This is a genomic window from Candidatus Dactylopiibacterium carminicum, from assembly GCF_014736495.1.
GTDB classification, from domain to species: Bacteria; Pseudomonadota; Gammaproteobacteria; order Burkholderiales; family Rhodocyclaceae; genus Uliginosibacterium; species Uliginosibacterium carminicum.
In genome coordinates this window covers 55,576-111,512 of record NZ_MDUX01000003.1, presented here as the reverse complement: position 1 = coordinate 111,512, position 55,937 = coordinate 55,576, and the positions used below count along the sequence as shown (strand labels likewise).

Below are 55,937 nucleotides of genomic sequence, written 5' to 3'. Positions count from 1 at the left end.
GCTCATCCGGCCCGGCGTAGAACGGCACCACGATCAGTTCCTGCGTCTTCAGCCAGTCCAGCGTCTTCTGACGCATCTTGTCGAAAGATTCGCCGAAACGCTCCTGATAGGTCGGCTTGTCGGTAGGCTGCTTGTCACCGATGACCATGGCGTCCGGATCGCGGCGGCGCATCTTCGGATCCACGAAATTCACCGCAATGCCATTGCGCGCCTTGGTGACGATGGCTTCGGCCACATAGCCCTTGCCCGGCACATCGAAACCGACCTCCACCTCGCCCTTGTCCTCGCGATTGGCGTGGCGCCAGTCCGTCTCGCCCGATTTGCGGTTCAACGCCCAGTTGAGCAGATCCTCGCGATGCTCGGCGACGTAGATCGCGGGCGAAGCGCTGAGCACTTCGATGACATGCGGCGGCAGACCCAGCTTGGGCCAGTCCTTCTGGAAGTCGATGGTCTTGATGGTTTGCGTCATGGTCAGCTGGGGCCCCGGGCCCGGCGATACAGGTTGACGAACACTGAACCAGGCCAGAACGGCGGCCGGCCCATTCGGGAAAACACGTAAGGATACAGTGGCTTGAGGAGTCTTGCCCATCCTGGAATCGCGGTTTTTGCCATAAAACAGCCGTGAAGCCGATGGTTTCATTGCCGGAATTTTCTCTTTCAGCAACGGGATACAAGGGGATTTTTCTGCGCCACACTTGCTCGCAAACTGCCTCTCTGCAATCCTTGCGCGCCATGAAATTCCTGTTGTCATGGGCACGTCGCGCGGCCCTCCTCCTGCTGTTGGTGATCCTGGGCTGGCAGCTGTGGCTGCTGGGCTGGGTGCTTTACTGGAAACAGTGGGATCCTCAGCAGACGAGCTTCATGCGCCTGCGCCTGACGGAGCTGCGAGAAAAGCAACCGCAGGCCACGCTCAAGCACCAGTGGGTGCCCTATGCACGCATCTCGCTACACCTGAAACGTGCCGTGGTGGCTGCGGAAGATGACCGCTTCGTCGACCACGACGGTTTCGACTGGGATGGCATCCAGCGGGCGCTGGAAAAGAATCAGAAGCGCGGACGCGCCGTAGCCGGCGGCTCCACGATCAGCCAGCAGCTTGCCAAGAATCTGTTCCTGACCCCGTCACGTTCCTATCTGCGCAAAGCCGAAGAAGCCATGATCACGCTGATGATCGAAAGCCTGTGGGACAAGCAGCGTATCCTTGAGGTCTATCTCAATGTGGTTGAATGGGGCGACGGCGTTTTCGGCGCGGAAGCTGCGGCGCGCCACTATTACCGCATCCCGGCGGCTAGCCTGGGGCCTGCCCAGGCCGCCCGCCTGGCGGTAATGCTGCCCAACCCGCGCCGTTACGAGAAGAATTTCACGCCTCGGCTGGCGGCCCACGCCGCGCGCATCCAGGCGCGCATGCATTACTCCAGCCTACCTTGAGCTCGGTGTTTGCACCGACATCAGGAACCCCGAGCAATCCGCGTAGAATCGCGCCCGTTTTCCAAGAGGTCCGCAATGTCCGAAAACGAGAAAGACGACGCCAAGCGCGACGAAATCCTGCAGGTTCATCTGCAGGAAGTGCAGGCTTTGCTCTCGCGCCATCGCGTGGTGGAGAACCTCGTCCGCCGCCAGGACATGCCACGCCATGATCTCGTGGAAGGCTTGGTTCACAAGCAGAACCTCGTGGAATTGCAGAAGAAGCTCGACGCTCTGCCTGCCGATGGCATCGCGCGCATCCTCGAAGCCCTGCCCCATAACGAAAGCCTGGTGGTATGGGATCTGGTCAAGGAAGATCGCGGCGCGGCGATCCTCGACGAACTATCTGAAACAGTGGGTGACGCACTGATCGCCGGCCCGGCCAAACCAACCCGACGCCCGGTAGTGGTGAACGCATTCGAACTGCACAACGGCCGCCTGCGCCAGACCAAGATCGACAGCCAGGCCGCGCTCGCAGCAGTCAGCCCGATCTGGGTCGACCTCATCGACCCCAGTGCAGAGGAGCTCGGCTGGATCAAGGAAGTCTTCGACCTGGCGCTGTCCGATCCCGAAGACCTCACCGACCTGGAAGAGTCCGCACGTTTCTACATCGAGGACGAAAGCGAGCAGGTACACCTGCGCTCGGACTTTCTGCTCGATCGGGAAGGCGGCGCACGCAACGTGCCCGTGGCCTTCGTGCTGCATCAGGGCGTGTTGTTCTCGGTGCGCAACGAAGAATTGCCGGTCTTCCGCCTGCAACGGCTGCGCGCGCGCATCCAGCCTGGCTACGTCAGTGACGGCAAAGACGTACTGCTCGATCTCTACGCGGCTGACGTCGAATATTCCGCGGATACGCTGGAAGATGTGTACGCGGCGCTGGAGTCCGTAGGCAAACAGGTTCTGGCCACGGCACTCACCGATACCGAGGCAGCCCGGGTGCTCTCGGCCATTGCCGTCGAGGAAGACTTGAACGGCCGCGTGCGCCGCAACGTGCTAGACACCCGCCGTGCAGTCTCCTTCCTGATCCGGGGGCGCTTCCTCTCCAGCACCCAGTTCGAAGATGCACGCCAGATCCTGCGTGACATCGAGTCTCTCGATGGCCACACAGCCTTCCTCTTCGACAAGATCAACTTCCTGATGGACGCCACGGTCGGCTTCATCAACATCAACCAAAACAAGATCATCAAGATCTTCTCCGTGGCCAGCGTTGCCCTGCTCCCCCCCACGCTAATCGCCAGCATTTACGGCATGAACTTCCAGTTCATGCCCGAATTCGAGTGGAAACTGGGCTACCCCTTCGCCATCGGCCTGATGATCCTCTCGGTCGCCATCCCGATCTGGGTATTCCGTCGCAAGGGCTGGTTGCGCTGAGCATCACGCAGGCGCCCGGCACGCGAACATGGCTGCGCTGGCAGCCATAACAGGCGACATGCGCGGTGTGCAGCCCTCTGGCCGCCACGCCCCCACGGCAGGGGCGGCACAGGTGAAAAAGGGCGCATGCCGGGCTTCAGGCCCATCCCCCTCCCAAACAAGATCAGCAGGAGAACTTCATGCAACGCAGGATTATTGCCTTGGCAGCGTTGACTGCCGCCGTATTCAGCGGAGGCGTCTTCGCCGCAGAGACCGGCGGCTTCTCGACCACCGACGGCAACGTGACCACAGCGCGCAAATTCACCGCCGCCACTTATTCGGAAATCAACAGAATCATCGCCAACGCCCGTTTCGATGATGCGGAAGACCGTGTCACCGCGGGCGCCTATCCTCTGCACATCACCTACACGGGAAACGAGGATGCGCTGATTGGACAGATCGTCAAGGACCACACGAAGGACGCCTCAGGCCACTGCCCCAAACCGCACTGGGACGACGACTACCGCTACGTCGAGGTCAAAGGCTACACCGCCGGCATCACTATCGAGGGCGCCGAGGGATCTTCGGCCAACTTCGGCATCGTCATCAACGGTGGCAGCGAAAACGTCGTCGTACGCAACATGAAAATCGGCGCACTGGGTGGCGCAGCAAAAGATGCGGACATGATCCGTATCGATGGAGCATCCAACGTATGGATCGATCACAACGAGCTGTTCGCCGTGAACAACGAGTGCAAGGATTCTCCCGACGGAGACCTCACTTTTGAAGCAGCCCTGGACATCAAGAAGAACTCGCACAACATCACCGTCTCGTACAACTACATCCACGACAGCAAAAAGGTCGGCCTGGACGGCTCCTCTTCCAGCGACATTGCTGGTGGCCGCTCGATCACCTATCACCACAACTACTACAGGAACGTGAATGCGCGCCTGCCGCTGCAGCGTGGTGGCTGGATTCACGTCTACAACAACCTGTACGACGGCATCACCAGTTCGGGCATCAATGTGCGCCAGAAAGGCTACGCACTGATCGAACGCAATTTCTTCGAAAATGCCGTCGATCCGGTGGTCTGCTTCTATGACAAGGGCAGCAACTGTGGCTGGTGGGATCTGCGTGGCAACAACATCGCCAGCCCGGCCGACTTCGCCACCTACAATGTCACCTGGACGACGCCCACCAACGGTGACAAATCCGCTGCTGACTGGATCACGACGGCGGCATTCCCGAAAGAGCTGGGATATGCCTACGAAACGGTGAGCCCTCAGTGCCTGAAGGAAAAGCTGCCGCTCTATGCCGGCGTGGGCAAGAAAGGCGCCCGATTGAGCGCCGAGCATTGCGCCGCACCGGCGAGTGCCCGCTGACAAGGCGCGGCATCACGCGTAACGCATCGCCTCAGGCGAGTCCGATGTGAGCGGCAGACATGACAAAGCCCTCCTTGGAGGGCTTTGTCGCATGAAGAAACAAGGGCGCGCATTACAGACCCGGCGGCATTCCCGGCATATCCAGCGGTGTCGCACTGGGATGCACATGAAAGGGGATGTCAGGCAACGCCTTGTAGAACCACTCGGCGATTACCATCTCGCCCGGACCACGCTCGAAGGGACCGATCTTCACGATATCGCCACTCAGCAGCTTGCATTCGAAGTAGCGCAGATGGTCTTCACCCACAAGCTCGATGGAATGCAGCTTTTGCAGCTCGATACGATCGACACGTGCCGGCTTGGCCGACGGATTGCGGAAATAGAGGTGTTCATCCTTCACCTCGATGAAGGCCAGCCCCATGGGTGGCCCCTTGATGAAACGATGTGCGAGATGCCAGGCGGCCAGCGCCAGGATCAGGCCGGTGATACGCTCGTTCGCAGTACCGACGTAGACGAAAACGGCACAGGCCACAGCGATGCCGAAACTGACGTAGAAATAACGTTCGGCCTGCTGGCGGGTACGGACATGCAGCTTACTGTTCATCAAAAGCTCAACTCACAAGAGGCACGAAGGCGGTGCCGTGACCATCGTCACGCACGATGAGGCGAAAACCCAGGTTGTCGATGTACCACTAGCGCAAGCGCTCAGGATCGTTCGCCACGATGCCGACATGTTCGATCCCCTGGATCAGCCCACTCCTGGGTGCGGTATCCAGACGGGGCGGCGCGGCCAACGAAAGACGGCGCGGCCTTGAGATCAGGTGCAGCAGGTTGCCGTCCGGGTCGCGGAAATGGAAGGTAGCCAACCCCTCCGGAAACTGACGCGGGCTCTCACCCACCACGCTCACGCCGGCGCTGACCAGACGATGCACGGCAGGGCCGAAATCATGTGCTGCCACCGTGAGCGCCACATGGCGCAGGCCGCTGTCCCGGATGGCGGGGCCGGAACCACACAAAGAAGGCTCACTCGCCGGCACCTGCTCGATCAGGGAGCCATCCTGCATGAGCAGGAAATACCCCCCTGCGCCATTGTCCACCACACAGTGCATATCGAGGTGGCGCACATACCAGTCACGCAAACGCGTGGTGTCGGTGGAAAAGATCGCGACGTGTTCGATACCCGGATAGATCGCCATAGGATTGTCCCAAGAAGTGCCGAAAGCCGGTTCAAGATCTGCCACAGCGGATGCACCGCAGCGCCAGTCAGTGCATGAGCACCGACCAATGCCCATATGGCGACGTGGAGGGGTTCCGGTCCGCCCGGCCATCCGGGCGGACCCAATCCTAACTTCTTTTGGCGATCTCGTAACGCGGCAAGCGCAAGCTGATGACGAGGCTCACGGCCGCCATCACCGCGCTGAGGATGAAACCGTTGTGTACGCCCTGTACCAGGGCGTGACGCGCCTGCGCCAGCAAAGTCACTGAATCGATGCCCAGGCCAGAAGCCAGACTGGCAAGCTGCGCCTGGTCCGCCACCCGGATCAATATCTGCGGCGAGGACATCAGGGCATCCACGACCTCGCTACGCACCGGCAGATCGGCCAGCAGGCGTTCCACATCCCAGGCATAACGCGCATTCACCAGCACACCAGCAATCCCCACGCCCAGCATGCTGCCCAGCATGCGCGTGGTCTGGACCAGCGCGGAGCCAACACCAAAATTGCGCTTGCCGGCCACCGCCATCATCTGCAACGTCAGGTTGGGCAACTGGAAACCCAGGCTCAAACCACACAGGCCGAACTGCAGCAGCACCTGCCAACGCGGGCTGTCCGCGTCCAGCAAGGTCAGCAGCAGGCAGCTCACCAGCGTGCCCACCTGCCCCCAGGCGATCACACGTTCTGCGCGCGGCACACGAGGTAACAGGCGGCCATTGATGATGGACCCGACCGTGACGCATACCAGCAACGGCGTCATCAGAAACCCCGCTTCCTTGGGCGACGCGCCGAAGCCCCCCTGCAGCAACAAGGGCGAATAGAACACCAGCACGAACATCGACAGACCGGTCAGCACGCCGAGCGCCATCAACTTCAACGCGTCGCGATTGGCAAACAACTCCGGTGGGATGATCGGCGCCGCCGAATGGTGCTGGTGCCACACGAAGAAAGCCCCGCAGGCAATGGCTGCGAGCATCAGCAACGGCCCCTGCATATGCGTCACGCCATGTTGCTGGATGGCTTCCGAGCCCAACAGCAGCATCACCACGGCAGCCGCGAGCAACAAAGCCCCCAGCCAGTCGATGCTGCGCTCTCCCTCTTCGTGATGCACGATCCAGGGCAGGAAGCGCCAGACCGCCGGCAAGGCCAGTGCGGCTACCGGCAGATTGATGGTGAACACCGAACGCCAGCCGAAATGCTCGGTCAGCCAGCCGCCCAGCGACGGACCGAAAGCTGAGGCAATGCCAAAACTGGCAGAAAGCATCACCTGCCAACGCACACGTTGTGCACGATCCGGAAACAGATCCGGCACGCAGGCAAAGGCCACCCTGATCAACATGCCGCCGCCCACGCCCTGCAAGCCCCGGGCGATCACCAGCTGCATCATGCTGCTGGCGAAACCGCAGGCCGCGGAAGTCGCCGTGAAAAGGATGATGGCTGCAAGCACGAAAGGCTTGCGCCCGTAAAGGTCCCCCAGGCGACCGGCAATGGGAATGGTCACCGCGCTGCCCATCAGATAGGCCGAAGCGATCCAGGGATACAGATCGTAGCCGCGCAGCTCACCCACGATGCGTGGCATGGCGGTACCCACCACGGTGGAATCCAGCGCGATCAGGATGATCACTAGGCAGATGCCGATCATCGCGGCCAGCGAGGCGCGGAAGGAACGTGCTGTCTGCTCCATCTCAGCGCTCCTTCCTGACGGCCAGCGGGCGCAACGCATCCATCAGCGTCATCAGCGAAGCATCCAGCCCTGGATACTCTCCCGCCGGAATGCTTTCGAACAACTTCAATGCCTGCTCGTTGAGCATCACGTCGAAACGGCTGGCCTCGGCTTCACCAGCGGCCGTCAGGTGCAACACCAGGCAGCGGCGATCGGTCTCCAGCGGTAGACGCTCGACCAGACCATCAGCTACGAAGCGCTCGACGATGCGGCTGATCCAGCTCTTGTCCAGCCCGGCCATGCGGCCGAACTCGCGCTGCACGGTCGGACCGTGACGCTTTAGCAGCATCAGCAGACGGGCATTCTGCGAAAAACCGTGTTCATGGGCACGATGGCGCTGCGCCATCAGATAGAGCCCGACAAGCTCACGCAACTTGCGCGCGAGGCCGGGTTTGAGATCGGGGGATGTCATGTGAAGAAAATATTGTTGCTATGCGCAACAGTCTAGCCATGTGGTTGCGCAAGGCAACCGTATTCACACTCTTAAACAATCCTCGAGGTCAGCCGGAAGCCCCTGGTTTGGAGTCAGTACGGTGGGGGGGTACGCAGCCCGGAGTCACCCTTGGCATGCTATGTGCACTCAGCGAGCGCATATCCATGCATTTGAGGCGGACCTTGTGATAATTCAACAAAGCACAGCCTATTCAACGCCAGCCGTACGCGCATCAACGGCAAATCTTCAGCCGACACGGCAAACCGTTTCCGATGCGGCGGCAACAATTACCGATACGGTTACCATTTCAAGGGCGGCACGCGAAGCGCTGTCCTCCGAAATTGCCAACTCTGCCCCAGAAGAATATCCGCTCGAATACTATTCAATGCCCCGCTGGCAAGCGGACCTCATGCCCATCGAGTTATCCGGAAAAGTCGGTGCAAAAGCGGACGAGCTGTATGTGAAGGGCGGGCATTTGATTGAAAAATATGGATCCGAAGTCGGAGAATACTCCGGGCTCCTGGACAAGCATTTTCAGGCATTAATGCAGAAAGAAGGCATCGACACCGTTGCCCAATATCATCAGGCAATGGTTGTAGATAAAGAAAGCAGCGAAAGGCTTCGATTGTTGATGAAAGACAGCATTGCGGGAGATGCGCGCATGACCGAACTCATGAATACACTGGGAATTCAGTTCCCCGACTGATCAGCGAGTGGAAACAGATTTTCCATCCATCAGACAGAAACAAAACGGGCCACGAAAGGGCCCGTTTTCATGCCTGAAACCGCTATGTGGCGCGACGCAGCTCAGCGATACCGATTGATCTCGTCACGCGTCGCAAGGGCGACCTTACGGGCCGCATCGGCAAAGTCTTCGCCCTTGCCTGCATAGAGGATGGCGCGGGAAGAATTGATCATCAGGCCCAGCCCGCTGGCAGTCTTGCCAGCCGTCACGGTGGCTTGCACATCGCCGCCCTGTGCGCCGATGCCGGGAACCAGCAGCGGCAGGTCGCCGACGATGCTGCGTACGTCCGCCAGTTCAGCCGGGAAGGTAGCACCGACAACCAACGCGGCCTGCCCGTGCTTGTTCCATTTCTCCGCCACCAGTTGCGCCACATGCTGATAGAGCCTGCGGCCGCCTTCCACAGTGAGATTCTGTAGATCGGAGCCCCCAGGATTGGAGGTGCGGCACAATACGATCAGACCACAATCCGCGTATTCGAGATAAGGCTCGACCGAGTCGAATCCCATGTAGGGATTCACGGTGAGCGCGTCGGCCTGATAGCGCACGAAAGCCTCGCGCGCATATTGCGCAGCCGTGGCGCCGATGTCACCACGCTTGGCATCGAGAATCACCGGGATATCCGGATGCTCGGCATGGATGTAATCGATCAGCGCCTCGAGCTGGGCCTCGGCGGACTCCCCTGCGAAATAGGCAATCTGCGGCTTGAAGGCGCAGGCCAGATCGGCCGTGGCATCCACGATGGCCTTGCAGAACTCGTAGATCGCGTCCTCACGCTCCTGCAGATGGACCGAAAATTTTGCGGGATCAGGATCCAGCCCAACGCAGAGCAGGGAGTCGTTCTTTTGCCAGGCGGCGACAAGATCGGAAATGAAGGGCATGAAGGAGTCCAGCAGAAAAGGGATGCCGGATTTTAACGCAGGGCAGAAGCTGCCGCCCTGCACGTATCACGCGCTCGCGTCAGCCCGCACTCACGCGATTGACCACCTCCTCACCGCGCTCGAAGGCGCGGGCATTGCCCAGCGTGGTTTCGGCAATGGCACGCAAGGCTTCGCGCGTGAGGAAGCCCTGGTGCGAGGTGATCAGCACGTTGGGGAACGTCATCAGACGGGCCAGGAGGTCATCCTGCAATGGCTGATCGGAAAGATCATGTAAGAACACGCCCTCTTCCATCTCATACACATCCAGCCCCACGCCACCGACCTGCCCGCTCTTCAAGGCCTCGATCAGGGCCGGCGTGTGAATCAGGCCACCGCGCGAGGTGTTGATGAGGATCACACCACGCCGCGTACCGGCCAGCGATGCCGCATTGATGATGTGATGGCTCTGCTCGGTGAGCGGCAGATGCAGCGAAATGACATCCGATTCAGCCAGCAGACGTTCGAGACTGACGTAATCGAAGCCAACATCGGCGGCGATCTTCGGATTTTCGTACGGATCGTAGGCCAGCAGCTTGCAGCCGAAGCCCTTGGCGATACGCATCGCGCACTGCCCGATGCGGCCGGCACCGAGCGAACCGTAAGTCTTTCCGTGCAGCGTGAAGCCTTCCAGGCTGTCGAGCGAAAAGTTCTGCTCGCGCACCCGGTTGTAGGCACGGTGGGTCTTGCGCACCAGCGTAAGCAGCAGCGCAAAGGCATGCTCGGCCACGGCCTCGGGCGAATAGGCTGGCACACGCGCCACCACGATGCCAATACGCTCGGCTGCCGCGATGTCGATGCCATTGAAGCCTGCCGCGCGCAACGCAACCAGGCGCACACCGAGCTCGGCCAGACGCTGCAGCACATGCTCGGTGAGCCGGCAGTTCACGAAAGGACAGACCGCATCGAAGCCGGCCGCCAGCTCCACGGTCTTGTCATGCAGGCGCTCCTCGAAAAACTCCAGTTGATGCTCGCCATGCGCGTTGGCTTCGCGCAGGGCTCGCTCGTCATAGGGGTGGGTGTCAAAAACTGCGATACGCATCGGGATTCTCCTGTGCTTGTGTTTTCCCCAGTATGCCCCGGCAAGACACTCGGCCGGATCGTTTGTTTGGATGCTGCCAACAAGGGCTTTGATTCCCTTTCATGCACGCACATCTGAGCTCCCGCGCGGATAATCCGCGCTTCATGCCCGCCTGATTGCGGCATAACCCTGGAATCCGACCATGCCCACTCTGCCCGCCTGGCCCTACCCACGCACCATCGCCCATCGTGGCGCCGGCAGACTGGCACCGGAGAATACGCTGGCCGCCTTTCGCCTTGGCGCCGCGCATGGCTATCGCGCGTTCGAGTTCGATGTGAAGCTTAGTCGCGACGGCCACAGTTTCCTGCTCCATGACGACACGCTGGAACGCACCAGCAACGGCCACGGCCCCGCCGATGCGCTGACGCTGGCCGAACTGCAGCGTCTGGATGCCGGCGCATGGCACAGCCCTGCATATGCCGGAGAAACGATGCCCGCACTGGCAACCATCGCGGCCTACACCCGAGCCAACGACTTCTGCGTCAACGTCGAGATCAAACCCATGCCCGGACGCGAAGCGGAAACCGGCCATGCGGTAGCGCGGGATGTACGGCGGCTGTGGCAAGGCACGCGTATCCCGCCGTTGCTGTCGTCATTCTCGGAAGAGGCGTTGGCCACGGCCGCGCAGACCGCCCCTGCCCTACCGCGCGCATTGCTGCTCGATCATTTGCCCGAAGACTGGCCGGCGAGGCTCCGCCGGCTGGGCTGCATCGCACTGGATGCCAATCACGATTGCCTGGATGCGGACATCATCGCTTGCGCGCATGCCAACAGCTTCCGTGTGCTGTGCTACACGCCCAACGACCCGGTACGCGTCAAGACCTTGTTTTCATGGGGCATTGATAGTGTTATCACGGACGAGGTAGGACTTATTTCTCCCGTGTAACAAAGTTTTACTACTGGTATACCCTCAATTTCTCCGTTCTCAGGCCGTCGAACTGAAAGCGGGCTGATTTCAGCCGCGTCATCACTGCCGCCCACGGGTGTGCATCCACGCCTTCCTGCAGGAGAAATCATGCTGTCTCGTCTGAACATCGCCCAGCGCGTTGCGCTGGGCTTTGCCATTCTCAATTTGCTGATGCTGGCCGTTGGCGCCGTGGGCATGCAAGGCCTGCAGCGCCAGTACCGCGAAGTGAACGAACTTCTGGCCAAGGATCTCAATCAGCTACAGACCGTGCAAAGCGCGCAGCTGCGCATGAGCAAGATGCGCCGTGACGAGAAGGACATTTTCCTCTCCCTGGGCAGTCAGAATGATATCGACGAATACCACAAGAAATGGACCGAATCCGTCAATCGGGTCGGTGAGTCACTGCAGAAACTGGGCGAAAAGGCAGGCGAAGAAGAGCAGGCCCAGATCGAGAAGGCCACCATCGCCATGGCTTCCTATTCCGAAGGCATGACAAAGGCAATGTCCGGCATGAGCGTGGGTTTCTTCATGAGTTCGCTGATGCTCAATGACTCCTTCGAGCCCGCCAAACAGGATGCACAAGTCGCCAACGGCGCACTCAACGAAATTTCCAAAGCCGCCAACAACCGCATCCAGCAGATCGATGACCGGCTGGCGGACATCCGCCGCGAAGTAGTGACTACCGGCGCGGTACTCGTTGCCCTGGCAGTCCTGCTGGGAATCGTCAGCGGCTGGCTGATCATCCGCAGCGTCCGCGCCCCCCTGGCCGAACTGCAACGCCAGATCGGCCACATTGCGCGCTCCGGCGAACTGAGCCGCCGCATGCCGGAAAAATCTACCGACGAGATCGGCCAGACTTCGCGTGCGATCAACCAGTTACTGTCCGGCATGGGCGATGTCATCGGCGTCGCCTCGCGCGATGCCAAGGCACTGCTTACGGCGGCCGATTCGCTGTACCAGACGGCCGAGCACGTCACACAGGCGTCCGGCCAGCAGGCCAGCTCCGCCCACGCCACGGCCGCTGCGGTGGAAGAGCTCAGCACCAGCATCGCCCAGGTGGCCGAACGTGCCGCCAGCGTGGAGGAAGTGGCCGAGAGCACCGCCAACACCGCCAGCAGCAGCGTGGGCATGGCGCGCACCACGGCGGACCACATCCGCACCGTGGCGCAGACCATCCAGCACTCGGCTGAACTCATCGATTCGCTGAACCAGCGCTCCGATGAGATCGGCAACATCGTGCAGGTGATCAAGGAGATCGCCGACCAGACCAGCCTGCTGGCCCTGAATGCAGCCATCGAGGCAGCCCGCGCGGGCGAGCAGGGGCGCGGTTTCGCCGTGGTAGCCGACGAGGTACGCAAGCTCGCCGAGCGCACCACCGCCGCCACGGTCGACATCCAGGCCCGCATCGAAGGCGTGCAACGCGACACCGGCGTGGCTGCCGAGGATATGCATCAGGCCAGCGACCAGATCGCCCAGGGGGTGGGCAGCACCGAACAGGTGGCCGAGCACCTGCGCGAGATCGAGCGCCTGTCACGCGAGAGCGCACAACACACGGCAGACATCGCCATGGCGATCCGCGAACAAAGCTCCGCCAGTGAAAGCATTTCCAGCCACATTGAGGAGATCGCCGCAGCCAGCACCAGCAACAACGAGGCCGCCAGCGAATCGCACCGCCTGTCACGCCAGCTGGGCGAGATCGCCACACAGATCAACACGGCGATCCAGCGCTTCAGCGTCTGATCCCTCTGCACGACAAACCACCAGCCGCGCGGCACCATTCAGCGCGGCTGGCTGAACATCGACCGGACGCACGTCATTTCACGAACACAGCAAGTTACCCCAAAGGCATAGCCCCTCCCTTTGCAAGTTTTTAACCCCTCTCACATTGACGCACCCAGCGGGCTCCTCCGATGCTGCCCGGGCACACGGCCATTGTCTGCCGGTCTTTCAAGACAGCCGAACAGAGGAGAAAAACATGCGAATGAAAACCCGATGGCTTCTGCTTTTCCTGTTGGCTGCGCTGACAGGATGTGGAGGTGGTGGCGGTAGCGCCAGCACCTCGAGCACGGAAAACACCGCGAGCAGCAACAGCAGCGCCAGCAGCGCCAGCAGCAGTACCACGAGTGCATCCAGTAGCAGTTCCAGTACAACAGCCAGCGCCTCCAGCAGCAGCGCTGGCAGCACGAGCAGCAGCGCCAGCGGCTGGAACCTTTCCACCGGAGCGAACAGCGAGGACGCGCTGAGCACCCGCAGTTTTGCCACACTGACACTGGATCTTTCGACCCTCACGCTCACCAGCGCCAGCAGCGACCTCATCGTCGGCTCCGCGAGCAATGGCGTCACACCGGTCACGCAATCGGGCAGTACGGTGCTGACCATGACCGAGGACAGCTACGGCATCACCCTGGAAGCCACCGGCAGCACGCCGCTGGCGTTCGCGCTCAGCGGCAGCTATGCCAAAACGGTGACGATTTTCAGCAGCACCGACTTCAAACTCGCACTCAATGACGCGACGATCCAGAGTGCGGACGGCCCAGCCATCAACATCCAGACCAAGACTCGCGCCTTCGTGGTGCTGACAGGCAGCAACACGCTCACATCCCACAGCACCTGGAGCACCCGTACGCTCTCCGACGGCAGCAGCATGGATCTCAAGGCCACGCTATTCAGCGAAGGGCCGCTCATCGTCAGCGGCACGGGCACACTGACAGCCAGCGCAGCCAAGAAACACGTGATCACCAGCGACAAGCACGTACGGCTCGTCAGCGGCACGCTGAGCCTGAACGCGACAACCAAGGACGGCATCCGCGCCAATGACGCTTTCGTGATGGACGGTGGCTCGCTCACCATCACCACCAGTGCCGGCAAGGGCATCAAGGTCGAAGGCAAGGAAGACGACAGCACGCCACTGGGGTTCATCGCCATCAATGACGGCACGATCGGCATCACCAGCTACGACAAGGCCATCACGGCCTCCTGGGAAGCGGAGGACGGCGACACCACCACCACGGCAGACGATCCCGATCCGCTGGTGACCATCAATGGCGGCACGATCACCACCACCACCACGGGCACACCTTATGAAACCAGTACCGATTCGCTGAGCCCGGAAGGCATCGAATCGAAGTCCACGCTGACGATCAACGGAGGCTCCCTGGTAATCAACACCACGGACGACGGGCTCAACGCCGGCACGCATCTCGCCGTCAATGGCGGACGCATTTACGTGAAGAGCAGCCTCAACGATGCGGTGGACTCCAATGGCACATTGAGCATCACCGGCGGCCTGCTGGTGGCCATCGGCGCAAGTTCGCCGGAAGGCGCGCTGGATTGCGACCAGAACACTTTCTCGGTCACAGGCGGCACCTTCATCGGTATCGGAGGCGCAAACAGCTCGGTGACGGCGTCGACCAGCACGCAGAACACCGTTTCACTGAGCAGCGTCTCCTCCGGCACGCTGGCAATCCGCGACAGCAGTGGCAACACCGCTTTCGCCTACACCATGCCCAGCAGTGCCACCGCGGTGTTGTTGAGCAGCTCGACGCTTGCGACGGGCACGCGATACACCGTCTACACCGGTGGTACGGTCAGCAGCTACTCCGACGCGTTCAACGGCCTATACGTCGGCGCCACGCACTCCGGCGGTACTTCGGGCAGCAGCTTCACCATCAGTTCCACGACCACCACAGTAGGCTCCAGCGGAGGCGATCGCTGAAAACCCGCCTGCGGTGCCCTGCGATCAAAACAAAACGCCCGGCGGATGCCGGGCGTTTTCATGACGGGAACACAGGTTCTCAGGCGGCCTTGGTCACTTCCGCGTAGGCCCACTCCAGCCAGGGCAGCACGGCCTCGAGATCGGAAGCCTCGACCGTGGCGCCGCACCAGAAGCGCAGTCCTGGAGGCGCATCCTTGTAGGAACCAATGTCGTAGGCGACACCTTCCTTGTCCAGCAGCTTTGTCAGCGCCTTCACCTGCTCCGGCGTGGCATCCAGCGAGAAACACACCGAGGTGTTGGAGCGGCTGGCCGCTTCCTTGGCGAGGAAGCTGATCCACAGCGTCTTGGCGACGAAACGCTCGAATACGGCGAGGTTGTCATTGCTGCGCTTGATCAGGCCTTGCAGACCGCCGATGGAGTCCGCCCAGGCCAGCGCATCCAGATAGTCCTCGTTGGCGATCATCGAGGGGGTGTTGATGGTGGAGCCTTCGAAGATCTCGGTCATCAATTCGCCACCCTTGGCGATGCGGAAGATCTTGGGCAGCGGCCAGGCCGGCTTGTACTCCTTCAGGCGCTGCACGGCGCGCGGGGACAGAACCAGCATGCCGTGGGCAGCTTCACCGCCCAGAACCTTCTGCCAAGAGTAGGTGACAACGTCGAGCTTTTCCCACGGCAGTTCCATGGCGAACACCGCGCTGGTGGCATCACACAGCGTCAGGCCTTCGCGGTCGGCCGGGATCCAGCCGCCATCGGGCACCTTCACGCCGGAAGTCGTGCCGTTCCAGGTGAACACCACGTCGTTCTTCGGATTCCACTGGGAGAGATCAGGCAGTTCGCCATAGCCACCCTTGATGTGGCGCACGTCGGCCAGCTTCAGTTGCTTGACGATGTCGGTCGCCCAGCCTTCACCGAAGGATTCCCAGGTGAAGATGTCCACCGGGCGGGCGCCCAGCAGATTCCACATCGCCAGTTCGAACGCACCGGTATCGGACGCCGGCAGGATGCCGACATGGTAGTCGGCCGGAATGCCAAGAATGCGCTTGGTCTCGGTGATGGACTTCGCCAGACGGGCCTTGCCCAGGCTGCTGCGGTGCGAACGGCCGAGGATATCGGACGGCAGGCTGGCCAGCGAATAGCCGGGGCGCTTGGCGCAGGGACCGGAAGAGAAATTCGGGCACTTGGGCTTGAGAGTGGGCTTCACATTGGGCTCCAAAGGGGAGAAGGAGAAAAACCGGAGGCGTGATTGTAGTCCGCCGGAGGCGGCAAGGGGAGCATCGCCGGCATTCCGCCACCGGCCCCCCCTGCTCCCGGACGCCTGCCGCATGAAGGGCGCGCGGCCGACAGGCGCCTAGCCAACGCCAGGCGCGGCCTCGTCCGCCACGATGTCCTCGCCGCTGGCGAGCAGGTGCGCGTAGGCCCCGTTGGCGGCAAGCAATTGTTCGTGGTTGCCGGTCTCGACGATACGGCCGCGCTCCATCACCACGATGCGGTGCGCGTCACGGATGGTGGTCAGGCGATGCGCCACCACCAGCACCGTGCGGTTGCGGCGCAGCTCCACCAGGGCTTCACGCACCACGCGCTCGGATTCGTTGTCCAGTGCGGAGGTGGCTTCGTCCAGCAGCAAGATGGGTGCGTCCTTGAGGAAGGCACGCGCGATCGCCAGGCGCTGGCGCTGCCCGCCGGAGAGCAGGTTGCCGTTGGCTCCGATGCGGGTGTCGAAGCCCTGCGGCAGCTTGTCGATGAATTCCAACGCATGCGCCTGGGCAGCGGCAGTGCGGATGTCGTCCATGCTGGCGCCCTGGCGGCCGTAGGCGATGTTGTTCGCCACGGAGTCGTCGAACAACGCGGCGTGCTGCCCTACCAGCGCGATCTGCTGGCGTAGCGTGACGAGCGGCATCTGCTGCAGTGGTGCGCCATCGATCAGAATCTGCCCCGCCTGCGGCTCGAAGAAACGCGCCACCAGCGCAATCAGCGTGGTCTTGCCGCTGCCCGAGGCGCCGACGAAAGCCACCGTCTCACCAGGCGAAACGGTGAGCGAGAAGCCGTCTACGGCAAGACTGGCCTGGTTGGGGTAGGCGAACTGCAGTCCCTCGAAGCGGATCTCGCCGCGCACGCGTTCGATCTTCCGCTGGCCGGCATCCTGCTCGGGGGCAAGGTCGAGCAGCTCGAAGATGCTTTGCGCACCGGCCAGCCCGCGCTGGATGGTGACATTGATGTTGGTGAGCCGGCGGATAGGCTCGAAGATCATCGCCATGGTGGCAATGAAGGCCACGAACTGCCCCGGTGTGAGCTGACCACTTTCCACCAGGCTGGAGGCGGCAAAGATCACTACGGCCACAGCAGCGAAAGCCAGCACTTGCACCATCGGCACATTGGCAGACGAGATGCGCACCACGCGCATGGTCTCGTGACGCAAGGCGGTGGCGATGCGTGCGAAACGCGAAGCTTCGTGCGTCTGTGTGCCGAAGATCTTGATTTCGCGCAGGCCGGCCAGTTGCTCTTCGACGGCGTTGGTCATCTCGCCCATGCGCAGCTGCTGCGCACGGTTGGAGGTGCGCATGCCGCTGCTGGCCTTGCGGATGATCCAGGCCACCAGCGGGCCGATCACGAAGATGATCAGGGTCAGGTGCCAGGCCTTGTAGAGCAGGAAGGCGAGCAGCGCGATCACGGTGAGGGAGTCCTGGATCACCACGATCCAGGCGGTAGACAGTGCGGCGCCCACCTGCGGGATGTCGTAGGTGATGCGCGACAGCATGCGCCCCGAGGTCTGTGCCTGATGTGTGGCGACCGGCAGCAACATCTGGTGCTCGAACACCCGGCGGCGCAGATCCTCGATGGCCTTGTTCGCCACCCATTGGCTGGAAACGCTGGAGATGTATTCCGCCAGGCTCTTGCCGCAGGCGATCAGCAGGATGGTCAGCGGCACGCGCCACATCGCCTCGGCGTTGCGTGCGATCAGGCTTTCATCAAGCAGCGGCTCGAACTGTGCGGAGAGCAGCGGCGTGGCCGCCGCCACGGCCGCCATGGCGAGGATCGACAGGGCCGAAACCCGCCAGTAAGGCTTGATATAGGCCAGCAGGCGGCGGTAGAGCAGGAAGGATTCTTTCATGCCGTGCATTGTCGCACGCGGCCCGGCCGACGGCGCGCGGGTAGAATTCCTGGCTTCGCCGCAGCCCTGCCAGCCGCCATCCCTGCCATGCTCGACCAGCTCAACGCGCCCCAGCGCGACGCCGTGAAGTACCTCGACGGCCCCTGCCTCGTGCTTGCCGGCGCGGGCAGCGGCAAGACACGCGTGATCACCCAGAAGATCGCCTACATGGTGCAGCAATGCGGTCTGGAAGCACGCAACATCGCGGCCATCACCTTCACCAACAAGGCCGCGCGCGAGATGCACGAACGCGTCGCCAAACTGCTGGACAAACGCTCCGCACGCCAGCTCACGGTGTGCACCTTCCACGCACTGGGCGTACGCATCGTGCGCCAGGAAGCGCAACACGTCGGCCTCAAACCGCAGTTCTCAATCCTCGACACCAGCGACCTGCAACAGATCCTCGCCGAGCTTTCCGGCAATGCCGACAAGGCCACCATCAAGGGCATCCAGTGGACCATCTCCGGCTGGAAGAACGCCCTGATCCCGCCGGAAGAGGCCGTGAAACTGGTCACTGACGAAACCAGCCACGCCGCAGCCAAGCTCTATCCAGCCTACGAAAAGACCCTGCGCGCTTACCAGGGCGTGGACTTCGACGATCTCATCGCGCTACCCGTGCGGCTTTTCGACAGCCATGAGGACGCACTGGAACGCTGGCGCGGCAAGCTGCGCTACCTGCTGGTCGACGAATATCAGGACACCAACCGCGCCCAGTACAAGCTGCTACGCCAGCTCGCCGGGGACCGTGGCGCATTTACCGCCGTGGGCGACGACGATCAGGCCATCTATGCCTGGCGCGGCGCTGACGTCGAAAACCTGCACCTGCTTCAGCGCGACTATCCAAAGCTGCGCGTGATCAAGCTGGAGCAGAACTACCGCTCCAGCAACCGCATCCTCAATGCCGCCAACACCCTGATCGCCAACAACGAGAAGCTCTTCGAAAAGAAACTGTGGAGCGATCACGGCCTGGGCGAGCCGATCCAGGTCACGCTGGCGCGCGACCCCGAACACGAGGCCGAGCTCGTCGCGATGAAACTCACCGCGCACAAGTTCGAGTTCAAAACCCACTTCCGCGACTACGCCATCCTCTACCGCGGTAACCACCAGGCCCGCATCATCGAGCAACAGCTGCGTAATCATCACATCCCCTATGTGATGTCCGGCGGCCAGAGCTTCTTCGATCGCGCCGAAATCCGCGATCTACTCTCCTATCTGCGCCTGATGGCCAACCCGGACGACGACCTCGCCTTCATCCGCGCAATCACCACGCCGCGGCGTGGCGTAGGCGCGGCCACCCTGGAAGCGCTGGGCAACTACGCCGGCAGGCGCCATGGCAGCCTCTTCAACGCCACCTTCGAGGAGGGTGCGGCCGAGCACGTCCCGGCACGCCAGTTGGAGGTCGTACGCAAGTTCGGCAGCTTCATCAAGCAGCTGGACCACCGGGCCTACAAGGAACCTGCAGGCGCCTTGCTCGAAGAACTGTTGCGCGCCATCGGCTACCAGGCCTGGCTGATGGAAAGCTGCGAAGTGAAGGAAGCCGAGACCAAGTGGCGCAACGTGCGCGATTTCGTCGAATGGCTCGCCCGACGTGGCGAGGAGGATCAGAAAACCTTGCACGAATTGGTGCAGACCGTGGCGCTGATCAACATGCTCGACAAGGGTGACGACGGAGAGGTCGATGCCGTGCAGCTTGCCACCCTGCATGCCAGCAAGGGGCTGGAATGGCCGCACGTGTTCCTGATCGGCGTGGAAGAAGGCATGCTGCCGCACCAATCCAGCATCGATGAGGACAAGATCGAGGAAGAGCGCCGCCTGATGTACGTCGGCGTCACCCGCGCCCAGCGCAGCCTCACCATCACCGCCTGCGAACGCCGCCGCTTCGGTGGCGAGATCCGCATGATCGAGGCCTCACGCTTCATAGACGAAATGGGCGACGGCCTGCGCCGCGCCAGCAAGGACGACGTCCCCGTCAGCCAGGACGAAGGCCGCGCGCGACTCGCCAACCTGCGCGCGATGCTGGCAGGCAAGCCCCAGGCCTGAGCATCAGAACATGCCGCCAACGCAGGCTTGCTTCGCATGGCGGCCGGCTTGAGTCATCATTACCTGTCAAAACATTTAAAGACTTCATCATGTCCATACCTCGTCTGGCCACACTTTGCCTCGTGCTGCTCTTCAACATCGGCGTCCAGGCCAGTCCGGCGACCGATGCGCTGAGCAACTGCCTTACCGACCACACCACCGGTAAGGATAGGAAGGATCTGGCGAGATGGATCTTTGTCGCCATGTCTGCCCACCCCGAGATCGCGGCCATCACCAAATCCAACGCGGCCGACATCGAGGCGACTCAACGCACCATGGGGGAGCTTTTCACCCGCCTGATCGCGGAGCAATGTCCCGCACAAATGAACGCCGTCGCACAGGCGGAGGGTGTCCAGGGGATCAAACTAGCCTTCGAACATCTGGGCAAGGTGGCCATGCAGGAATTGACGACCAACCCGGAGGTGAATGCCGCGATTGGCGGCTTTCAGCGCTATCTGGACCAGGAAAAGATCAATCGGGCGCTCCGCTCGGGCCTGAAATGAGCATTCTGGCCGGATGAGCCGCAGCGCCACCAGGCGCTTGCCATGCGAAGCACGCCGCCACACCGCAGTAATTGCGTGGCACGGGCGGAAAGGAGTAAAGTCAGTCGACTCATCCCGGCTCAAAACCTTCCGCGCGCGACAATGCCTGTCCGCAATGCTGCGCCTCGGGTTGCCAGCCTTTCTTGGCGGCATGTCCAGCAAATCAGCACCCGGCAATCACGGCACAGATTCCCGACGGCTGGAGTTCCGCCCATCGCCCTGAGCAAGCGCTTTCCAGCCAGATAGACAGACCATGAGCACCCTCGATCCGACGCCTACGCCGTCCCACACATTGGGCCGCGAGGAATACAAGACGCTTTCCCTTTCCGCCCTGGGTGGCACGCTGGAGTTCTACGACTTCGTCATCTTCGTGTTTTTCTCGGCCACGCTGGGCCACCTGTTCTTTCCCAACACGCTGCCGGACTGGGTCATCCAGTTGCAGACCTTGGGCATCTTCGCCGCAGGTTACCTGGCTCGCCCGCTGGGTGGCATCATCATTGCGCATTACGGCGACAAGCTCGGCCGCAAGCGCATGTTCACGCTTTCCATCTTCCTGATGGCGGCCCCCACGCTGCTCATCGGCCTGCTGCCGACCTACGAGGTGATCGGCGTTGCCGCCCCGCTGCTGCTGCTGGCAATGCGCGTGCTGCAAGGCGCGGCCATCGGCGGAGAGATGCCGGGAGCCTGGGTGTTCGTGGCTGAGCATGTGCCACATCGTCACTCCGGTTTCAGCGTCGGTGTGCTGACGGCCGGTATCTGCGGCGGCATCCTGCTGGGTTCGCTGATCGCGATATTCATCAACCGCAACTATTCCGCCGAAGAGATTGCCGCTTACGCGTGGCGCATCCCCTTCATCCTGGGTGGGCTGTTCGGCTTCATCTCGGTATATCTGCGCCGTTTCCTCTCCGAGACTCCCGTCTTCAAGGAACTCGCGGCCAAGCGCGCGATTGCCCAGGAAATGCCGGTGAAGACCGTCGTGCGTGAGCACCGCGCAGGCTGTCTGCTGACCGGTGCCTACACCTGGTCGCTATCCACCGCCGTGGTGGTGTTGATCCTGATGACGCCGACCATGCTGCAGAAGATGTACCAGATCGCCACTGCGGCCGCGCTGGAAGCCAACTGCGTGGGCACGCTGATGCTGGTGATCGGCTGTGGCTTCTTCGGCTGGCTGTCCGACCGTATCGGCATGCGCCTGACCCTGCTGTTCTGCTGGGGCGGCCTGGCACTGAGCTCCTACCATTTCTACACCGCACTGCCCGGTGGCATCACGGCCGGCCAGTTGATGTTCAACTACGGTCTGATGGGGTTCTTCGTCGGCTCCATCGCGACCATGGCCATCGTCGGCGTGCGCGCCTTCCCGCCGGCCATCCGCTATTCCGGTCTCTCTTTTTCCTACAACATCGCTTATGCGATCTTCGGCGGACTGACTCCCGTGGTCACCCAACTTTGGCTGCAGAGGGATCCGCTGGCAGGTGCCCACTACGTAGCGCTGGTGTCCGTACTGGCCATGGTGCTGGCCGCGCTGCCGCTGACGGCTTTCGGCTGGACGGCCGAAGGGCAAGCACGGCGTACCCGGGGCCTTGCGCTGGACTCCAGATCGGGCTCATGAGCCTGATACGGATCCCGGCCTGAAAAAACGCCGCGCATGGCTCAGGCCATCCGCGGCGTTCTGCTTCAGGGGCTCCACTCAGCGACGCCGGCGTCGATAGATCATGACCACGGCAACGGTCACCAGCAGCACCAGCCCCGCAAATAGCCCGACACCTACCCTTGCCACGGCCAGCAACGAGGAAGGCGTACCACCCTCCCGCAACTGTGCAACACGGTTTGCCGTGGTACTCACGCCGGCATCTCCCAGGGTGGCAAAAAGATAGTTTGTCAGGGCAGCCACTTGTGCATCATTGAGCACATCGTCAAAAGCCGGCATCACCTGCCCCTGGTGAGGCGCAAGTCCGCCAAGAAGCGCCATTACAAGATTGTCGGCATTCGGCCTGCGCGATAGCGCGGCATTGCCATAAAGCGCCGGCAATTGTCGGGTCCCCTCTCCCGAGGGCTGATGACAGGTGGCACAGTGGGCGTCATAGAGTTTGGCGCCTTCCTCTGAGGTACCAGCCGCCAGTGCAAAATCCGTCAGCACCGGAGGCTGCCGCGGGACTTGGCCAGGCGCAGCATTCGCAGACTGCGGCGGCACACTGCGGATATACGTCCCCATCGCTTCGATATCTTCGACGTGCATCTTGCTGAAACTCAGGTTGATGGCCTCCAGCATCGGCCCTCCGGCTTGCGAACCATTGCCGGCATGCCCCGTGGTGAGATAGCTGACAAGATCCTGCTGGCTCCAGCGCCCGATCCCCGCCTGCGGGTCGGAACTGATGTTGGGTGCAAACCAGGTTCCCAGCGAGGCTCCTGCCAGTGCCGCGCCAGACTTTTCTGCCATCAAAAAATTACGGGGGGTGTGGCAGGTGGAGCAATGCGCCAGCCCCTCCGCTAGGTAGGCTCCGCGATTCCATTGTGCAGATCTGGCGGGGTCCGGAATGAAGGTCTTCTGGCGCGCGAACAGCAGATTCCAGCCCATCATGGACATCCGGACCGAGAACGGGAAGGGCAACGCGGTCTGCGGACCGCGCTGATCGACCGGGGTGACTCCTTTCATGAAATAGGCGTACAGCGCCGCCACATCCTCATCCGTGATGGTCGCATACGAGACGTAGGGCATGGCCGGATAAAGCCTGGCGCCATCCTTGCGCACGCCTTGCCGTAACGCACGCTGAAAGTCCTCGAGCGTATAGCCGCCAATACCCGAGCCCTGCGCGGGCGTGATGTTGGTCGAATAGATATTGCCTAGCGGTGTGCCGATGGCCAGCCCACCGACAAAGGGTTGGCCGCCTTGTGCGGTATGGCAGGCCATGCAATCCCCGGCGACCGCAAGGTAGCGGCCACGGGCGACGAGGTCGGCGGTGGCTTCTCCTTCTGCTGCGGAGCCAAACGCCGACACATGCAGCGCAGTCACTGTCACCATGAATTTGAAAAGGGCTTTTTTCATCATGCACCCACACCCTTGAGTCGCCCCAGGATGGCGTCCGCCGTACGCAGCCCGAGCGCACTCGCGGTCAGCGTCGAGTTCGCGGTGGCGACGGTAGGCATGACGCCTGTCGAGACCATGTAAAGATTCTCGAAATCCCAGGCTCGGCCAAACGGATCCGTGACACTGGTCTGCGGATCCGCCCCCATCGCCAACGTGCCAGTAATGTGCTGGTTGTTTCCATACACACCGGGCTTGCTGTACCGGATATCGGTCGCCCCCAGCAGCCTGGCGATCTGCTCGTACTGAGTCAGTGAGGCCTGCATGCCACGCTCGACATAGTCATCGAAAGAATAGGAAAAGGCTGGCGTCGGCAGGCCCAGCGCATCTTTCTTGCGAGTACTGAGCGTGACCCGGTTGTTCGGGTCGGGTAACTGCTCGAGCACGTTCTTGATGCTGATCTCGCGCGCGGCACGATCCCGGATTGCGGCATCCAGTGCCTTGCCTGTCAGACCTTCAGCGATGGCGGCTGCCGTAATCGAGGCCACGCGCGAAGAGTTCGAAAAGTCGATACGGAAGGCAGCATGCCGATCCCGCCATGGGCCATCACGCAAGGTCTGGATGGACGCCGGACTCATCGGTCCCCTGCCCGCCCACAACGGCTCGTCAACGTAGAAGGTCGCCGAGTTCGAAGGATGATCCATCAGGTGGCGCCCGAGCTGATCGTTGTTGTTGCACAGGCCGTTGGGAAACTTGTCGTCAGCCGACAGGAACAGGATCCTCGGGATCTCGATGGCGTTCGCCGCCAGGATGAAGACCTGGGCTTCGAGCCGGTGTGACACCTTGTCCCAATCGAAATAGTGCAATGCCGTAATCCGACCCCTGGCATCATGTTCAAGCTTGTAGACCACCGCCTTGGCAAGCAGCTTCACCCCGGCCTTTTCAGCATCCGCCACTGCAATCCCTCCGTGGTACTGCGCATCGATGGGACAGATCGGCATGCAATTATTATTGCCGCAACATTGCGGCCGGCCGCCGTAAGGCAGGCTGTTGCGCCCGGTAGTGTTGGTCAACACCTCGAATTGCGGCGCCAGGCGCTCGGCAATCCGCTGCTCAAGATAGGATGGCGCCACGCCAGGCATCGGAAAAGGCTGTGCACGTGGAGAGTACTTCTCCATTGCCTGCGGACCGGATACGCCCCAGAGCACTTCAGCCTCGTAGTAATACGGTTCCAGATCGTCGTAACTGATCGGCCAGTCGCGCCCGACGCCATACTGTGTCCGAAGCCGGAAATCACTGGGTAACAGGCGCCAGGCCTGTGCTGCCCAATGCCAGCTCGTGCCTCCGACAACGCGAAGGTATTCGGGCTTGTAGGGATAGGGACCAAGCTGATCCAGGTAGCCGTTGTCTTCCGGCTGATAGATCGGGAAGGGCGCCAGCTCCGCATACGGATACGGAGCCACGAAGTCGCCCTTGCGGGGCGAGCGCCGGAAATTCACGACGATCTCGCCGCGCGCGATCCGTGGCCCAGCCTCAAGCATCAGCACGTCACGACCGGCCAGCGCCAGCTTGCGCGCGACCAGCGCACCGACCACACCGGAACCAATGACGGCCACATCGGTGGAAACGGGGTTTGCCATATAGGGAAGGCCTTCCTTGTCGGGCACTGCAAGGCTGATATGTCAGAGCGTACGGATCTGCTTGTCGTCGCGGGCAGAAAACACCCTGCCGGCGCACGGCAGCTCAGAACGGTTTGGCCGCCCAGGTGCCATAGGCGCCATAGGCGTAGCTTGGCGGACGCAATACATCAGCCACACATTTGTGCGCCAGGGCTTCGGTATAGGTCACGCAGATCGCACGGGCGCCGCTCCCCACCACGCCCAGATACCAGCCACTCAGAATCTGTTTTGGCAGCCCCGCCAGATCGGCCATCCCGGCATCTGCCTGCAACTGGTCAGCCAGTGCGGCCGCATCCACCTGCTTTTGCGTCACGTAGCTACGCAGACGTGCAAGCTTGGCAGGGAAGTCAGCATCCAGACGGGAAAACACCTGCAGCAATGCAGCGGCAAACTCGGCCGACAAAGCCTCCCGGCCAGTCAGCATCCTGGAAATGACGACAAAATCATCCGCGGCCTCCGCTGCAGCAAAAGCCGGCAGCATCACGGCAGGGAATGCCGAGGCACCAGCGAGCAAACCGAGGCCTTTCAAGATCGTACGCCGGGGCTCTCCGGCAAATGACGTCCGTTTCATCGAACCTCCCGCGAGAATGGCTGAAGCGGCTATGCGGCAAACATCAGGTCTGATCTAAGTACTAACAAGGCATTCCCCTCTCGGAAACATAACTGCCCACAAAGCCTCAAAAAACAGTCTGTCCCCCACAAAAACCCACCCAGAACACACCGTTAGCCAAGGTTTGCGCCCCATCCAGCCGCTTGCTCGCAGCGATGCACAACGCATCCCGCAAGCCACAGAGATCCGTTTGTTTCAGAACGATGACACCTGCACGCCACGTGTTGGCTGGCTCCCCTCCGGGCAGGCCGACGGCAAAAGGCCGAAGCCATATCCACACTGCCGATGATGTGTAACCCGCAGCCTGCAACCGTCTCACGCGTGGGGCTGCCTTGCCCGGACATCATCCAACATGCCTTACGTCCGCCGATCCGCCACCGGCACCATCACGGCGATGTTCGCCAATGAAGAGCCGGAAGCCACTGAATTCCTGCCTGCATCCACACCGGAAGTGCGTGCTTTCCTGGGGCTGCCGCCCGACGAGTTTTCCAGTCTGGACGCAGATTTCATCCGCGTGATGGAAGACCTGATCGATGCGCTGATCAGCAAAGGACTGCTGCGCCTGACCGACCTGCCGCCTCAGGCACAGGCGAAGCTGCTGGCGCGCAAGGATCGCAGGCGTGGTCTGAGCAATGCCCTCCATCTGCTCGGAGACAAGGATGTCATCTAACGCCCAGGCGGATAACTGGCAGGTCCATCCACACAACACACACGTAGACCCCTTGTTGCATTGCCTGGCCCAGATCACCCGCCTGCACGGCAAGATCTGGACCGCAGAAGCTCTGGGGGCCGGGCTTGCGCGGGTAGAACACCTTCTGCCGCCCTCCCAGCTGACGCGCGCGGCAGCCCGTGCCGGATTCTCCGCCCGCCTGCTGCGCAAACCCTTGGCTGAGATCCCGAAGCAGGCTTTGCCCGCGATTCTCCTGTTGCAAAACAAGCGTGCCTGCCTGCTGCTAGAGCACTTGCCCGACGGGCAATTGCGCATTGGCTTGCCGGAGTCGCCGGAATCCTCGGAACTGATCGCCGCTGAAGCGCTGGCGGCCGACTACACCGGGGTGTTTGCCATGGTGCAGCCGCGATTCATCTTCGATGCGCGCACCCGCAACATGCGCCGCATCCGCAGCCAGCACTGGTTCTGGAGCGCGATCTTCGCCAACTGGCGCCTGTACCGCGACGTGCTGTTCGCCGCACTACTGGTGAACATCTTCGCGCTGGCCATCCCGATGTTCTCGATGAACGTGTACGACCGCGTGGTACCCAACCAAGCCATCGAAACCCTCTGGGTGCTTTCCATCGGCGTGCTGCTGGTGCTGGGCTTCGATTTCCTGCTACGTACCATCCGAGCCTACATCATCGACACGGCCAGCAAACGCGTGGATGTGATCCTCTCGGCACGAATCATGGAACGTGTGCTGGGCGTACGCCTTGCAGCCCGCCCCATCTCGGTCGGCGCGTTCGCCGCCAACCTGCGAGCCTTCGAAGCCGTACGCGAATTCATTGCCTCGGCCACGGTGACCGCACTGGTCGACCTGCCCTTCGTACTGATTTTCCTGCTCGTGCTTGTCTGGATCTCCCCCTGGCTGATCCTGCCTTCGCTGGTGGGCATCCTGCTGATCCTGATGGCCGCCTGGGTCACCCAAGGCAAGATGCACGAACTGACGGAAACCACCTACCGAGCCTCGGCACAACGCAATGCCACACTGATCGAAAGCCTCGTCGGCCTGGAAACGATCAAGACACTGGGTGCGGAAGGTGAAATCCAGCGGCGCTGGGAAAAGGCGACAAACTTCATCTCCCAGGTGGCCTCACGCACGCGCCTGCTCTCGGCCTCGACCCTCAACTTCGCCCAAGGCGTGCAACAGGCCGTCAACGTCTTCACGATCATCCTCGGCGTGTATCTGCTGGCGGACAAGCAGATCTCCATGGGCGCCATCATCGCGGCCAGCATCATTTCCGGCCGCGCAATCGCGCCGCTCGGGCAGGTGGCCGGCCTGATGATGCAGTTCCAGAACGCCCGCACCGGGCTGGCCTCGGTCGACAACCAGATGGAGCTTCCCGTGGAGCGTCCTGAAGAAGCAGATTTCCTGCATCGCAAGCAATTCCACGGCGATATCGAGTTCCGCGAGGTGGGCTTCCACTATCCAAACTCCGACCAGCGCGCCTTACGCAAGATATCCATGCGCATCAAGGCAGGCGAGAAGATCGGAATCATCGGGCGCGTAGGCTCCGGCAAGACCACGCTGGAAAAGCTCATCCTCGGGCTGTATCAGGCGACGGAAGGCGCCGTGTTGATCGACGGCATCGATTCGCGACAGATCGACCCTGTCGAGCTGCGGCGTGCAATCAGCTTCGTGCCGCAGGATCCCACACTCTTCTTCGGCACGCTGCGCCAGAACATCGCCATGGGCTCGCCACTGGCCGACGATGCGGCCATCCTGACCGCGGCCGACCTTGCGGGCGTGACCGAATTCGCCAACATGCACCCGCAAGGCTTCGACATGCAGATCGGCGAGCGTGGTGAATCGTTGTCCGGCGGCCAACGCCAGGCCGTAGCCATCGCCCGCGCAGTACTTAACGATGGCCCCATCCTGCTGCTGGACGAACCCTCGAGCAACATGGACCACCAGAGCGAGGAGCAGCTCAAGCAGCGCCTGCGGGTCTACGCGGCCAGCAAGACCCTTCTGCTGGTGACACACCGAACCTCGTTGCTGGATCTCGTCGACCGCCTGATCGTCATAGACAACGGCAGCATCGTGGCCGACGGGCCAAAAGCCCAGGTGGTCGACGCCCTGCAACAGGGCCGCATCGGGAGGGCCGGCTGAGATGAAACTCCTGGCACGCCTCACCGCCCTGTTCGATCGGGGAATGGACCGTCTGGACCCGCCCAGTGGTGGCAGCAGCGAGGATTTCATCGTGGATGCCGATTGGGCCATCCGCGAGCAGAAGGCGCGCGGTGCGCGTGCGGTCGTCTGGCTGACAGCGCAAGGGCTGCTGATCATGCTTGTCTGGGCCGCCTTCGCACAGCTCGACGAAGTCACCAAGGGCGAAGGCCGGGTGATCCCCTCCCGTCAGGTCCAGATCCTTCAGAGCCTGGATGGCGGCATCGTCTCGGAAATCCTTGTCAAAGAGGGGCAACAGGTGCGGGAAGGGCAACTGATGCTGCGCCTCGATCCAACACGCTTCGTCTCCAACCTGAAGGAAAACCGCGCCGAATACCTCTCGCTGCTCGCCAAGGCGGAGCGGCTGCAGGCGCTTGCCGACGGCAAACCCTTCCTGGCGCCGCAACCGGTGCTCACCGAAGCCCCCGAGATCGCCGAACAGGAACGGGTGCTCTACGAATCCGCACGCGCGGAAGCTGCAGCCAGCATCGGCATCGCACAACAACAACTGACACAGCGGAATCAGGAGCTGAAGGAAACCATGGCACGGCAGACTACCGCTCAGCACGGGCTGGATCTGACACAGCAGGAACTGGAGAAAACCCGCCCGCTCACCCGCACCGGTGCGGTGTCGGACGTGGAACTGCTCCGCCTTGAACGGGATGTCTCCCGCTACCGGGGCGAACGTGACATGACTTCCGCCCAGATCCCCCGCATCCAGGCAGCCATCGGCGAAGCGCAGCGCAAGATCCAGGAGGTGGAGTTATCGATCCGCAATAAGGCACGCAACGAACTCTCCGACGTCAATTCACGCCTGGGGCGGCTGAGCGAAGGCAGCGTGGCGCTGGAAGACCGCGTCAAGCAGGCCGAGATCCGCTCGCCAGTGAATGGCACGGTCAAACGTCTGCAGGTCAACACGCTGGGCGGTGTCGTACAGCCCGCGAAGGACATCGTCGAAATCGTGCCCAGTGACGACGCCTTGCTGCTTGAGGCCCGCGTCCTCCCGCGCGACATCGCCTTCCTGCGACCGGGACAGAAAGCGCTGGTCAAATTCACCGCTTACGATTTCTCGATCTATGGCGGGCTGGAAGGCACGCTGGAAAACATCAGCGCAGACTCCATCATCGACGAGAAGGGCAACGCCTTCTATCTGGTGAAAGTCCGCACCCTGAATCCGACCATTGGCGACCAGCAGTTACCCATCATCCCCGGCATGGTGGCTGAGGTGGACATCCTGACCGGCAAGAAAAGCATCCTCGCCTATCTGATGAAACCCGTCCTCCGCGCCCACGCCAACGCGCTACGGGAGCGCTGAAACATGAGCCATGCAAGCAGCCTGATCCTGACCACCAGCGATGCGACCTTCGAGCGCTTCCGCCATCAGTCGCCTTTGAACCGCGCCATGCGCAGCGCAGACAGCCGGGATATCGACACCCTGCCAGCACGTAGCCTCGTCGTCATCGATCTAGACTTGGCACGTACTCCGCCCGCCTCGCAGCAAGCAAGCTGGCGCGCTCGTGGCATTGCCCACCGCCTCATCGTTGCCAGCAAAAACCCCTCGGATGACGAAGGGCTGATCTGGCTGGATCTGGGCGCAGCCGGCTACTGCCATGCCCTTGCCAGCGATGCCACGCTGCGCCAGGTGCTGGATGTAGTCATCAGCGGTGAGCTCTGGGTGGGACGTAGCCTCATGAACCGCCTGCTCAAAGGCGTTGGTAGCCGCACACATCAGGTCAACACGGCACGCTGGGCAGAGCAACTCACCCCGCGCGAGCAGGAGGTCGCCCGCAGGGTTGCCGAAGGAGAAAGCAATCTGACCATCAGCCAGGCTCTGGGCATCACTGAACGAACGGTCAAGGCACATCTGACCACCATCTTCGAGAAGATCCAGATGGACGATCGCCTGCATCTCGCACTGAAGATCCACGGCATCCGCTGAGCCCCCGGGGAAACCCCGATCCATACCCGAATGGGTGTGTTTGCAGCATGACAACGCGCTGTCGCTTGTGAAATTGATCACACGCCCTGCAACGCGTAACAGTTGCTAACTCTTCCTAGTACCCAGGTACAGTATCCATATGGAATTCACCTCCTAGAGTCAAAGCTCCCAACGGAGACTGCAGACAAGAGGTTGAAAACCATGGCCACGGAAAACAACGCCCCGATCCATTCCGCCGTCGTCATCCGCATCGACGGCAATGCCTACATCCGCAACGAACAAGGCCAGCTGCAGGCCATCAAGGCCGGAGATCGCATAGAAGAAGGCCAACGCATCGTGATCGATGCCCAAGGACAACTCGTCGTGATGCTGGACAACGGTCGGGCTGTCGATATCTCCGGTGGTCAGGAATTCACCGCTGATGCGGAAATGCTGGCCCCCACCGGCGTGGATCGCAACGAAGCCGCCGTCGCACAAGGCTCCGACGCAGCAGTACAGAATGTCATCGCCGCCCTGGAAGCAGGGCAAGACCCCTTCAATGTCCTGGAACCCACGGCGGCGGGTGTCGCCGCGGAAGCCGGCACTGCCGAGGGTGCTCATGGCTTCGTGCGCCTGATGCGCATCGTTGAGGACACCACACCACAAGGGTTCGAGTTTTCTGCACAGCAAGCCTCGGGCGACACTGCACTGGTCACACCCGCCACGGAGGACGACAGGCCTGCGGCCCAGGCGGACGCGGCCTCACAGCAAGCGACGCTTGCCGCACCAACCGTACAGATCCTCACCGACAGCAATGCCGACGGGTTCATCAACCGAGCAGAGCAGGGCAGCACCGGAAGCGCCACGGTCAAGATCGACCTCCCCACAGGAACCAGCGTCGGCGACACCCTGACAATCACGGACGGTCAGGGCAACACACAGACGCACACGATCACTGCGGAAGATCTCAGCAACGGCTGGACCACGACAGTTACCTACCCGGCAGAAGGCGAAACACTGCAGGTCATCGCCGTGGTCACCACGCCGGACGGAACCTCCTCGCCCCCAGGATCCGCCGCCGCCCAACTAGATTGAAGCCGCGCGCGATAAATTCGCACGCTGAAACGAGATAAATCGTCGCGCCGTACTTTTGCGCCACACGAAATGAAATTGCGTAGGGCAAACAACGAAGACCGGCGAGTGCCGGTCTTCTGCTTTGTGTCGCTACCGACACTCAGCGGTTACGCAATCGCTCCACTGACACATCGAAGTAACGGGCACTCAACTCGATGCCGGTGAACTTCTTCCCGGCCTGCAGTGCTGCCATGCCGGTGGTTGCGGAGCCCATGAAGGGGTCGAGGATGCTGGGGCCGCAAGCGGCCACCAGAGAATCCATCAGCGCCAGCGGCTTGCCGACCTGGTGCAGCTTCTCGCTGGGTTTCTGCTGCACCCGGAACAGGCCGGGCGAGTATGTAACACCCGCTAACGGCCCCTTGCTTCCCCACAGGAAGAACTCCGTCTGTGCCCGGAATCCTCCCCTGTAAGGCCTGGCGCTGCCAGCTTTGTCCCAGACACCTGTGCCGCGCCAGGTGAAGCCGGCGGCCTGCAGTGCGTCCGAGGTGACGGGCAACTGTCGCCAGTCACTGAAGACGATCATCAGCCCGCCTGGGTTCAGCTTGTCGTAACACAGCGCCATCCACAATGCGGACCAGTGCAGATAGCTGCGCTGGTCTTTGCTGTCGCCAGCGAAGTCCGGGAGATCGGAGCTGCAGTTGTTCAGGTACTTGGCGCCTGTGGATGCGGCGCGGCTTCCCTTCGACTGGCCACCGCTGGAGTACGGCGGATCGGTCACTACAGCATCGAATCCGCCGGCCAATTGCGGGATCGCCGCAAGGCAGTCTCCTTGATACAGATCTGCGCCAGGCACACCGACGTACCTCACGTTGTTAAAGAGCTTCGGGTGTTGCTGTTGCACTTCCATGTAACGCTTCCTTTCGGACAGACGCTCCATGGCGTTCGGGTTCGGGGCTCGCGGCCCTCAGAAGATTGATGGCCCCGCAACGGGGGCACTTGATGTTGAGTGCCGAATAGACCGCCTGGGCGAGTTTCCGGCCGCAGCCGGCACAGCGAACTACTTGCATCACGCGCAAATCCCTTGCATCTGGTGATAGCCTTGGCCCTGCCTGTACAGGCGGGAGGGCCTTGGCCACGATCTGCAGCGCGCTTGCGGACACGGGTGGCGCTACCTGGTGTTCCCGCACCGGGTGGCGTCGCCCTCTTTCTCACGTTTCTCCTGAGCCCGGATCGCCCGGGCGGTTCCTGAGTTCCTTTTGGTGTTGGCCGCCAGTTGCTGTGGCTCAGTGAATTTCGGGGCTTATTCCTGACGGACTTTGCATCGTGGCGCGCCACGCTGCCCAGGAGAGACTCGGTGAATAAAGATGGCGCCGGCCCAGCCAAGAGCCGCGCCGATCAAGTGAGCCGACCAGGCAACTGAGCTGTTCGGGGCGGCGAACCAGAGAACTGCCTGCACGACGATCAGCAGTGTGATGCCGGCGCGTGCGGCATGATCATGTGGGAACAGCAGCAGCTGGGCGCCAGCCAACGCGAACACTGTGGCACTTGCGCCAATCACCGGACGCTCGATCAGCCACGCTGCGCAGTGGTTAGCCAACTCGCCTGCGATGCTGGCCAGCACCACCGCAGGCAGCAAGCCAATGGCACGTGCCACACGCGGGGCGAACATCGCCAGGCTCAGCAGGTTGGCCACCAGATGCCAGATCGATGCGTGCAGAAACATGGATGTCACCATGGCGCGAACCCGTCGGGCGGGTACTTCAATGTCTCGGCGAAGGTGAGTGCACAGACGTTCAATGAAGTGTTCGAGTATGAGCAGATATGCGGCTCCCAGCTGCCCGTCGCCCCCGCGACCGAGAATGCTTCTCCAAGGTCTATCCCGTTCTTATAAAAATGTACCCTTGTGGTCCCGGAAACGACCTGCATAGAAACTCCGATGATGTCTCCGGTGGAGAACCCCAGTGCGTATGCGCTATAAGTGCCGTTGCTGCGTTTTTGACCACTGTCGAAATACTGGTACCGACCGCCGTCGCCAGCGTTGCTTGTGCTTCCAGAACTTGACGTCGTGGAGGTGCCAGCAACTGCGATGCCTATTGCTGTAGCACCAGCATTTACCGTATCCACGGTAACTTCGAAATACCAGCTTCCCGAACTGGCAACGTGCTGTACGTTGGCTTTCCCCTTGTGCCAATTCGCTGGTGCATTCGGACCGCTTGTAAACGTTTTGCCGCCATTGCTGATCACTGCGCCCGGAGATGTCCCCTGGGTGATCCAAGTTAATACCTGAGCGATCGGAGGGGGCGTGGCGTCAAGATAGAAGTCACACGTCAGCTTTTGATAGCTGGGCAGACCAGCACGCGTAGACCACACCTGCAACCGCACGTCACCGCCAAATTCTGGCGAAAACGCGTGCGATAAGTCAGACACGTTGTCTGCAGCATATATTTCGGTCAACGCTGGTCGTGCGAGCAGGCGGATCGAGTACAGCGTACCTTCCTCCGGTTCGACGGCGCTGTCAGTAAAGGCGACCAGCATGTCCGCCTGCAGCACCCTGTTGCGTGATGTGTAGGTGATCAAAATATCGTCAGTGGTAGGTCTCAAACCGACTTCATCCGGGAAGTACTCCCCATTCACCTGCATGTTCGCAGGCGGATACGGTCGCACCTGGCGCTGATCGAAGGTAAGGGACTGGGTCGTGGCGGCTGACTCGGCCAGCAACTGGCTCCCCGAATTCGTCAGCAGCTTCACGTCGATGGTTTTTCCATCCGAGTACTCGGTGGCATCGCTCGCGGCGGCTACCTGCCAGAACCACAAGCGGCTGCCGGCGGCGTGCTCCTGCGGCACAGTGTCCGCACACGCGCGTGCGATCTCTATCGTGCCGGCCGCCACGTCGATTGCGTCCACGCGGCCAATCTCGCCATCCCAGAGCACAGCGGCGCCGACGGTGACCTTGTCGAGCAGCTTGCCGGCCGCCAGGGTGAATACGGTATTCATGTAGCCCGCAGCCTCCACAACCGTGGCTGTCGGGCACCATTCCTCGCGATCGACTTCCGCAAACGAGGGGCCACCACTGGAGACAGCCATCACGTAACCGAAGTTGCGGGTGGGGTCCGACGCCACGGCCAGCGCGTACCCCACATCGGCGGGCAGCACCGACAATTCAGCGCGCGGGAGTGTTGCGCAGACGTTGATGTACGGCGCTTCAAACACGCGTTGATCGACGATTGCCGTCGGCGCCTGCGGCGAGGTATCCACCCCGGTCTCGACCTCGAGCACCGTGGTCTGCGGCAGGCTGTAGACGTCCTGCGTGAGCTGCAACGCGATAGCGCCGCTCTTCAAGTTGCCCTCCTGCTTGCCGGAGACGATGCAGACCATGTCCGCGATCCGGCGCTTCGGGCTCTGCAGACGCACGTAGGCATTCGGCTCCAGCGCATAAGCCGCGCCCGGCATCACCTTGAGATCGAAGGCCTGCAGGGGCGACATCTTGGCGCGCAGATCCCGCTCGGCCACACGCAGGGCCAGCTCCGCCGTCGGGATCTCGGGATATTCCACCACCTGGTGGATCAGGCCGAAGGCGTCGATCAACTCCGGCGCCTGCATCGGGGATGTGGTGATGTTCCGCTTCTGGTCCGGATCGTAGTACTTCACCGCCAGGCTGTTTACGGCACTGACCAGCGTGGTCGGCTGCTTGCTGAATTCGAGAATGTCATCGTCGGTGATGACCGGCAGGCTCTCAAGGTCATACTCGCCGTTAGCGATGTTCAGCCGCAGCTTGCCGTCGATCGCGCTGCGCTGCACGCTGCAGTTACCCACCTTCTGGATGCGCTCGCGGAAGGTAGCCAGGCTCTCCTGCGCCGGCGAGCGCGAGGTGCAGATGCCGAAGCCGTTGGCGTAAAACCAGTCCGCCGCCGTGCGCCAGGATGCATCGTCCATGCTCTCGGCGGGCTCGCGGCCCATGCCCGGATCGGTGCAGGCCTGGTAGAGCACGTGGGCGAGATTCATGGCGGCCAGGCCACTGTACAGCACGCCACGAATGACGCCGACCATTGCCGACGGATCACCGCCAGAGACCACAGCCACATCCACGTCATCCACGTTGTGCACCATGGCGGTGTAGGTGGTGTTGGTCAGATCGATGTTGATGCCGTAGCACAGCAGGCCTGAGACCTGATCGACGTAGGCGCGAGCGGCCAGCGCAGTGGCCTCCTGCGGTGCATCCGGCTCACCGTCCGTGATGAAAAAAGCCAGCTTCTGGGCGCTGGTGCTGCTCACGCCGGCATAGAAGGCAGGCATCCCCTGGGTGCCCACTGCAAAGTTTGTACCCCCGGATGCCGTGCGGGCGGAAATCCAGGCTTGCAGGTCTGCAATATCATCCGCTGTGCAGTCGCGGCGCATGATGGTCTGCGCCGTGCCGAAACCGGAAAACATGATGTCCAGCGAGGTGCCGTCAATCGAATCTCCCAACTGATCCAGCACGGCGATCAGCGCGGTCTTCATGTTCGTCAGCCGGGTACCGGCCATCGAGCCCGACAGATCAATGGCGAAATAGAGGGCGACCTTCGCCCCCAGGCGCATGGCGATTGCGGCACGGCTCTCATACCAGCACGTATCATCCGCCCAGCCTTTTACCGCGCGCCGCAACTTGTAACTGGCAGCCGCCGGATACGATGACATCGCGCCGTAGCGCCCGCCACGCCATACCACGGTGGCCAGGCCGCGCCAGGCTGGCACCTGCTCCCCCAGGGCCGAGAGCAAGTAATCGTTCGGCTGCTGATCGACCTCGCCGAACATCACATCGAGCTCGCCCACGATGCCGCCCTGATCGCTCTCGCCGCCGAAGAGATCCGGAGCATTCACGCTGATGCGGCCGGATTGCGTAAGGGCGCCAGACCAGGCGGTTTTGTCGCCACAGCGGAATTCCAGGAACGCATCGATCGGCGCTTCGCACAAACCATGATGAAACATCGGGCGGTACCAGTAGCCGACGGTTTGTTTCTTGCTGCTGCCCATCAGCGAGCCTCCTCGTTGTTACAGCGGCGGGCCCACTCGACCAGGGCGAGCGCCAGCGGGTCGCCGGTGGCCGTGAGCTGTTCAGCCGGAAGGCCGTTGCGCACGAACTCGCGCCAGGGCAAGCCCAGCATTGCGAAGTACGGGCGCGCACCAGTGCGGCAAAAGCCCGGGCGCTGGCTGTAGCCGGGGATGGTGAGCAGGTGGCGAGTGGTGACAATCAGATCCTGGCTCATGGCTCACTTCCTGATCGCGTCCGTGCCCATCATCTTCCAGGCCAGCACGAACTGATCCGAGATCCACACGGTGCCGAAGATCTGCAGCACGTCTTGCCCGTCTTCAGTGGTTGGTGCCGTGCCGCTCTGCGCGCTGCTGTCTTCAACTTTCGGCTGGTTTGCGTACGCCATGTAGGCTGCCACCAGGGCAATCACCAGTTGCACTACCACCCAGATCCAGGACTTTGCCGGCTGGTCCGGCGGCAGGGGCATCAGCGATGCAATGCTCACGCGGATGATCTGCACCAGCACCACCAGGCAACCGAGCACCACCAGCCAGCGGCGTGCCAACTCGCCGGCCGGGGTATCCAGCCACCAGAAACGGATGCGCCAGGCCCAGATGTTGAGCCGGCGGCGAATGCGTGCGATCAGCCCCATGACATGCTCGACCCTTCCGGTGCTTTCACCGGCTTGTAGATGGCGCCGCCGTAATTAAGCGTGTTGCCGCGTGCGGCGCAGGCTGCCCAGGTGCGCGGGCAAGTCGGCAACGCGCGCACGGCAGTGTCGATGCCGGGGTTCGGCCCGCCGGCGGTCAGCGTCAGCGTGTCGCTGCCGAGCACATGCGAGGCGATACCTCGGCGGATCAACAGGCCGTTGGTGGCCGTGTACGTGAGGTAGCCACCGGCCAGCGTGAACAACGCGCCGGCGAACTCGGCGGCAGTGAGCGTGAGGCCATCCACAGCAGTGAGTACTGCATCGACCCACAGCGGGATCGTGTACGCCGTGACCACGCTGGCCACCGCGAGGCCGGTCACGTCATCGAGCGTCAGCGTGGTGCCGGCGTGTGCCGTGATGTTCGCGCTGAAGGCCTGTTCTTCCACGTCCTCCCACTCGACCGTGGCATCCACGGTCAGGCCGGTCACGTCGCTCAGCGTGAGCACGCTGCCGGCGATCGCACTCACCGTGGCCACGCGCGGTGTGACGCCATCGAGCCAGGTCAGTTCGGTGCCGACCTCGATGTCGGTCACGTCATCGAGCGTCGCTGTCGAGCCTGCCACCGCCGTTACGACGGCGCTGCGCGCCACCGGCATATCCGCCAACCACGCGGCCGTGCCGCCCACGAAGGTGCGCGCCTGCGCGACGAATTCAGCGGCGGTGATGTTGTTGCCGGCCACCGCCGTCAAAGTGCCCACGACTGCGATGGGGCCGGGGATCAGGTTGCAGCCGCGCAAGCCTGTGGAATACACCGTTTTCCAGCAGCTGATCTGCCACTTCGCGCCCTGGTTGATGGCCTTCGAGGTATTGGGCGCCGGCTCGCATGTCAGCTCCATCTCAACGTCGCCGAACTTCACGCCGGTGACCACGCCCGTCCATTGCGCCACCGGCAAATCCGTTGCGCCGTAGTGCCCCTCGGCGCAGATCACGCGCACGTCGTCACCCGGCACCCAGGGTTGCCAGTTGTCGCCCAGCGCCTGCGTTGCCGGGTAGCTCTCGGCGGCGGGGTCCAGCAGGTACGCAAGCTTGATGGTGATCTTGTCCTTCGCGGGCTCGGGCGTCTGCTTGATGTCACTGCGGCTGATCTGGGCAGACAGCCAGGTGTGCTCGCCGAGGGTGATATCGCGGTCAGCCGTGCAGTAACGCCAGGTGAGGCTCTGCCGGATGAAGAGGAAGAAGCGCACCGGCTTGCCGCCGAAGCGCGCACGTTGGAGCGCGTCAAACATCGGGCAGCACCGCAGAGAAGCCCAGGCTCACGCTGGCGATGCCGTCCTGGTCGGTAGTGTGCTCGATCTCGGCCGCGTCGCTGGCCAGCGTGGCCAAGCTCATGATCGAGACCTGCCGGATGTGCTCGGGCTGGATCGTGCCGCCCAGGGCGGCCGAAAGCGTAAGGGTTTCCTTGTCGCCCACGGCCTCGGCGGCTGCCGTGATGCGGCGATAGTGGCGGGTGCCGTCGAAAAGCTCGATGCACACATCGCGCCGGTTCGGCTTGCCCGCCGCCAGCCGGGTATAGCCGCACCACTCGATGCTCATGGCCGCGCCTGTGATCGCGGCCACCGGGCGCAGATCGTCGGCCCAGCTCGGCAGCCAGATCGGCGTGCCGCGCCCGCGCAGGGTGTAGAGCAGGCTGCGCAGCCAGGTATGCTCATCGCGGCCCTGCACGATGAAGCGGTTCTGCTGCGCCGGCAGCGCAACGCCGGAGAGATCGTGCACCACGGGTGCGGCGATGCCGTAATCGACTGTCGAGAGCATGCGCTCCCAGCTTTGCGAGATCTCGCTCGATTCGTCCGGCCGCACCTCGAGCACGGGATGCCCGAGGTATTCGGTAGCACTTGCCAGCGCCGGCCAGTCGCAGGGCTCCACGAAGTCGAACGTCAGCGAGCAGCGAGCCAGCTGCGCGTTGCTCAGGCGCTGCTCCGCGCCAGCCTCCACACGCGCCAGGCGCAGCGGATAAAGGCGAGAGCCCGCGCCATAGGCGTTCACCGTGGGCGCGGCCAGCACCAGGCGGTCAGCATCCACGGCCTCGATCTCGACGAATTCATGCTCGCGCATTGAGGTGTAGAGCAGCGCACGGCCGCCGGCAATGAAATCAAAGCCGGCCGTAGCGCACGGGATCTCGCTGCTCGCTGCAGCCAGGGGCGCACTGAACCACTGCACATCGAACCACACAGGCAACTGCCACAGGCCACTATGACCGGCCAGCAGCATGCGAGCCGCGCGGAAGGCCTGCGCCTGGTCGAAGACCTCAAACGTAAGGCTGCGGCGCGGGCCGATGCGCAAGCTGCGATGCTGGCTCCGCGCCGTTGCACTGGCGCGCAATACGTCTGTGCTCCACTCCAGGCGTTCCTGCACGCCGTTGGTCCAGTCGGGAGGGATCGGCCACACGCGCGCTGCCATGCTCACCACTCCGCCCGGATGGCATTGCCGTTCTGACTGGCGATGCCGACCACGGCCTTTTCCATCGTGGGATGCTGCGCCAGGCGCTGCGCGAGTTCGTCCTCATTATTGAGCAGGTACACGCACATGCGGTTGTTCACGTTCGGCGCCATCATCTTCGCGGGCTCGGCCAGCTCGCCGCCGCCGGCAGAGATCAGGCCGCCCTCGGCGTAACCGCGCCAAGCATCCAGAGCAGCCATGCCGCGCGCGTTGAAGTCCCGCAAGAAGGGCAGCGCGCCGGGCTCGCTCACCGAGCGCTGCTGCACCATGAACTCCCCGTTCGAGGCCCAGATCGGAATGCTGTCGCTGGTGCCCGAGCCAGGGCCGGTGATGTGCCCGCCCGTGGCGAATTTGGCCGCTGCCAACAGCGTGGCGATCTGCGCCCCTTGCGCGAATGCGGCAGCGATAAAGCCAATGTTGGTTGGATAGCCAACCTTGCTCGCCTCGGCCACGTTCTGCGCCAGCGCAACTGCCGCTTGTGCAGCCGCGAACGCCTTGCTGGCCGCGAACATGGCCCGATAGACGCCCGACTGCTCGCCGGCGAACGTCTTCGTGACATCGACCATCGAATCGAGCGAGCTGCCGATCTGCGTCGCCGTGAGCTGCTGCTGTGCCTCCTGCAACGCAGCCAACTGGTCCGCGTGCTGTTGCTGCAGCGTCAGCTCCTGCGCATCCCACTGCTCGTTCAGATCCGCCCGCTGCTCGCGAAACAACGCCAGGCGCGCGAGCTGGTCGGCGTACCACTCATCCAGCTTCGTCTTCGATTGATCCAGACGGTACTGCTCGCTATCCACGCCACCGATCTCGGGCGAGAGGCCGGCGAACTCCGGCGGCTTTGTGAAAGCGGCTGCGCCGATCTTGTCCAGCTCGGCACTGTACTGCTGGCTGTTGATGATGCCGGCAGCCAGCGCTTCGTTCAGCGTCTTGATGCGCTCGATAATGGTTTCAACAGCAGCCTCCGCCGGCGTGGCCAGCGAGCCGCGCAGCGAGTCATACGCGCGCTGGGTTTTCTCGATCTCCTTGCGGCGTTCCTCTTCTTCCTTCTTGGCCTTCTTCTCGGCTTCGGTCTTCGCTTCGTCCGCCGCGAGGGTATCCAGCGCGGCCTGGGCGCGTGTGCGCAATACGGTGGAGAGATTCTTCTCGGCCAGTTCATAGGCCCGCACCTGGGCGGCCGTCATGCCGACCGTCGCGGCCTGCTTCTCGAGCGATGCGACGTAGCTCTCTGCGGCCTTACGGCGGGCTTCTGCCTGCGCATCTTGCTTCGGCGTGTCGGGCGCTTCGGCGGGAACGATCTTCGGGGGCGTAGTGACTGCGGGTGCTGGCGCAGGAGCGCCGGATCCGTTTTTCGGTGCCTGATCACGCATTTCCTTGTAGCGCGCGATCTGCTGCTCAGTTAAATCAATCTGCTGCTTGATCTCGTCAACACCAAACCAGCTGACCAGTTCTGCTTGCCCATTGCGAGAGGCCCCGACGCGGAAGCGCTCCCAAGGTCTGTCGAGCATGTTCTGCCAGCGCTCAAGCTGATCCTCCAGGCGAACGATATCGTCGCCCGCCGCGCCATACATTCGCGCGGCAATCTCTTCTGTACCCCACTTCACCACGTCGACAGTTGTCTTGATGGTATCCACGATGCCGTTCAGGGCAGTCACGATGCCGTTGGCCATCGTCACCGCAGCATCGATCGTCGCCGGATCCTGCAGCAGCCGCGCCAGATCGGCGACGTTCTCGGTGAAGACGTTGCTGGCACCCGTGGCTCCATTCACCTTGCCGGCAAACACCGTGAGCGCATTCGTGAATTGCACCGTCGCGTCGCGCGTTGAAACGCTCATGGCCTCGGCTGCGAATTGATTCTCAGCGAGCGATTGGCGCAGCCCTTCGTTCAGTGCCTGCAGCGAGAGCTTGCCCTGCGCACCCAGGTTCTGGATCTCCAGCGCGGTGCGGCCCGTGGCCTTGGCCACGTTGTCGATGATGCTCGGCGATGCCGCGATGATGCTCGCCCAGGCATCCGCATCGACCCGGCCCTTCGCCAGACTCTTCGAGTAGGCATCCATCGCGCTGCCGGCCTTCTCTGCCGTGGAAGCATCGCGCACGAATGCATACGAAAGCGAATCGGAAATGTCGAGCACGTCGTCGAGCGAGTAGCCCAGCGATTGCAGCGTGCGGCTGGTGCCGAGGAACACCTCCTGCGCTTCGCCCAAACTGCGATACGTGCCGTTGGCAGTCTTCAGCAGCCGGGTCTGGACCTTGTCATAGTCCTCTGCGCTGGCCGTGGCGTTGCGGATGCGGTCGGCGTTCTGCCCGTAGGCATCCGCAAGCTGTGCCATGTAGCTCAGCGTGCGCAGGCCAGCGTACGCCGTGGCCAGCTTGATCGCGGCCGACATCGCGTCGTTGGCTTTTCCCAGGGCGCCCTCGAACTTGCCCACCTGATTCGTGGTGCTGTTCAACGCGGACGGAGTTCGTGGTTTTGGCAGCACCGCCGATGCCCTCGATTGTCACCGTGAAGTTCACTACTTCACGGTGGGCCTGTGCGAGGTCTGCGCGGATGCGCAGGGCGAGTTCCATATCACGTGCCACGGGCTATTCCTTGAAAACGAAAGATGGGATCAATCCGGATCGAGCTTGCGCAGCGCCTCCTTCGCTGCATCACCACCAACCATGCCGAGGTTCGTGGCCATCAATGCGCGGGCCTGTGCCCGCGCTTCTGACGCAAGCGCCTCGCGGTAGAAGAGCGTCAACTGGCGTGCGGTGTAGCCGCCGAGGTCCGCGCGGCTGTGGCCGTGCTCGATGAGGGTTGAGAAGATCCGGCCCCAACCTGCAACACGCGACGCATCAGCGCGGGGCGCAGCAGCCGGCGCATGAAAAAACCCTGATTCACAGCCCACCAGGTGAGCGCGAGGTTTTCGCCGTCCTCACCGCCCAGCGCGCGGATCCAGTCCAGCGGCTGGCCAGTCGAGATCGCCACCAGCCCACGCACGCCTTCCCAGTGTGCCGCCAGCACATCGAGCACCACGTTCACGCCGGATTCGGTCTGCAGCGCATCCGGCGGGATTGCACCCAGCGCATCCGCCAAGTCTGCCAGCACCGCATGGTGCGCAACCTGCTCTTCGAAGGTCAGCTCGCGCACCGTCAGCTGAACGCCGGCGACGGTGATCTCGCGGTCCGGGAACAGCACCGCGAGATCGTCGGCGGGCGCAGCGGCTTTTCGGCTCCGGCGCGCAGCCGGTTTTGGCGCCATCTTCCTTGCCATGATCAGCTCGACTTCTTGGCGAGCAGGCGGGCATAGCCGCCATCGGCCGCATTACGCGGGTCGTACATCAATGCCGCATTGAAGGGCAGCGAGCCGTACTCCGGGTTGAGCAGCGCGAGGTTGGCTACCGGATCGAATTGCACACGGAAGCAATCGATGATCACCGGCTGATCGCTCTCGGTATCGATACCGTCGAAAATCAGATAGATCTCTTCCGGCACGTTTTTGAAGAAGCCGATGTTGTCGTAGCTAGCTGCCGTGTAAGCCGCGCTGAATGGCTGTACATGGCCGCTCACATCGAGCAGCCGGATGGCGCGCTGATTGTGGCCTGCGAACTCGTAGCGATCGGTATCGACCGTGGCGGCCGTGGGTGTTGCGGAATCTGTGAGCACCAGGCCGGAGGCGTACGGCTGATCCAGCATGATGATGTCGCCATCCACCAGATCATCCGGAAACTCCTCTCCGGTCACGCTGCCGCCAGCTTCGTCGATCGATTCACTATGCAGCAGCAGGGCCAGATTACGGATGCTCCATTCATCCAGCACGCCGCTGAGCGTTGCTGTCTTATCCGAATACATGCGGCCGTAGAGGCCACGCGAGCCGCTGAAGGTCTCCTTCTTGTCGACCGCCGTCACGCCCAGGTTGAGCGTGGCTTCGGCCACGTTGCCGGCCCATACCGAGATGCCCGGCTTGCCGTTGGCCTGACGCTTGGCGAAGTGGAACTCGCCCTGCAGGCTGTAAAGACCTTGCTTCATTTGGCACCTTCCTTGGCCTGCGCGGCTGGCTTGTTGATGATGCCGGCGCCAGCGAGCCAATCGCGCTCGGGCTCGGTCACCTGGATCTTGTCGCCGGTGGCATAGCGCGTACCGGCGTGGGTGTGCGGCTTCAGCAGCGTCACATCGAGCTTCGTTGCGACCTGCTTCGGCGCGGCGTCTTTTGTCATGGCTTGCTCCCGATTGAATGTTGCGTGGTGAAAACGTCGCCCCAGAGCAGCACGCCCGCGTCGTACCCGATCACACGACCGCTGCGCCACATCACCGGCCGGGCGAGCGACAGGCCCGGAGGCTGCCAGCCGATCAACGCGTCGCGTACTTTCCCGATCAATGGCATGGCATCGCGCACAGCTGGTGCGCCGCGCTGGTAGCGGGCGTTCTGCACAGCCAGCACCACGCCGAACTCGACGATGGCGGGCTGGCGTGCCTTGGCCGTTGATGCCGAGCCCGTCGAGCCGGCGGCCTGCCCAGACGCGGCGCGTTCATTGACCAGGAGCGCGAATGCCTCGGGCGGGCGGAAGCTCTGGAAGTCCGTGATCGAGGCGTAGTCCGCAGCGCCGCGCACTTGTTGCAGTGCCTTGCCGAGCTCGCCGGCCAGGCGCTGGATGGCAAGGTCGATATCAAAGGGCGCGGAACTCATGCCACCCGCCCCTTGAAGTCGTGGCGGCCGGAGACGAATTGCACGCCGCCCGCGCTGGATGCCTGCACCGGGTCATCGATGCCCAGGCTGAACCGGCCGCTCTCAACCTGCTCGAGGAAGCGGATCGCATCCTTGTAGTCACGCACCACCGGATCGGTGTACTCGCGGCTGACGCGCTCGCCATTGAGCTTGTAACGGGTGATCGCGCGCGCCCAGGTCACCAGCAGCGGATGCGGTTTGGTCAGCGGCAACGTGTAGCGCGCGCCCAGGTAGCCGTCCATCAGACCGCCCGTTTCGATGACCGCATTCGTGATGCGCTCGATCGCGCGGTCCGCGTGAGCGATTTCCTCGGCGGTGTAGGCGCTGCGATCGCCGCCGGTCAGCGAGAGATCCAGCAGCTCCGGATCCACCAGCGCGCCATGGCGATCGCTCGCCACCTGTGAAAGCTCGAGCGCACCAGGCAGATCGGAGAGCTGTTGCAGCGTGACGTACATGCTCATTGCTCCTCGAGCGCGACATGCAGGCGCGGGTCTGTTGCGATGGCCTGCAGGTCATCCTCGCCGAACTCCGCCGTATCCACCGGCACCGACTCCGGCCCCCAGCGCCGGCCGCCACGACGATGGCCGGTGGGCAGCAGCGAGCGCACGTGCATAACCATCTTGCGGCCCCCGTTGGGGGTGTTTCCAGTTGCTTCGGAAACAGTGGCGTCAGACGTAGCCGGTTGCGTGGCATCCAGGGCAGCCGCCGTAGCGGCCGCCCCTTCCGCCGATGCAACCACCTTGTCTTCAACCTGCGCGGCGGTCGCTTTCGATGCAGTCTTGCCCCTGGGCTTGGTGGCTTTTGTGCTCATGGCAGGCCCTTGGTTCAGGCCGTGGCCAGCCAGGGGTTCAAGATGAGCTTGCTGGTACCAGCCCATTCGTTGGTCTCGCCCCCACTGGCCAGCGGATTGTTGAGCACCTTCAGAGCTGCACCTTCCATGCTGCCCGGCACCATGGTGTGGGTGTGGCGCAGCGCGAGCGGACGGCCGTAGTCGCCCGTCAAGGTCTGCAGGCGGCGGCGAGCGGCGGCGTAGTTCTCGGCGTTGAAGGTCTGCTTGCTGCGCACGATCAGTTGCCACAGGCCGGGGCCTACATTCACGCGGGCATCAATGCCGAATAGGAACTTGTCCTTGAGGAACACTTCGGAGTCGTTCAGATCGGTGAGTGCGCGGAAGTTGTAGTCACGGCGCTTCTGGAACACCAGCGGCTTGATTGCGCGCGAGAGGTCCATCACGTACCAGGCCGGGCCGGCACCCCCCATGTCATTGCTGACAGAGGTTTCCTTGCCCTTGGCGTCCAGCACCGGGTGATCGCTGTCGAACAGGTTCTGCTTGTCGTAGCAAATCGGGTTCGCCTGCAGCACCTCGACCGCCAGTTCGTTCGGGTGCTCGCGGGAGCTGCGGCCCATCTCGGTGTAGACCGGCGAGTACAGGCCATAGGTGTCGTCTTCCATGGCGTCACGATCCACGCCCTCGGTCAGCTCGAACTTGCGGTTCTTGATTGAAAACTCCGCGCCTTCCAGCGAATGAATCACGCGATCGCCGATCCATTCGCGGATCTTCGGCAGGCTCTTGAGCCAGGGATACACCTCGACGGCCGTGGTGCTGGGCACCACGATGCAGATCTGCTCGAACAGCGAGCCGGCGTCCCCCAAGGATGCGAAGCCCTGGGCGAAGTTGGCCTTGTAGGCAGTGGCCAGGGCCTTGAGGTTTTGATTGGTCAGATCCATTGATGTTCTCCAGTGAGGATCAGGCGGACGCGCCGCTGGTGGGGTCGAGCAGCACCCAGACGCCCTGGTCGTCGACGTCATCGACGTAGCCGGCAACGCTGCGCGTGGCAGCGCTCTCGACGACGGCGCCGGTCTTCGCAACCGTCTGGTCATCGACCAGGTAGCAGCGCTTGCCCACGTCAGCGAGGGTGATGAGATCGGCGTCGGCGGAGTTGTCGAAGCGGAACACGCCGCGCTCGACTTCAACCGACGCCGCGCCGTTGGCGCCAGCGCTGTTGTCCACTTCGGCGGCGAAGCGGCCGAGCGCGATGCGGGCGGTGGCGGTGGTGGCGGGCACGGCGAAGCCAGCAGCGTTCAGCACGGCGATGCCGCCGGCGAAAGCACGCGCCGCCGCGCCCAGAGGGTAGCCGCGCACGGCACGCACGGTGCCACGGCTCGGGGTGTTGCGATTCTTGGTAAGGGCAGTCATTCAAGTTCTCCTGGTGGCGTTGATCAGCGCGCGGCCGCCTTGAACTGGTCGGCCGACACCCCGGTATTGGCGAGCACGCGGCGCTCAGCCTCACTGAGTTCATCGCCGCCGCCCTGGCCGTCGGGCTTGCGGCCCTGGGTCTGCGTGGCCTTCAGCGCGGCGATGCCGGGGGCGTCCGCCAGGTGCGCCTTCAACGCCACCAGCCCGCCCTGGCGGAGGTAGTCGGCCGTGGCCTTGCCAGCGATGCGGCCATCGGCAAGGCCTTCGTCGATCAGGCGATCGATCTCGGCGGTGTCGCCATGCGCCTTCAGTGCCACCACCTGGCCGCGCAGTTCTTCGTACATGGCTTTGGGCACGAAGCCGGAGAGATCCGGCGCAGTACTTGCCGCCTTGGCCTTGAGTGCTACCACCGCATCGGACACGTTCGCGCCTTCGGCGACGCCGAGTGCGCTGCGCACTTCCTGCACCAGGTCGGCGCGGGCCTTGAGCGCAACGACCGCGTCGTGCGCCCCTTGTTCGGTGGTGTCTGCCGGGAGTCCCAGCGCGGCCACCAGCTTCTTGAGCAGTTCATTCACTTCAACATCCTCCACGTGGGGTGCGGAGGCCAAAGCCCCTCCGCTGGCATTGCTCGGGGGCGCGAAACGCGCACGCAGCGCGACGACTCGGTCCATGCCGTCGACTGCTGCATCATTCACAAGCGCGACGTGCAGCAGCTCGAGCACGTCGCCGGTGTCTTCGTCGGTCAGCAAGACCGGGGAGAGGTAGCGGTATTCGTTACACTCGATCCAGGCGCGAGCGCGGTCAGTCCATTGGATCGGCGCGAACAGCCCCTCGCCGGGGGTGTATTGCACTGAGGCCGGATCAATCCAGCCGGCCGCCGGCGCGGGCTGGCCGTTCTGTTCCGCCAAGAGCGTCTGATGTTCGTAATCGACGACGATGGGATTGGTCCGCGATTTCAGCGTCGCCAGCACGCGCTCGGCGACCTGCGGATTCATGCGCCAGCCCTTCAGTTTTTCCGGGCGGCCGTCCTTCGAACGGAACACGCCATCAGGGGTGAGCTGACACAGAGGAGCGCGAGCCGCCCCCGCCGCCGATGTGGCAGCAGCGACATCGAACGAGAGCACGACCAGGCCCGAGGCATTCAGGCGCGGTTTTGTGGCGAGAGAGGTAGCGAGGGGTGCAGGCATGTCGCCGAGTGTGGCGACACGAGTCGGCGAAGTATTCGGAACTGGTTCACAACTGCACAGAGCGCGCAGACCAGACCAGATGAGCGCCCGAGACTGGGAGCCAGTAGATCATTGCGAGGAGATTCCCGCAATGGCAGCCTCTTGCGTGGCCTGCGAATAGGGCACGAGGGGCTTTATAAAGCTTTGCAAGACCCAAAAAGTCCTGTCGAGGCAGCATCCGGCACAGAGGTCCGCTCAAAACGCTCTACGGGCGTATTTCAATTCACCGGTTTATCCCCGCCCGATGTGATGCTCCAGCACATCCATGATCGTCTCTTCGGCCTCGGGCGTCAGCTGATCTGTCGCCGTGTCGAAAGGCATGTAGGGACGCGCGGAGATGCGCCGGTTCGGGATCATGGATTGCGGCGAAGTGACGCCGCCGAAGAACTGCATGGCAGCGTAGGGTTTGTTGCTCGATACCCATGCCGCTGCATCCGTATGCCCGCCCTGCACGGACGCGGCCAGACCGCCGGCCGAGAGCTGCAACATGGGCGAACCGGCAACACCGCGCCTGGCGCGCAGCTCAAGCGTGGTTTCCGTGAGCGCTGGCCAGGGGCCACCCGGCCCGGATTGTGTCTGGAACTGACGCTCGCTCACAGAGACAAGCACGGCTTCCACGTCGCGCATCAGCGGCTCGGTATCGCCTAGCGCGGCGCGCAGCTCTTCCAGCGTTGCAGGCGCTGCGCCGTCCATGCCGGGCAGGTCGATGGATATCCCGTTCATGTGTGCTACCTTTCATGCATAGGCGGTGATCCTCCCTGGGGGAGGCGGCTCCAGCAGGAGCCAGATGGCCGGTTCGAACCCTGGCACCGCCTTGTTCTCACACGAGTACCCAGCGCCCGCTCCGGATCTTCCGTGCAGCCTGCGCGTCCCGGTACGCAGAATCCACGGCGCCCGCCGGCGAGACGATCACATACAGCCCCTCCGGCAGCTCCGCCACCAGGTTGCCCGTCTCGGTATCGCGGTACCAGCGCGCCGCTGGCATCTGCCGGGGCATGGCCTCCCACTGCGCCCGCGTCGGCGCATCCCCTCGACTGGCATGCCGGCGAGCCTTGGCGCCGACCAGCAGCCGGTCCTCGACGAACAGCACGGATGCTGCCGAGGCTTGCGCCAGCTGCGCGGGCAGCACTCCCAGCGTCATCGTCTGGCCCTGCGTTGTGCCCTGCGCAAAGGTGTTGCCTACAAAACCATCCCAGGCGCGCAGGCGCGGCGCCGAGGTCACCACGCGCTGTACGTCTGTATACGCCGCATCATCGCCCAGCGCGGCCTGCGCCTTGCGCAGCAGCACTTTGTCGAAGTTATGGCCCGCCAGCGGGCTCGAATTGAAGCCCGGGTCCGTCCACATCATCTTGCCCTGGCCGTTGCTGCCGGTCCGGATGCCCGTCTGCTCGGCAACGAAGACTTCACCCGTGCGTGGATCGGTGCCGGCCTCTACCGTGCGGGTCTCCAGCTCGCCTTCACTCTCGTGCACAGTGAGCCCCTCCCGGCGCACCTGGCCAGCGGTGAGCGGGCGCACCCGGCAGCGGCAGTTGAAGCCGTTCGGGGGCGTGTGCGTGTGCCAGATCGGGTCATCCTTGCGGAACACCTGGCCATTGAGCGCGGCATGGCTGGGGCGCGTCCGCCCGTCCTCGATCGCCACGTACTGCAGATAGGGGAAGGCTTCGGCCTCCATCGCTGTCTGCATGCGCCCGGCCATGTAGGCTGACTGCAGGTTTGTCTGGTAGATCGTCTTGAGCCGGTGCGGGCTGCCCAGCTGCACAAGCTCGGCGCCGCCCTCTGAATCCACGACGACCTGCTTGCCCCACCAGCCCTTGCTTTGCAGCAGCGGGGTGAGTTCGTCCGAGAACTGCCGCAGCGTCTTGCCCTCGCGCGCGGCATCGAGCACGCCGCGCCGCAGATCCTGCAGCACATCCAGCCTGGCCACGTGTGCCACGGTGAATGCGCGGGCCTGGGCTTCATCCCGCATCTCCTGCCAGCGCTCGGTTACCCGCAGCCCTTTTGATTCCAGGTACTTCACGGCGGCCTCCGGCTCCATCCCGAAGAGCGCCCGCAGTACCGCCGGGTCACGCGTCGCCATTGAGCGTGCCCCACATCTGCGCAGCCCACAGCAGGCGCGCCAGCCTTTCCTCGAGCTGCCCACCGTCCTCGGTCGGGTAGGTCTCCGCCAGCCAGCCAAGCAGCTTGGCCGGATCCTGGTCGCCTGCATCCTTCAAGCGCTCGAGCACAGGCGCGAGCAGCTCGCGCGCCTGGGCGTCCAGCGCTTCGGCGCCGATGGCCTCGATCGCGGCATCGAGCATCGCCTGGTCCGTGGCGGCGGTGCCTGTGTCGGCCTTGAGCGCGACCACGCCCGCACCCAGCCCCCGTTTCAGCGCACTTACGCCCGTCATGGCGGGCGTGCTCATCAGCACGGCATCCTTCTCGCCGGCCTGCGGGATGCGGCTCTTCTCATGCAGCCACCACACCGGGATTTTCGCCCCCATGCCGACGAAGGTCGGCAGGGTCTCGGCGAGCAGCTTCAGATCGTCGGCCTCGCCTGTGTCCAGGAAGAAGCGCGGCGCGCGGCGGCGGTCTTCGATGCCGAAGTTGAGGGCGGCCATCGGCCACAGGATGTCCCGATTGATGGTGCTGGCGTACTGCCGCGCGTCAGACCGGATCAGGCTCATCTGACTGCGCTCATGCACGTTGCCCAGGGCGTTCGTGTTGCTGTCGCCACTGGTGCCGCTGGTGAGCGTGCCACCCAGGATGGCCCGCGCCTTGGCGCGCTCGCACCAGCCGAGCATGGCCAGGAACATATCGGCCTTGCCATCGGCCGCGTCCTGGAAGTTGATGCGCATGCTATCCGGGATGATGCCGGCAGCGTTGTGCCCCAGGCCCACCACCGCGCGCAGCAGCGTGGCCTTGTCCTTCTCGCTCGCGCCAGAGGGGTAGCGGCCGATGCGGATCGGCAGGCCATACAGCTCAAGCAGCTCGGCGAGATCGCCCAGCGCGTAGTTCTGGAACAAGTACGGCCAGGCCAGTACCCGGTGCAGGCCGGCGCGGGCCACGTAGCCCGCCTTGGCGCGGTGTCGGTGCTGCACCCAGCCCAGCGGCCACAGCTCTGCACCGATGGCGCTGGCATCGCGCAGACGGAGTTCGTTCTGATCCTCGGGGTTCAGGCGGAACCACGAATGCGGCCGCCACTCCGGCTGCTCAACGTAGCGCAGCGCGCCATCGCGCGCCCAGGGCAGCTCAAGATTCGCCCAACCGTGGCCGATGCCGCTCCCCATCTCGATGATCAGATCCTCCACGTCCAGCCCGGAGAACACTTCAACCGCATGGTCCGTGGCGCGCTGCTCGGCGGGCGTGGCGTTGTCCGGCGCTGCGATCTGCCACTCGAGCTCTGCGGCGAGCTGGCGGCGCTTGCCCAGGTCCGCCGCGATCTGCGGATCCTTCTCTTCCATGTCTTCGAAGAGTTCGTGCTGCGCCTTGAGGTCGCCTTGCTCGGCCGCCTCCAGGATCTGGTACAACTTAGCCGGCGTCAGCCCCTTGCTGGGGTGCTCCATGAATTCGCGCTTGAGCTGCCCGATGCGCGCGTCGCCCGAGCTTTGCTGCTCCTCGAGCGCATTGCCGCTATTGCCAAAGATGCGGCCGATCAACCCCTTGATGCCTACCATGCGCCACCTGTCGAAGTGCTGGCGTCGTCGTCATCGTCGCCGCCATGTTGTGAAAAGACGCCGCCCTTGGGTGCCGGCGTCCAGCCGCTTTCCCACTGGCCGACGGGGTTGAGCGCCGCGAACTCCATCAGTGCGCCAGCGACAGCGCCGTCACCGTGGCGTACCAGGTCCGGGTCTTTCAGATCCTTGCGCTCGATCTTCGGCACCATGGGCACGCCGTCGATGTACTCGACGGCGCGGTGGTCATCTTCAAGCGATGCGTCGCGCGGCAGCGTGATGAAGCCGTCTTCGAAGAGCGAGATGTACTTGCCCATCCAGAGGCTGTACCACGCGCGGGAGAGCGTTACCTCATGCACCGGGCCACCGCTGTAGGTGCCGGTCTCCTTGTCGAGCGACGCCCGGCCGTAGCGGTCGGCGGTGTATTCCATGAGCGTTTGCCCCGGGCCGGTCGCGTCGCCTGCCAGCGTCCAGTTCGACAGCGCATCGAGCAGCGCCCACAGGATCTGCTCCTGCTGCCGCGTCGGTGCGTTGGCCAGCTCGACCAGGAACGGCACGTCGCGCCGCAGATCCTGCGTGACGCGTGCCGGTGTGATGACCGAGAAGTGGCGGTGCCTGGCGAAGTCCATGCCGATCGCCCAGCGTCCGGTGAAGCCGGCCATCGCTGCCTGGATCTGCGGCTGCAGGTGCACGGCGATCCAGGTGGCGCACCAGGTCTCGCGCTCACGCTCGGGGCGGCGCGGGAAGTCGTCATCGAAAACGATGCGCAGCACGGGCTGCACCTCGGGCATCGCGCGCTCGATCCACACGCCAGGGACTGCGGAGCCCTCGCCATCGCGGGGGATCACATCCAGCTCTTCGCGCATCGCGGCCTTGCGCGGGCCGTATGCCGCGCGGATCGCCGTGTACCAATCCTTCTTGCCTTCGGCCGTGGCCACCTTGCCGCGCATGGCGCACACGCGCTCATAGAGGCCATTGGCCACCGCATCATCAAACCGGATCCGGATGACCTTTGCACGCTTGCCGTAGCGCCCGGCGCGCACATCCTGCACCAATTGATTGAACGGGTTCTTCTTGCCGCGATGTGTAGACCACACGCGGATCTTGCCGCCCCAGATCAGCAGCGCCGTGGCGGATTCGAGCACGCCGCCCACATCCTTGTGCAGTGCCGCTTCATCGATGTCGACCAGCCCCTGCAGGCCGTGGATGTTCTCCGGCCGGGATGACAGCGCGGTCACACGAAAGCCGCTGGCAAAGCGCACGCGAAAGGCCTGGATGTTGCGGCTGGTGGGTGAATCAGGCAGCGGCAAGACGACGCTGCGCGAGGAGCTGGAAGAGCGCATCCGCATTGAGCAGCGCCAGGTGATCATCATCAAGCCGTACGTGATGGAGATGGAGAAGACCGAGCGCAAGGGCAAGCCGATGTGGGCGGGCCAGGTGTCGGAATCAATCATCCACACGCTGGACCCCGGCGCCAGCATCCGCAGTAGTACGCAGGCGCGGAACAATCAGGTCCACAAGCTGCTCGCCGAGAGTGAGCGGGCGGGCTACCGCAATCTGCTGATCATTGAAGAGGCGCACCGCATGCCGGTGAGCACGCTGCGCGCGCTCAAGGGCTTCATGGAGTTGAAGACGGGGCTGCGCCGGCTACTGGGTGTGGTGCTGATCGGCCAGCCGGAGCTGGACAACACGCTCAACGATAAAGATCCGGCAGTCCGCGAAATCGTGCAGCGCTGCGAGCGGCGCGAGATGCTGCCACTGGATGAGGATCTGCCTGTCTATCTGGGCCACAAGTTTTCCCGCGTGGGGGCGAATGTGGCCGATGCGCTGGCTGATGGTGCCATTGATGCGATCCGCGCCCGCCTGACCCGCTTGCCGCGTGGCGGCAGCGCCGCAGAGGGGCGCAGCATCTGCTATCCGCTGGTGGTGAACAACCTGGTGACACGCGCGCTGAACGCCGCCGCCGGTGTGGCGATGCCCCGCGTGACCGCTGACGTGATTGCGGGGTGCTGACATGCACAAGTCAAACAAGCATGTGCGCCTCACGCAGAAGCAAATGGCCGCCTGGACTGCCGCGCTGCCGAACCGCACCGTGCGCTCGGATCTGACCATCGAATTCAAGGGGCGGCTCTATAACCTGCAAGGGATTCATGGCGGGCCGGCGGCCTGGTGCGCGCGGCGCCGATCTTCGGGACGGACGCCGTCCGCGTCGAGGTGCGCATTCCGAACAGCCATCCTGTGCTCGCAATGGTGCAACCGATCAAGCGCCCGGTGATCCGTCGCAGCCATGCCAATGCCAGCGTGCTCGATCTGCTCAACGGTGGTCAGGAGGTGCAGTCATGATCCCGCGCGCCCCGCATACCCGCCGCTCACGCCGCACCACGCACACGGTGATCAACCTGCTGATGTTCGGCGCCGGTTTCATCGCCGCGCATCAGCTGATGGCCGCCCGCGTGGCCCAGGCCGACACCGCGCTGCTTATAGCAGACACCACCGTGGCCGCCGCCGAGGCGGCGGTGCAGCACGCGCATGCACAGATCGACATGCTGACAGATTGCCGTCTGCGTGATGGCAGCGTCGTGTTTGCGATGGGAGGTGAGTGATGGATATCACTGTTAAATGCACCCGCTGCCGGCATCAATGCCCGAGTTCTGATTGGGTGAATATCCCGAGCAAACGCTTTTCCGGATGCACTGAGAAGACCTGCCCGAAATGCGGCTGCCGCTCCTATTTCGACATGACGCCGCAGGTCGCATGGTGCTGGGCGTCTGGCTTGATCGAGATCGGCGACCAGCTTCCTGCTGACGCTCCAGACGGTGGTGGTGCGATTGAGATCTGCGCCGGGCCGAAATTCGCGCTGAAGGGAACATTAGCTGCTCTCGCTCGTCGGGGCTATGAGGGCCAGCTCTTGGTTCCTGGTGTTCCTGAAGCGTCTGGTCAGAGAAAGAAGGCCGACGCGCTGGCCGCGTGGCTGAATTGGTGCGCAAAGGGCAACGGCAAGAAGTCGAGCGACGGAGTTGTGTTTTCGGGAGGACATGCCTGATGCACGCAAACGTCCTCTCCACGCGCATGCGTGATGCGCAGAACGCCCTGGGCGCACTGCTGGATCACGAAGTGAAGGTGCTCTCCGTGCAAGTCGGGCCGACAGATGCACCGCCGACGATCCGCATCCGCCCCTCAGCGTTTACCGCTGCCCTGCAGCCCAACGCCCGCCCTGACTACACGCTGCTGGAGGCGCGCACGCACTGGTGCGGCGCCGAGCTTGTGTGGTCGATCCCGAAACCTGAAAACGAGGTTTGATCATGACTGCAATGAACGACATCGAACGCCAGGCCGAGCGCTATTCCGAAGCGCGCGAAACGCTCGCCGGCCTGCTCACGGAGCTGCAGGCAACGACGGAGGCCATCAAATCCGACCGCCTGCCCGCTATACGCCGCGCCATCCGCCGCGCAAGCGAGCAACACGACAAGCTGCGCGCGCTCATCGAAGAGGCTCCGGATCTGTTCGCAAAACCTAAATCACGCGTCCTGCACGGCATCAAGGTCGGCTTCCAGAAGAGCAAGGGGAAGATCGAATTCGACGATCCGGACCGCGTTGTGCTCCTCATCGAGCGCCACTTCCCCGAGCAGGCCGACGTGCTGATCGCTACAAGCAAGAAGCCGGCAAAGGACGCGCTCGCAAACCTCACCGGCGCCGAGCTGAAGCGCTTGGGCATCAACGTCATAGAAGGCGGCGACGTGTTGCTGATCCGCCCCGTCGACAGCGCGGTCGACAAGATGGTCGACGCGCTGCTCAAGGCTGCGACGGATGACAAACAGGATGAGGAGGGCGAGTGATGGAGGATAAAGCCAAGATCCTCGACAAGATCAAGAAGTGCATGGCACTGGCTCAAAGCGGCAATGAGCACGAGGCTGCCACTGCACTGCGTCAGGCGCGAGCACTTATGGAGTCCTGCGGTATCACTCAAGCTGAAATGCTGGCTATTGGCGTGAGTGAGGCACGTGCTCGGGCTGGAGCTACGGAAGCGCCGCCGCGCTGGGAGATCCAATTGGCTGGACATATTGCCAACGTGTTAGGTTGCCGCCTGATGTTTTCGGGCAGCCTGCTAAGTTCGTTCGGCTACGTGCCCGAGTGGT

Annotated in this window: 57 protein-coding genes (2 of these 57 only partly in view); 21 read left to right on the top strand and 36 right to left on the bottom strand. The window is 63.0% G+C overall.

Going from position 1 to position 55,937, the window contains the following annotated elements; all coding sequences use genetic code 11:
* A protein-coding gene (locus BGI27_RS01925) for a DUF4914 family protein (protein WP_095523228.1) crosses the window boundary here: on the bottom strand, positions 1-469 show its 5' end (the start). The gene continues 1,487 nt to the left of window position 1, outside the view; the window shows 469 of its 1,956 coding nt (coding positions 1-469); it begins with the start codon at positions 467-469; the stop codon falls past the left edge of the window.
* Positions 470-732: 263 nt separating this feature from the next.
* Between BGI27_RS01925 and mtgA the strand changes: the two genes are divergently transcribed.
* The 3 genes from mtgA (at position 733) to BGI27_RS01910 (ending at position 4,193) form a co-directional block, all read left to right on the top strand.
* Positions 733-1,425: a monofunctional biosynthetic peptidoglycan transglycosylase gene (gene mtgA, locus BGI27_RS01920; protein ID WP_095523227.1), complete on the top strand. Its 693-nt coding sequence runs from the start codon at positions 733-735 to the stop codon at positions 1,423-1,425.
* A 75-nt stretch (positions 1,426-1,500) separates the two neighbouring features.
* Positions 1,501-2,832, top strand: coding sequence for a magnesium/cobalt transporter CorA (gene corA / locus BGI27_RS01915; RefSeq protein ID WP_095523226.1), 1,332 nt, complete (start codon positions 1,501-1,503; stop codon positions 2,830-2,832).
* 179 nt (positions 2,833-3,011) lie between these two features.
* Positions 3,012-4,193, top strand: coding sequence for a pectate lyase family protein (locus tag BGI27_RS01910; protein ID WP_095523225.1), 1,182 nt, complete (start codon positions 3,012-3,014; stop codon positions 4,191-4,193).
* Between the two features lie 112 nt (positions 4,194-4,305).
* On the opposite strand, the gene BGI27_RS01905 is transcribed toward BGI27_RS01910, so the two are convergent.
* From BGI27_RS01905 to BGI27_RS01890, 4 genes are all read right to left on the bottom strand, one after another.
* Positions 4,306-4,797 carry a hypothetical protein gene (locus BGI27_RS01905; RefSeq protein ID WP_095523224.1) on the bottom strand — a complete coding sequence of 164 codons (492 nt, stop codon included), beginning with the start codon at positions 4,795-4,797 and terminating at the stop codon, positions 4,306-4,308.
* An 88-nt stretch (positions 4,798-4,885) separates the two neighbouring features.
* Positions 4,886-5,389, bottom strand: a complete 504-nt coding sequence (locus BGI27_RS01900; RefSeq protein ID WP_170942884.1) for a VOC family protein — start codon at positions 5,387-5,389, stop codon at positions 4,886-4,888.
* Positions 5,390-5,537: 148 nt separating this feature from the next.
* Positions 5,538-7,091, bottom strand: coding sequence for an MFS transporter (locus tag BGI27_RS01895; RefSeq protein WP_170942885.1), 1,554 nt, complete (start codon positions 7,089-7,091; stop codon positions 5,538-5,540).
* Between the two features lies 1 nt (position 7,092).
* A complete protein-coding gene (locus BGI27_RS01890; protein WP_095523221.1) occupies positions 7,093-7,542 on the bottom strand; it encodes a MarR family winged helix-turn-helix transcriptional regulator in 450 nt (149 codons plus the stop codon).
* Positions 7,543-7,747: 205 nt separating this feature from the next.
* Between BGI27_RS01890 and BGI27_RS01885 the strand changes: the two genes are divergently transcribed.
* Positions 7,748-8,269, top strand: a complete 522-nt coding sequence (locus tag BGI27_RS01885; protein WP_141239690.1) for a hypothetical protein — start codon at positions 7,748-7,750, stop codon at positions 8,267-8,269.
* A 101-nt stretch (positions 8,270-8,370) separates the two neighbouring features.
* Here BGI27_RS01885 and pyrF read toward each other — a convergent pair whose 3' ends face one another.
* Positions 8,371-9,186 (bottom strand): orotidine-5'-phosphate decarboxylase, encoded by an 816-nt coding sequence (gene pyrF, locus BGI27_RS01880; RefSeq protein WP_095523237.1) that lies wholly within the window; start codon positions 9,184-9,186, stop codon positions 8,371-8,373.
* 79 nt (positions 9,187-9,265) lie between these two features.
* The gene (locus tag BGI27_RS01875) at positions 9,266-10,264 is read right to left on the bottom strand and encodes a 2-hydroxyacid dehydrogenase (RefSeq protein WP_095523219.1); all 999 of its coding nucleotides are present in this window, start codon (positions 10,262-10,264) and stop codon (positions 9,266-9,268) included.
* 181 nt (positions 10,265-10,445) lie between these two features.
* On the opposite strand from BGI27_RS01875, the gene ugpQ reads away from it, so the two are divergent.
* Together ugpQ and BGI27_RS01865 are read left to right on the top strand one after the other, a co-directional pair.
* Positions 10,446-11,189, top strand: coding sequence for a glycerophosphodiester phosphodiesterase (gene ugpQ, locus BGI27_RS01870; protein WP_095523218.1), 744 nt, complete (start codon positions 10,446-10,448; stop codon positions 11,187-11,189).
* Between the two features lie 129 nt (positions 11,190-11,318).
* Positions 11,319-12,950 (top strand): methyl-accepting chemotaxis protein, encoded by a 1,632-nt coding sequence (locus BGI27_RS01865; RefSeq protein WP_095523217.1) that lies wholly within the window; start codon positions 11,319-11,321, stop codon positions 12,948-12,950.
* A gap of 207 nt (positions 12,951-13,157) precedes the next feature.
* Here the strand turns inward: BGI27_RS01865 and BGI27_RS01860 are convergent, their stop codons facing one another.
* On the bottom strand, positions 13,158-13,589 hold the full coding sequence (locus tag BGI27_RS01860; RefSeq protein WP_095523216.1) for a hypothetical protein: 432 nt from the start codon (positions 13,587-13,589) through the stop codon (positions 13,158-13,160).
* On the opposite strand from BGI27_RS01860, the gene BGI27_RS01855 reads away from it, so the two are divergent.
* Complete coding sequence (locus BGI27_RS01855) at positions 13,588-14,925, top strand: carbohydrate-binding domain-containing protein (protein WP_095523215.1); 1,338 nt, start codon at positions 13,588-13,590, stop codon at positions 14,923-14,925. The genes BGI27_RS01860 and BGI27_RS01855 overlap by 2 nt on opposite strands.
* A 79-nt stretch (positions 14,926-15,004) precedes the next feature.
* Here BGI27_RS01855 and BGI27_RS01850 read toward each other — a convergent pair whose 3' ends face one another.
* Entirely contained in the window at positions 15,005-16,126 is a 1,122-nt protein-coding gene (locus BGI27_RS01850) for a phosphoserine transaminase (protein WP_095523214.1), read from the bottom strand.
* A 147-nt stretch (positions 16,127-16,273) separates the two neighbouring features.
* On the bottom strand, positions 16,274-18,034 hold the full coding sequence (gene msbA / locus BGI27_RS01845) for a lipid A export permease/ATP-binding protein MsbA (RefSeq protein WP_095523213.1): 1,761 nt from the start codon (positions 18,032-18,034) through the stop codon (positions 16,274-16,276).
* A gap of 87 nt (positions 18,035-18,121) precedes the next feature.
* Here msbA and BGI27_RS01840 point away from each other — a divergent pair, with 87 nt between their 5' ends.
* The 3 genes from BGI27_RS01840 to BGI27_RS01830 all read left to right on the top strand — a co-directional run bounded on the left by BGI27_RS01840 (position 18,122) and on the right by BGI27_RS01830 (position 22,303).
* Complete coding sequence (locus tag BGI27_RS01840) at positions 18,122-20,113, top strand: UvrD-helicase domain-containing protein (RefSeq protein WP_095523212.1); 1,992 nt, start codon at positions 18,122-18,124, stop codon at positions 20,111-20,113.
* An 89-nt stretch (positions 20,114-20,202) separates the two neighbouring features.
* Positions 20,203-20,655: a hypothetical protein gene (locus tag BGI27_RS01835; RefSeq protein WP_095523211.1), complete on the top strand. Its 453-nt coding sequence runs from the start codon at positions 20,203-20,205 to the stop codon at positions 20,653-20,655.
* 292 nt (positions 20,656-20,947) lie between these two features.
* A complete protein-coding gene (locus tag BGI27_RS01830) occupies positions 20,948-22,303 on the top strand; it encodes an MFS transporter (RefSeq protein WP_095523210.1) in 1,356 nt (451 codons plus the stop codon).
* Positions 22,304-22,381: 78 nt separating this feature from the next.
* Here the strand turns inward: BGI27_RS01830 and BGI27_RS01825 are convergent, their stop codons facing one another.
* From BGI27_RS01825 to BGI27_RS01815, 3 genes are all read right to left on the bottom strand, one after another.
* A complete protein-coding gene (locus BGI27_RS01825; protein WP_223871541.1) occupies positions 22,382-23,740 on the bottom strand; it encodes a cytochrome c in 1,359 nt (452 codons plus the stop codon).
* Positions 23,737-25,356, bottom strand: coding sequence for a GMC family oxidoreductase (locus BGI27_RS01820; protein WP_095523209.1), 1,620 nt, complete (start codon positions 25,354-25,356; stop codon positions 23,737-23,739). The genes BGI27_RS01825 and BGI27_RS01820 overlap by 4 nt, the downstream gene beginning before the upstream one ends.
* Before the next feature lie 103 nt (positions 25,357-25,459).
* On the bottom strand, positions 25,460-25,966 hold the full coding sequence (locus BGI27_RS01815) for a sugar dehydrogenase complex small subunit (RefSeq protein ID WP_095523208.1): 507 nt from the start codon (positions 25,964-25,966) through the stop codon (positions 25,460-25,462).
* A 391-nt stretch (positions 25,967-26,357) separates the two neighbouring features.
* Here BGI27_RS01815 and BGI27_RS01810 point away from each other — a divergent pair, with 391 nt between their 5' ends.
* The 5 genes from BGI27_RS01810 (at position 26,358) to BGI27_RS01790 (ending at position 31,897) form a co-directional block, all read left to right on the top strand.
* The gene (locus tag BGI27_RS01810) at positions 26,358-26,675 is read left to right on the top strand and encodes a hypothetical protein (RefSeq protein WP_095523207.1); all 318 of its coding nucleotides are present in this window, start codon (positions 26,358-26,360) and stop codon (positions 26,673-26,675) included.
* Entirely contained in the window at positions 26,665-28,827 is a 2,163-nt protein-coding gene (locus BGI27_RS01805; protein WP_095523206.1) for a type I secretion system permease/ATPase, read from the top strand. Before BGI27_RS01810 ends, BGI27_RS01805 begins: the two co-directional genes overlap by 11 nt.
* Position 28,828: 1 nt before the next feature.
* On the top strand, positions 28,829-30,199 hold the full coding sequence (locus BGI27_RS01800; protein WP_095523205.1) for an HlyD family type I secretion periplasmic adaptor subunit: 1,371 nt from the start codon (positions 28,829-28,831) through the stop codon (positions 30,197-30,199).
* A 3-nt stretch (positions 30,200-30,202) separates the two neighbouring features.
* On the top strand, positions 30,203-30,823 hold the full coding sequence (locus BGI27_RS01795; RefSeq protein WP_095523204.1) for a response regulator transcription factor: 621 nt from the start codon (positions 30,203-30,205) through the stop codon (positions 30,821-30,823).
* 201 nt (positions 30,824-31,024) lie between these two features.
* Complete coding sequence (locus tag BGI27_RS01790; RefSeq protein WP_095523203.1) at positions 31,025-31,897, top strand: retention module-containing protein; 873 nt, start codon at positions 31,025-31,027, stop codon at positions 31,895-31,897.
* A 139-nt stretch (positions 31,898-32,036) separates the two neighbouring features.
* Here BGI27_RS01790 and BGI27_RS01785 read toward each other — a convergent pair whose 3' ends face one another.
* From BGI27_RS01785 to BGI27_RS01680, 23 genes are all read right to left on the bottom strand, one after another.
* A complete protein-coding gene (locus BGI27_RS01785) occupies positions 32,037-32,783 on the bottom strand; it encodes a DNA-methyltransferase (RefSeq protein WP_095523202.1) in 747 nt (248 codons plus the stop codon).
* Entirely contained in the window at positions 32,749-32,943 is a 195-nt protein-coding gene (locus BGI27_RS18800) for a Com family DNA-binding transcriptional regulator (protein WP_095523201.1), read from the bottom strand. The genes BGI27_RS01785 and BGI27_RS18800 overlap by 35 nt, the downstream gene beginning before the upstream one ends.
* Positions 32,944-33,176: 233 nt before the next feature.
* Positions 33,177-33,599: a rhomboid family intramembrane serine protease gene (locus BGI27_RS01775; RefSeq protein WP_170942886.1), complete on the bottom strand. Its 423-nt coding sequence runs from the start codon at positions 33,597-33,599 to the stop codon at positions 33,177-33,179.
* A gap of 5 nt (positions 33,600-33,604) precedes the next feature.
* Positions 33,605-36,886, bottom strand: coding sequence for an SPRY domain-containing protein (locus tag BGI27_RS01770; protein ID WP_095523199.1), 3,282 nt, complete (start codon positions 36,884-36,886; stop codon positions 33,605-33,607).
* Positions 36,886-37,119 carry a hypothetical protein gene (locus tag BGI27_RS01765; RefSeq protein WP_095523198.1) on the bottom strand — a complete coding sequence of 78 codons (234 nt, stop codon included), beginning with the start codon at positions 37,117-37,119 and terminating at the stop codon, positions 36,886-36,888. Before BGI27_RS01765 ends, BGI27_RS01770 begins: the two co-directional genes overlap by 1 nt.
* Positions 37,120-37,122: 3 nt before the next feature.
* The gene (locus BGI27_RS01760) at positions 37,123-37,536 is read right to left on the bottom strand and encodes a hypothetical protein (protein ID WP_095523197.1); all 414 of its coding nucleotides are present in this window, start codon (positions 37,534-37,536) and stop codon (positions 37,123-37,125) included.
* A complete protein-coding gene (locus tag BGI27_RS01755) occupies positions 37,527-38,819 on the bottom strand; it encodes a phage BR0599 family protein (protein ID WP_095523196.1) in 1,293 nt (430 codons plus the stop codon). The genes BGI27_RS01760 and BGI27_RS01755 overlap by 10 nt, the downstream gene beginning before the upstream one ends.
* Positions 38,812-39,990, bottom strand: coding sequence for a hypothetical protein (locus tag BGI27_RS01750; RefSeq protein ID WP_095523195.1), 1,179 nt, complete (start codon positions 39,988-39,990; stop codon positions 38,812-38,814). Before BGI27_RS01750 ends, BGI27_RS01755 begins: the two co-directional genes overlap by 8 nt.
* Before the next feature lie 2 nt (positions 39,991-39,992).
* On the bottom strand, positions 39,993-42,473 hold the full coding sequence (locus tag BGI27_RS01745; protein WP_095523194.1) for a tape measure protein: 2,481 nt from the start codon (positions 42,471-42,473) through the stop codon (positions 39,993-39,995).
* 159 nt (positions 42,474-42,632) lie between these two features.
* Positions 42,633-42,764: a hypothetical protein gene (locus BGI27_RS18400; RefSeq protein WP_263406593.1), complete on the bottom strand. Its 132-nt coding sequence runs from the start codon at positions 42,762-42,764 to the stop codon at positions 42,633-42,635.
* On the bottom strand, positions 42,761-43,264 hold the full coding sequence (locus tag BGI27_RS01740; protein ID WP_223871540.1) for a DUF6631 family protein: 504 nt from the start codon (positions 43,262-43,264) through the stop codon (positions 42,761-42,763). The genes BGI27_RS18400 and BGI27_RS01740 overlap by 4 nt, the downstream gene beginning before the upstream one ends.
* Positions 43,265-43,278: 14 nt before the next feature.
* Positions 43,279-44,031, bottom strand: a complete 753-nt coding sequence (locus tag BGI27_RS01735; RefSeq protein WP_095523192.1) for a phage tail tube protein — start codon at positions 44,029-44,031, stop codon at positions 43,279-43,281.
* Positions 44,028-44,219 carry a DUF7210 family protein gene (locus tag BGI27_RS01730; protein WP_095523191.1) on the bottom strand — a complete coding sequence of 64 codons (192 nt, stop codon included), beginning with the start codon at positions 44,217-44,219 and terminating at the stop codon, positions 44,028-44,030. Before BGI27_RS01730 ends, BGI27_RS01735 begins: the two co-directional genes overlap by 4 nt.
* Entirely contained in the window at positions 44,216-44,689 is a 474-nt protein-coding gene (locus BGI27_RS01725; RefSeq protein WP_095523190.1) for a phage tail terminator protein, read from the bottom strand. Before BGI27_RS01725 ends, BGI27_RS01730 begins: the two co-directional genes overlap by 4 nt.
* A complete protein-coding gene (locus BGI27_RS01720; RefSeq protein WP_223871539.1) occupies positions 44,686-45,189 on the bottom strand; it encodes a gp436 family protein in 504 nt (167 codons plus the stop codon). The genes BGI27_RS01725 and BGI27_RS01720 overlap by 4 nt, the downstream gene beginning before the upstream one ends.
* Positions 45,186-45,539 (bottom strand): hypothetical protein, encoded by a 354-nt coding sequence (locus BGI27_RS01715; protein ID WP_095523188.1) that lies wholly within the window; start codon positions 45,537-45,539, stop codon positions 45,186-45,188. The genes BGI27_RS01720 and BGI27_RS01715 overlap by 4 nt, the downstream gene beginning before the upstream one ends.
* A 14-nt stretch (positions 45,540-45,553) precedes the next feature.
* Positions 45,554-46,456, bottom strand: a complete 903-nt coding sequence (locus tag BGI27_RS01710; RefSeq protein WP_170942887.1) for a Mu-like prophage major head subunit gpT family protein — start codon at positions 46,454-46,456, stop codon at positions 45,554-45,556.
* Between the two features lie 19 nt (positions 46,457-46,475).
* Positions 46,476-46,925, bottom strand: coding sequence for a hypothetical protein (locus BGI27_RS01705; RefSeq protein WP_095523186.1), 450 nt, complete (start codon positions 46,923-46,925; stop codon positions 46,476-46,478).
* Between the two features lie 23 nt (positions 46,926-46,948).
* A complete protein-coding gene (locus BGI27_RS01700; RefSeq protein WP_095523185.1) occupies positions 46,949-48,112 on the bottom strand; it encodes a phage protease in 1,164 nt (387 codons plus the stop codon).
* A 270-nt stretch (positions 48,113-48,382) separates the two neighbouring features.
* Entirely contained in the window at positions 48,383-48,874 is a 492-nt protein-coding gene (locus BGI27_RS01695) for a phage virion morphogenesis protein (protein WP_095523184.1), read from the bottom strand.
* Between the two features lie 97 nt (positions 48,875-48,971).
* Positions 48,972-50,168 (bottom strand): phage head morphogenesis protein, encoded by a 1,197-nt coding sequence (locus BGI27_RS01690; RefSeq protein ID WP_223871538.1) that lies wholly within the window; start codon positions 50,166-50,168, stop codon positions 48,972-48,974.
* A gap of 46 nt (positions 50,169-50,214) precedes the next feature.
* Positions 50,215-51,804: a DUF935 domain-containing protein gene (locus BGI27_RS01685; protein ID WP_095523182.1), complete on the bottom strand. Its 1,590-nt coding sequence runs from the start codon at positions 51,802-51,804 to the stop codon at positions 50,215-50,217.
* A complete protein-coding gene (locus tag BGI27_RS01680) occupies positions 51,798-53,111 on the bottom strand; it encodes a hypothetical protein (protein ID WP_223871546.1) in 1,314 nt (437 codons plus the stop codon). The genes BGI27_RS01685 and BGI27_RS01680 overlap by 7 nt, the downstream gene beginning before the upstream one ends.
* Between BGI27_RS01680 and BGI27_RS01675 the strand changes: the two genes are divergently transcribed.
* The 6 genes from BGI27_RS01675 to BGI27_RS01650 all read left to right on the top strand — a co-directional run.
* Positions 53,089-53,814, top strand: a complete 726-nt coding sequence (locus BGI27_RS01675; protein WP_239591079.1) for an ExeA family protein — start codon at positions 53,089-53,091, stop codon at positions 53,812-53,814. The genes BGI27_RS01680 and BGI27_RS01675 overlap by 23 nt on opposite strands.
* A gap of 326 nt (positions 53,815-54,140) precedes the next feature.
* Positions 54,141-54,404, top strand: coding sequence for a hypothetical protein (locus BGI27_RS01670; protein WP_095523180.1), 264 nt, complete (start codon positions 54,141-54,143; stop codon positions 54,402-54,404).
* Complete coding sequence (locus BGI27_RS01665) at positions 54,404-54,844, top strand: hypothetical protein (protein WP_223871536.1); 441 nt, start codon at positions 54,404-54,406, stop codon at positions 54,842-54,844. The genes BGI27_RS01670 and BGI27_RS01665 overlap by 1 nt, the downstream gene beginning before the upstream one ends.
* Complete coding sequence (locus tag BGI27_RS01660) at positions 54,844-55,101, top strand: hypothetical protein (RefSeq protein ID WP_095523179.1); 258 nt, start codon at positions 54,844-54,846, stop codon at positions 55,099-55,101. Before BGI27_RS01665 ends, BGI27_RS01660 begins: the two co-directional genes overlap by 1 nt.
* Positions 55,102-55,103: 2 nt before the next feature.
* Positions 55,104-55,637 carry a host-nuclease inhibitor Gam family protein gene (locus tag BGI27_RS01655; RefSeq protein ID WP_095523178.1) on the top strand — a complete coding sequence of 178 codons (534 nt, stop codon included), beginning with the start codon at positions 55,104-55,106 and terminating at the stop codon, positions 55,635-55,637.
* A protein-coding gene (locus BGI27_RS01650) for a DUF7168 domain-containing protein (protein ID WP_095523177.1) crosses the window boundary here: on the top strand, positions 55,637-55,937 show its 5' end (the start). Its footprint extends 410 nt past the window's final position; 301 of the gene's 711 nt are visible here — the first part of the coding sequence; the start codon lies at positions 55,637-55,639; its stop codon lies beyond the right edge, outside the window. Before BGI27_RS01655 ends, BGI27_RS01650 begins: the two co-directional genes overlap by 1 nt.

What these genes read in the sequence shown, in the direction of transcription:
- mtgA (WP_095523227.1), top strand. Translation starts at nt 733, where the DNA reads ATGAAATTCCTGTTGTCATGGGCACGTCGCGCGGCCCTCCTCCTGCTG.
- corA (WP_095523226.1), top strand. Translation starts at nt 1,501, where the DNA reads ATGTCCGAAAACGAGAAAGACGACGCCAAGCGCGACGAAATCCTGCAG.
- BGI27_RS01910 (WP_095523225.1), top strand. Translation starts at nt 3,012, where the DNA reads ATGCAACGCAGGATTATTGCCTTGGCAGCGTTGACTGCCGCCGTATTC.
- BGI27_RS01905 (WP_095523224.1), bottom strand. Translation starts at nt 4,797, where the DNA reads ATGAACAGTAAGCTGCATGTCCGTACCCGCCAGCAGGCCGAACGTTAT.
- BGI27_RS01900 (WP_170942884.1), bottom strand. Translation starts at nt 5,389, where the DNA reads ATGGCGATCTATCCGGGTATCGAACACGTCGCGATCTTTTCCACCGAC.
- BGI27_RS01895 (WP_170942885.1), bottom strand. Translation starts at nt 7,091, where the DNA reads ATGGAGCAGACAGCACGTTCCTTCCGCGCCTCGCTGGCCGCGATGATC.
- BGI27_RS01890 (WP_095523221.1), bottom strand. Translation starts at nt 7,542, where the DNA reads ATGACATCCCCCGATCTCAAACCCGGCCTCGCGCGCAAGTTGCGTGAG.
- pyrF (WP_095523237.1), bottom strand. Translation starts at nt 9,186, where the DNA reads ATGCCCTTCATTTCCGATCTTGTCGCCGCCTGGCAAAAGAACGACTCC.
- BGI27_RS01875 (WP_095523219.1), bottom strand. Translation starts at nt 10,264, where the DNA reads ATGCGTATCGCAGTTTTTGACACCCACCCCTATGACGAGCGAGCCCTG.
- ugpQ (WP_095523218.1), top strand. Translation starts at nt 10,446, where the DNA reads ATGCCCACTCTGCCCGCCTGGCCCTACCCACGCACCATCGCCCATCGT.
- BGI27_RS01865 (WP_095523217.1), top strand. Translation starts at nt 11,319, where the DNA reads ATGCTGTCTCGTCTGAACATCGCCCAGCGCGTTGCGCTGGGCTTTGCC.
- BGI27_RS01855 (WP_095523215.1), top strand. Translation starts at nt 13,588, where the DNA reads ATGACCGAGGACAGCTACGGCATCACCCTGGAAGCCACCGGCAGCACG.
- BGI27_RS01860 (WP_095523216.1), bottom strand. Translation starts at nt 13,589, where the DNA reads ATGGTCAGCACCGTACTGCCCGATTGCGTGACCGGTGTGACGCCATTG.
- msbA (WP_095523213.1), bottom strand. Translation starts at nt 18,034, where the DNA reads ATGAAAGAATCCTTCCTGCTCTACCGCCGCCTGCTGGCCTATATCAAG.
- BGI27_RS01840 (WP_095523212.1), top strand. Translation starts at nt 18,122, where the DNA reads ATGCTCGACCAGCTCAACGCGCCCCAGCGCGACGCCGTGAAGTACCTC.
- BGI27_RS01835 (WP_095523211.1), top strand. Translation starts at nt 20,203, where the DNA reads ATGTCCATACCTCGTCTGGCCACACTTTGCCTCGTGCTGCTCTTCAAC.
- BGI27_RS01830 (WP_095523210.1), top strand. Translation starts at nt 20,948, where the DNA reads ATGAGCACCCTCGATCCGACGCCTACGCCGTCCCACACATTGGGCCGC.
- BGI27_RS01825 (WP_223871541.1), bottom strand. Translation starts at nt 23,740, where the DNA reads ATGATGAAAAAAGCCCTTTTCAAATTCATGGTGACAGTGACTGCGCTG.
- BGI27_RS01820 (WP_095523209.1), bottom strand. Translation starts at nt 25,356, where the DNA reads ATGGCAAACCCCGTTTCCACCGATGTGGCCGTCATTGGTTCCGGTGTG.
- BGI27_RS01815 (WP_095523208.1), bottom strand. Translation starts at nt 25,966, where the DNA reads ATGAAACGGACGTCATTTGCCGGAGAGCCCCGGCGTACGATCTTGAAA.
- BGI27_RS01810 (WP_095523207.1), top strand. Translation starts at nt 26,358, where the DNA reads ATGCCTTACGTCCGCCGATCCGCCACCGGCACCATCACGGCGATGTTC.
- BGI27_RS01805 (WP_095523206.1), top strand. Translation starts at nt 26,665, where the DNA reads ATGTCATCTAACGCCCAGGCGGATAACTGGCAGGTCCATCCACACAAC.
- BGI27_RS01800 (WP_095523205.1), top strand. Translation starts at nt 28,829, where the DNA reads ATGAAACTCCTGGCACGCCTCACCGCCCTGTTCGATCGGGGAATGGAC.
- BGI27_RS01795 (WP_095523204.1), top strand. Translation starts at nt 30,203, where the DNA reads ATGAGCCATGCAAGCAGCCTGATCCTGACCACCAGCGATGCGACCTTC.
- BGI27_RS01790 (WP_095523203.1), top strand. Translation starts at nt 31,025, where the DNA reads ATGGCCACGGAAAACAACGCCCCGATCCATTCCGCCGTCGTCATCCGC.
- BGI27_RS01785 (WP_095523202.1), bottom strand. Translation starts at nt 32,783, where the DNA reads ATGGAAGTGCAACAGCAACACCCGAAGCTCTTTAACAACGTGAGGTAC.
- BGI27_RS18800 (WP_095523201.1), bottom strand. Translation starts at nt 32,943, where the DNA reads ATGCAAGTAGTTCGCTGTGCCGGCTGCGGCCGGAAACTCGCCCAGGCG.
- BGI27_RS01775 (WP_170942886.1), bottom strand. Translation starts at nt 33,599, where the DNA reads ATGTTTCTGCACGCATCGATCTGGCATCTGGTGGCCAACCTGCTGAGC.
- BGI27_RS01770 (WP_095523199.1), bottom strand. Translation starts at nt 36,886, where the DNA reads ATGGGCAGCAGCAAGAAACAAACCGTCGGCTACTGGTACCGCCCGATG.
- BGI27_RS01765 (WP_095523198.1), bottom strand. Translation starts at nt 37,119, where the DNA reads ATGAGCCAGGATCTGATTGTCACCACTCGCCACCTGCTCACCATCCCC.
- BGI27_RS01760 (WP_095523197.1), bottom strand. Translation starts at nt 37,536, where the DNA reads ATGGGGCTGATCGCACGCATTCGCCGCCGGCTCAACATCTGGGCCTGG.
- BGI27_RS01755 (WP_095523196.1), bottom strand. Translation starts at nt 38,819, where the DNA reads ATGTTTGACGCGCTCCAACGTGCGCGCTTCGGCGGCAAGCCGGTGCGC.
- BGI27_RS01750 (WP_095523195.1), bottom strand. Translation starts at nt 39,990, where the DNA reads ATGGCAGCGCGCGTGTGGCCGATCCCTCCCGACTGGACCAACGGCGTG.
- BGI27_RS01740 (WP_223871540.1), bottom strand. Translation starts at nt 43,264, where the DNA reads ATGGCGCCAAAACCGGCTGCGCGCCGGAGCCGAAAAGCCGCTGCGCCC.
- BGI27_RS01735 (WP_095523192.1), bottom strand. Translation starts at nt 44,031, where the DNA reads ATGAAGCAAGGTCTTTACAGCCTGCAGGGCGAGTTCCACTTCGCCAAG.
- BGI27_RS01730 (WP_095523191.1), bottom strand. Translation starts at nt 44,219, where the DNA reads ATGACAAAAGACGCCGCGCCGAAGCAGGTCGCAACGAAGCTCGATGTG.
- BGI27_RS01725 (WP_095523190.1), bottom strand. Translation starts at nt 44,689, where the DNA reads ATGAGTTCCGCGCCCTTTGATATCGACCTTGCCATCCAGCGCCTGGCC.
- BGI27_RS01720 (WP_223871539.1), bottom strand. Translation starts at nt 45,189, where the DNA reads ATGAGCATGTACGTCACGCTGCAACAGCTCTCCGATCTGCCTGGTGCG.
- BGI27_RS01715 (WP_095523188.1), bottom strand. Translation starts at nt 45,539, where the DNA reads ATGAGCACAAAAGCCACCAAGCCCAGGGGCAAGACTGCATCGAAAGCG.
- BGI27_RS01710 (WP_170942887.1), bottom strand. Translation starts at nt 46,456, where the DNA reads ATGGATCTGACCAATCAAAACCTCAAGGCCCTGGCCACTGCCTACAAG.
- BGI27_RS01705 (WP_095523186.1), bottom strand. Translation starts at nt 46,925, where the DNA reads ATGACTGCCCTTACCAAGAATCGCAACACCCCGAGCCGTGGCACCGTG.
- BGI27_RS01700 (WP_095523185.1), bottom strand. Translation starts at nt 48,112, where the DNA reads ATGCCTGCACCCCTCGCTACCTCTCTCGCCACAAAACCGCGCCTGAAT.
- BGI27_RS01695 (WP_095523184.1), bottom strand. Translation starts at nt 48,874, where the DNA reads ATGAACGGGATATCCATCGACCTGCCCGGCATGGACGGCGCAGCGCCT.
- BGI27_RS01685 (WP_095523182.1), bottom strand. Translation starts at nt 51,804, where the DNA reads ATGGTAGGCATCAAGGGGTTGATCGGCCGCATCTTTGGCAATAGCGGC.
- BGI27_RS01670 (WP_095523180.1), top strand. Translation starts at nt 54,141, where the DNA reads ATGATCCCGCGCGCCCCGCATACCCGCCGCTCACGCCGCACCACGCAC.
- BGI27_RS01665 (WP_223871536.1), top strand. Translation starts at nt 54,404, where the DNA reads ATGGATATCACTGTTAAATGCACCCGCTGCCGGCATCAATGCCCGAGT.
- BGI27_RS01660 (WP_095523179.1), top strand. Translation starts at nt 54,844, where the DNA reads ATGCACGCAAACGTCCTCTCCACGCGCATGCGTGATGCGCAGAACGCC.
- BGI27_RS01655 (WP_095523178.1), top strand. Translation starts at nt 55,104, where the DNA reads ATGACTGCAATGAACGACATCGAACGCCAGGCCGAGCGCTATTCCGAA.